This is a genomic window from Achromobacter piechaudii NBRC 102461, from assembly GCF_001571245.1.
In the GTDB taxonomy this organism is placed as follows: domain Bacteria; phylum Pseudomonadota; class Gammaproteobacteria; order Burkholderiales; family Burkholderiaceae_B; genus Achromobacter; species Achromobacter piechaudii.
Genome location: NZ_BCTK01000004.1, coordinates 1 through 41,300, shown reverse-complemented (window position 1 = coordinate 41,300; position 41,300 = coordinate 1). Strand labels below are relative to the sequence as shown.

Sequence of the window (41,300 nt, the reverse complement as noted above, 5' to 3'; positions counted from 1 at the left end):
ATGCGGCACCAGGATGCTCAACGTGCGGGTCAGCGGTTTGGGCAAGAGGCGCAGCGTCGCCAAGGCGCCATCTTCGTGTCGCATCGACATGACCGACACGAACCCTACCCCCAGGCCCGCGCGCACCGCCTGCTTCACCCCTTCCACCCCCGCCAGCTCCAGCCCCACCGAGGGCGCCAACCCCGCATCGGCAAAGGCGCGTTCGACCAGCCGGCGCACGCCCGACCCCGGTTCGCGCATCACCAGGGCGGATGCGGCCAGATCGCGCAGAGTCACCGCCCCTTTCGACGCCAAAGCGTGATCAGCCCGCACGATCGCCACCACTTCGTCCTGCCGCCAGGCGTGCACCGCCGTGTCAGCGGGCAGCCCGCTTGGCACATCGCCTTCGATGAAAGCCAGGTCCAGCGCGGGCAGCCGCTCGACGATTTCCCGGGTATTGCCATCTGATAAATGCAGGCTGACCGCCGGAAACGCCGCGCGGAAGTCGGCCACCAGGCGTGGCAGCAGATAACTGGCGGGCGTGGTGCTGGCGCCCAGCCGCAAGGCTCCGGTTTCCAACCCACGCCATGATTCCCGTACGGCCTGAGCCTGCCGATACACCTGGCGCAATTGCCGCGCCTGTTCCGCCAGGCGCTCGCCCGCGTCCGTAAGTGCGACGCCATGGCCGCTGCGGCGGTACAGCGGTTCGCCGAACCAGTCCTGCAACGCGCGCAGTTGGCCCGACACGGCCGGCTGGGACAGATTCAACACCTGCGCGGCCCGGCTGATATTGCCGGCGTCGGCCACGCACGCGAACGTCAACAGTTGATCCGGAGTCATGGCCCGCCCTAATTATCAGAATTTCCGATATTAAATATCTGAATTAAAGATTTTTCAAATAATTGACCGAGTTTTAATATTTCGCCTAGTTATGTAGATATGCCTAGAAAGGCCCGTCATGAGCACCTCTTCCAGTACCACCGTGCCCCTCGCCGCCCCGGCTCCCGCCCCGGCCGCCTCCTCAACGGCCGCCGCGTCCGCCACCCCTTGGCGCGACAAGCTCAATGGCGTGCTGTTCGTCGGGCTCATGGCCGCCGCCGTGATGCAGCTGGCCGACCTGCCAGCCATCCGTCAGTTGGGCTTTTCGCCGCTGGTGGTGGGTATCGTCTGCGGCATGCTGTACGGCAATTTCATGCGCGGCACGATGCCGGCCGATTGGGGCGTGGGCGTGAACTTCACCGCGCGCCGCCTGCTGCGCATCGCTGTCGCTTTCTACGGGCTTAACATCAGCATCCAGCAGATCGCGGCGGTCGGGCTGCCCGGGCTGGCCGTGTCGGTGGCAGTGGTGCTGGGCACGCTGCTGATCGGCACCGTGGTCGGCCAGCGCCTGCTGGGCCTGGACCGCGACACCGCAATGCTGACCGCCGCCGGCAGCGCCATCTGCGGCGCGGCGGCCGTGCTGGCGTTCGAACCCACGCTGCGCGCCGCCCCCCACAAAAGCGCCGTGGCCGTGGCTACCGTGGTGCTGTTCGGCACGCTGTCCATGTTCCTCTATCCGATCCTGTATCACGCGGGCTGGCTCGGGCTGGACACGCAGGCGCTGGGCATCTATATCGGCGGCACCATCCATGAAGTGGCGCAGGTCGTCGGCGCCGCCAGCAATATCGACCCGGCCACCACCGAGGTCGCCACCATCGTCAAGATGACGCGCGTGGCGCTGCTGGTGCCGGTTCTGCTGGTGCTGGGCATGTACCTGCGCAGCGCGGCGGGCCAAGGCAACGGCCAGGCCAAGGGCGGCAAACTGCCGGTGCCCTGGTTTGCCGTCGGCTTTCTGGTGCTGGCCATCATCAATTCGCTGAACATCATTCCGGCCGATGCCATCGCCGCCATCCGCCGCCTTGATATATTTGCGCTGACCATGGCCATGACGGCGCTGGGCATCGAAACGCGCTTCGCTCAGATCAAGAAGGCGGGCCCCCGCGTGATGGCTCTGGGCCTGATCCTGTATGCGTGGTTGTTGGTTGGCGGCTACGGCATCGTCAAGTTGGCGACCTGATTTCCAGGCCGTCGCGGCAAAGCGCCGCGACGGCTGGCTCCGCGCACGCCGCTGTCTCGTTTTTCCTGCATAATCGGCTGGTTCCCATGCATTGGAGTCGGCCGCATGACCTCCAGCCCGAAATCCCCGTTTACGACTTTGCCCGCCGATCGCGACGCGGTGTTGCGCGTCATGCCGATGCCGGCCGACGCAAATATCCACGGGGACGTTTTCGGAGGCTGGATCATGGCCCAGGTGGATATCGCCGGATCGATTCCCGCCGCCCGCCGCGCCGCCGGCCGGGTCGCCACCGTTGCGGTCAACGCCTTCCAGTTCAAAGAGCCCGTGTTCGTGGGCGACCTGCTCAGTTTCTACGCGGCCATCCTCAAGACGGGCACCACGTCGGTCACGGTATCGGTCGAGGTCTACGCGGAACGCCAGCGCCTGGATGCCGAAGTCGTCAAGGTCACCGAAGCCACGCTCACCTATGTCGCGACCGACGAAGCGCGGCGCAGCCGCCCCCTTCCTTCTCTTTGAGCCGTAACGCATGACGCAGTCCGCCGCCGCGCAGAAACCGCCCGCGACGCCCCGCCGCCTCGACCCGGAAGACGCCCAGACCGCCTTGGCCGAAGTGCAGGAGCGCCTGCGCCGCCAGCAGTTGGTGGCCGACCTGGTGCATCGCCAGGAAGAAGGCGACGCCAAGGGGCCGCTGGTCGAAGACCTGGTCCACCGCCAGCACGAAGCCGAACTCAAGACCCTGCTTGACGGCCTGCATCCGGCCGACATCGCGTTCATCCTTGAATCGCTGCCCAAGGACGAACGCCAGGCCATCTGGAAACTGGTCAGCCCCGAGCACGACGCCGACGTGCTGCTGGAAGTCGAAGACTGGGTGCGGGAATCGCTGATCGAAGCGATGGACCGCCAGGACCTGGTCGCCGCCACCGGCAACATGGACGCCGATGAACTGGCCGACCTGGCGCCCGACCTGCCACCCGACGTGGTGGCCGAAGTGCAAAAGGGCCTGACCGAAGAAGAACGCGCGCAACTGCTGGAGGCCATGGGCTATCCGGAAGACAGCGTGGGCGCGATCATGGACTTCGAAATGGTCCGCGTGCGCGAGGACGTCACGCTGGAAGTGGTGCTGCGCTATCTGCGCCGCCTGCACGAACTGCCCGATCACACCGACCAGATCTTCGTGGTCGACCGGCAGGACAAGCTGCAAGGCATCCTGCCCTTGTCGCGCTTGCTGGTCAGCGAACCGGAAACCGAAGTGCGCGCCGTCATGAACTCGGATTTCCTGGCGCTGAACCCGCTGGATTCCGACGCCGACGCGGCGGGCGCGTTCGAACGTTATGACCTGGTGTCCGCCCCCGTGATGGACGACCAGGGCCGCCTGATCGGCCGCGTCACCATCGCCGACGTGGTGGACGTGATGCGCGAGGACTCGCAGGAACAAGCGCTGTCGCGCGCCGGCCTGCAAGAAGAAGACATCTTCGCGCCCGTCGCGACCGCCTTACGCAACCGCGCGCCATGGCTGCTGTTCAACCTCTGTACGGCCGCCACGGCGTCTTTCGTGGCCTCGCAATTCGAAGGCACGGTCAGCCAGATCGTGATCCTGGCTTTCCTGATGTCGATCGTGGCCGGCATTGGCGGCAACTCCGGCAATCAGACCATGACGCTGATCATCCGGGCGCTGGCCATGGGCCGCATCACGGGGCGCAACCTGTGGCAACTGGTCAAGCGCGAACTGTTCGTCACGCTGCTGGTCGGCTTGTGCGGCAGCCTGGTGGCCGCCCTGTTCGCCTGGGCCATCTCGCATTCGGTGTCGATCGCGCTGGTGATGATGGCCGCGATGATCTGCAACATGCTGGTAGGCGCGTCCGTGGGCGTGCTGGTGCCGATGGTGCGTGCGCGTTTCGGCAAGGATCCGGCCATGGGTTCTTCGGTGCTGCTGACTTTCGCCACCGACTCGCTGGGGTTCTTCATCTTCCTGGGCTTGGCTACCGTCTTCCTGCTGTAGCTTGCACCCAACAGAGAATTCTTAATTTTCAGCACGCCCCGCCCGGCCCCTGCGGGGGGCCGCGCCGAACAGCGTTTCATGACAGCGTTCTGACAGGGACGAAGCGATAACTCCATGTAAAGTAACGGGATTGTCATCTTCGCCCCCCAGTACCAGTAATGAACGCCAAATTACGGGCAGCGACCCTCTGTCTGCTGCTTGGGACTTTCACCACCGCCGCGCAAGCCTGTGAAAGCATGCCGTCATGGGCACAGTCCGCTTGCAATCGCATTGACCAGATCTGGACCGAAGGCGGCCACGACCTCTACGTTTCCGGCTACGCCTGGCACAACCGCGCGATGTACAGCAAGGAAAAAATCGACAGCTTCAACGAGCTGGCGTGGGGCGGCGGCTATGGCCGCAGCATTTACGACGAAGACGGTGACTGGCAAGGCCTGTACGCCATGGCGTTCCTGGATTCGCACAGCAAAGTCGAACCCATCGCGGGCTACGGCTTCCTGAAGATCGGGCGAGTCAGCGAGAACGTCCGGCTGGGCGCGGGCTACACGGTGTTCCTCACCGCGCGGCACGACATCATGAGCTACGTGCCGTTTCCCGGCATCCTGCCGCTGGTCAGCGCCGGCTACAAAGACGCCATGTTGTACGCCACGTACATCCCCGGTTCATCCGGCGCGGGCAACGTGCTGTACATGTTCGGCCGCTGGCACTTCTAACGTATGAACGCCCGGCCTCAAAAGGCCTGGCCCAACCTGCGCACCAGATCGCCCAGACGCCAATCGTCGATCCCGTGCGCGCGTAAGGCACGCTCGGTTTCCACCACATAGTCCAGACAAGGGCCCGACTGCCCGACGGCATTGCGCACCGACGCGATCAGGCGGTCGTCGCTGAGATCGGCGGCGTACTCATCACAGGCGCGATTCAACAGGAACACCAGCCCGCGCACCGGTTCGGCTTCGGTATGGCAAGTGAGCCAGCGAGGGGTGTAGGCGCCGGTGACCATCTCGCGGCGCCACAGCGCCTGGAACACGTCCGGCACGTCGGCCGCCGCGACCTGATAGGCCACGCCCCGGCAGCAACCGCCCCGGTTCAAGCCAAACACCAGGCCGGGATTGTCCTTTGAACCGCGGTGATCGTGCGACCACAGGCACAACGACCGGTGATAGCCGCGCACGGTCGCCAGACGGCGCTCGCGCCACGCAAAACCAGGATGCCAGATCAGGGATCCATAGGCGAACACCCACAGGTCGTCGACGCCGTTCCATTCGGCCAACAAGTCGTCCACGGATCGCGCTTGCCGCGTTTTTGCCATACCGGCACAGCCGGCGGGTACTGCGAACGACATAGGGTCCTCTGATATCCCGATTCATTCCCTAGCAGGAATGAGCGATATCCTACGCCGCCGTCCGCGCAAAAGCATTGCGAGATGGGCCGTTCGCAACGCGTAGAAAGAAATTTGCATCCGCCACAGCCGGTCGCAGCGAAAAAAATTTGCGGGCGGCGCGTCTACACCGCGTCCAGCGGCAATTCGGTCGTACTTTTGATGATTTCCATCGAGAAGCTGGCGCTGACATCCAGCAGGTCCACCGCGCCGATCAGCCGGCGGTAGAAGCGGTCATACGCCGCCATGTCCTCGACGACGACCTTCAGCAGATAGTCGATATCGCCCGCCATGCGGTGAAACTCGACCACGTTGGGCAGAGCCATGACCGCGTTGATCAGGCTTTGCGTCCACTTTTCGTTGTGCTGGCTGGTCTTGATGGACACAAAAACCGTCAGGTTCAGGCCCAGTGCGCGTGGGTCCAGCAAGATGGCGTTGCGAGCGATGACGCCGTCGTCCTTGAGCTTCTGGATACGCCGCCAGCATGGCGTGACCGACAGATTCACCTGCTCGGCGATTTCCGCGACCGAGCACGTAGCGTCCTTCTGCAGCAACGCCAAAATCTTGATGTCGGTCTGGTCCATGGGCATATTCTCGAACGCGATGGGTGCCAATCTTGCCTGTTAGTCCCGCGCCCGTCCAGCGCGAGGCCCGCGACGCGCCTAGTACGTGCCCGGGTAGCCGCCGCCGTCGATCAGCACGCTTTGTGCGGTCATGTAGCCGGCCTGCGTCGAACACAGATACGCGCACAGCGCGCCCACTTCCTCGGGCTGGCCATACCGGCCCGCCGGGTTGGCGCGGGCGCGTTCGTCCCACAACTGTTCAAAGGTCTTGCCGCCAGCTTCGTCCAGCATGCCCTGGATGTGGCGGACCTGCGCGTCGGTGGCAAAGGCGCCCGGCAGCAGATTGTTGATCGTGACGTTGTGGCGCACGGTCTGCCGTGCCAGGCCGCCGACAAATCCGATCAGGCCCGAACGCGCGCCGTTGGACAGACCCAGCTCGGCGTGCGGCGCCTTGACGCTGCGCGACACGATATTCACGATGCGGCCGAAACGCCGCTCGACCATGCCATCGACCACGCGACGGATCATGTCGATGGGACCCAGCATCATGGCGTCCAGCGCCGCGATCCAGTCGTCCCGGCTCCAGTCGCGGAAATCGCCCGGCAGCGGGCCGTCGGCATTGTTGATCAATATGTCGGGGTGCGGACAGGCGGCCAACGCCGCGTCACGGCCCTGCGCCTGGGTCAGATCGGCGGAGACCCAGCCCACGCCGATGCCGGTTTCCTTCGAGATCTCGGCGGCCGCCTGCTCAAGCGTCTGCGGGTTGCGCGCCGCGATCGTCACCGCCACGCCCTCGCGCGCCAACTGCAACGCGCACGCACGTCCCATGCCGCGGCTGCCGCCGAACACCAAAGCCGTCTTGCCACTGATCCCCAGATCCATGCTCGATTCCCCGTTGATGTGTTGCAGGCCACGCGGCAAGGCCGCGTCAAAGCGGATCAGTATAGGACCAGCGGCGACGCGTGGAATCAAAAAAAGAGGGGCCCCGAAGGGCCCCTGGCAGTGCGCGCGCTGAGGCGCGCGGTCAAGCGCGAATCAGCCCATCCACTGGCTGACCGGCGCGGCCGCGTCCTGCAAGGGCTGCGCCACCACGTCGATCAGCGCGGGGCCATCATGTTCCATGGCGGCCTTGATGGCGGCGTCCAGCTTGGACGGATCTTCCACGCGCCAGGCTTTCACGCCATAGGCTTCGGCGATGCGGGCATGGTCGGTGCGGTTGAAATCCACGCTGTAGTAGCGCTGGTCGTAGCCCGCCTTCTGGCTGGCCTTGATCCAGCCATAGACCGAATTGGAAAACACGATCATCAGCAGCGGCGCCTTGTGGCGCACGATGGTCTCCAGCTCGCCCACGGTGAAACCGAAGCTGCCGTCGCCCATCACCGACACGCACTTGGACTGGGGCCGGCCCACCCACGCGCCCAGCGCGGCCGACATTGAAAAGCCCAGCGCGCCGTGCGCGCGGTTGGTGATGAAGTGCCGGCCAGGACGCGACACATCGTAGTAGGCCGAGAAGTACGGGCAAGGCGTGCCCGGGTCGGCGCACACGATGGCGTCATCGGGCAGCAGGCGATTCAGCGACTGCACGACGCGCTCGGGGCGGATGGGGGCTTCAAGGCTATTGGCCAGCGGCTCCAGTTGCGCCAGGCGGGCGGCCTTGGCGCGAGCAGCCAGCACCGCGCCGTCCACGGCGTCCGAGTTGCGATGCGCCAGACGCGCCTGCACCTCGGCGCCCAGGGCTTGCAAGGCCAGCTTGGCGTCTCCGACCAGGCCCACTTCGGTCAGGTAGTTGGCGCCGATCACCATCGGGTCGATGTCGATGTGCAGGATCGGCACGTCGCGGTTCGGAAAGCGCCAGTGTTCGGTGGACGTCGAGCCAGCGCGGCAACCGACGAACAGCACCACGTCGGCGGCGGCCACCACGTCGCGCGTCGCCATCACGCCACCGTTGGAGCCGACCACGCCCGCGTTCAGCGGATGCGTGTCGGCCAGGCTGCCCTGCCCGCTGACCGTCACGCACACGGCAGCCTTGAGCGCTTCGGCCAATTCCTGCAACGCGCCGCTGGCGCCCGCGATGACTACGCCGCCGCCGCAGATGATGACGGGCGAACGCGCGCCCACCAGCCGCTGCGCGGCGCGCGCCACATCCGCCGGATCGGGGGCGACGCGCATGGCCGGGAAGCGGCCATGTTCGGGTTGCGCCCAGATGTCGGATGCATCGACTTGCTGCTTCATCACGTCATACGGAAAGCACAGGTGCGCCGCGCCCGGCTTGCCGGTGGTCATGGCGCGAAACGCCGCGCGCACCATGCCGGGAATCTGGTCGGCGCGGTCGATCGTGCGGTTCCATTTCGTCAGCGGACGGTACAGCGCTTCCTGGTCCAACTCCGTCAGCGGGTACTTGCCGCGCGAGCCCACGGCCACGTCGGACGTGATGCCCAGCACCGGAATCGACGATTCATTGGCTTCGACCAGACCCGGCAACAGGTAGGTCGCGCCGCCGCCGCTGGGGCCTTCGCACACGCCGACCTTGCCGGTCACGCGGGCATAGGCATCCGCCATGTAGCCCGCGCTGCGTTCGTCGCGCGTCAGGATGTGCTGCATGCCGTGATCCAGGCGGTACAGCGCATCGTAGAACGGCAGGCTGGTGTCGCCGCACAGGCCAAAAATATGTTTGACGCCGTTGTGTTGCAGCATCCGCACCATGGCTTCGGCGCCGGTCAGGTTTTCCATGTCATCTCCACGTTTATCGCGGACGGGACCGGGCAGCGCGCTGCCCGGCCACCCGCCACTCAGTTATCCAGATTGATGTTGCTGCTCTTGATGAAGGCGCTCCAGCGGTCGTATTCCGACTTCACGTAAGCATCCAGCGCCGGGCCGTCCGAGGCCACGACCTCGAACCCAGCTTCGGTTACCTTCTTCTTGATTTCCGGGTCGGCCAGCACGGCCTTGAAGTCGGCCGTCAGTTTTTTGACGGTGGCTTCGGGCGTGCCCTTGGGCGCGAACATGCCGCTCCAGGAATAGGCGACAAAGCCGGGGAAGCCGGACTCGGCGACCGTCGGCACGTTGGGCAATTCCGGCAGGCGCTTTTCGCCGGCCACCGCCAGCGGCTTGATCTTGCCGCCCTGGATCTGCCCACGCAGCGCCGCGAAACTCAGCCACGTCATGTTGGCCTGTCCGCCCACCACTGCCTGAATGGCCGGGCCGCCGCCGCCATACGGCACGTGCAGCAGCTCGACTTTCGACAGTCGCTTGAGTTCTTCGGGCGCCAGATGGTTCAAGGAGCCCACGCCGGTCGACGCGTAGTTGAATTTGTTGGGCGATTCCTTCGCGGCGGCCGCGAGGAATTCTTTCAGGTTATTCCCAGGCACGTTCGGGTTCGCGCCAATCACCAGCGGGAAGCGCACCGTCTGCGAGATGGCGACAAAATCCTTGAAGGTGTCGTAGGGCAGCTTGGGCTTCACGGCCGGGTTGATGCCGTGGTTGTCGAAGCTGACCAGCAGCGTATTGCCATCGGGTTCGGCGCGCGCCACGAAGGCGGTTGCGATCTGGCTGGCCGCGCCCGGACGGTTTTCCACCACCACCACGCGTCCGCCCAGTTGTTGCGACAGGCGCGGCTGCAAGATGCGCGCCAGGATGTCGGTGCTGCCGCCCGGCGGGTACGGCACCACCAGTATCAACGGCCGTTCTTCGGCGGCGGCGGGTGCGGCCACCATGGCGCCCCCGGCGGCAGCCAGCGTGCATAGGCCCGCCAAGATCCGCTTCATCGTATGAGTCATTATTTTTCCCCTGCTGTTGTGGTGTTGGCCGGCGCTACCGTGGCGGGTTCGGCCTGGTCCCGCATGTAAATCGTTGAAAAACCCGTGCGTATCACGTCGGTGATCTGATCCAGGCGACGCCCGATGTGCGCGCTCATCAGTGCGGGCAAGGCATCCATGTCGCGCTGTTCCAGCGCCTGGACAATACGCAGATGCTCGCCTTGCGTGTGGCTGCGCCTGCCCTGCTGCATATCGATCCAGCGCACGAAATGAATGCGGGCGTTTACGCTTTCCAGCGCGCGCACGAATTCTTCGTTGCGCGACAGACGCGCCAGATGCAGGTGAAACGCTTCATCCAATTCCAGCAGGCGCGCGGCGTCGCTGTCTTCGGGCACATCGCGAGAGCGCTCTACGAACTGGCGCAGTTCGGCCAATTCCTCATCGCTGGCGCGCTCGCAGGCGGCGCGCACGATGCCCGCTTCAAGCACGGCGCGATATTCGTACAGGCTATGAATCTGCTTGGCGTCCAGCAGTCGGGCGATGAAGCCCCGATTCACCGAACGGGTCAGAAAGCCTTCGACCATCAATTGATTCAGCACTTCCCGCAGCGGCGTCCGGCTGACGTTCAAGCGACGCGCCAGATCGACTTCGTTGATGCGTTCGCCCGGTTTGAAATCGAACCGCACCGCCATCGCCTTGACCGCGCCATACAGTTCCGCCTGGCCGGCGGACGTCCGGGCAGCGGGACGGATGGGAGAGGAAGGCTGCGTCATGGCAGGGATGGAATTCGCGGGAACGTGTCGGGATGAAGTGCATACTAAAGTGCATACACTTTGCCTTGCAAGCAGGGTTTGCCCGGAAATGCGGACGCGGCCGCACGCTGCGAACATTGTTTCGGGGTTGATGGGGGAGCGCAGAAAGGGGCAGCCAGGCCTAAACCCGTCGGGAAGGCCCGGGCGGCTGGGCTGGTTGGGGACTTTTAGGGGCGTCCACGCGCCGTGCGCGCAGGAAGACACGCGGTCACAGCATCAGAGCAGCCCGCGCTGGTCGCGATAGGACCAGGGCGATGTGCCCGTATTCAGGCCGGGAAAGGAGTCAGGATCGGGCAAGCTCACACGCCCGCCCCCATCGCAAGCGCGTGATCCTACAGACCGGTATCCAGCGTGTAGTGAGCGCCGTCGCGATTTTCCAGCGTCAGCGTGGACAGCACCGGCGCCAAGGCCGTCGCGTCCTGCTGAACGTGGATGCGCAGATTGGCCAGCGGCACGTCCCAGCCGCCGTTGGCCGCTTCGGCCGATACATCAGCCACAAGCGCCAGGCGCTGGGCCACCGCCTGGGCATCCGCCGCGCGGGCGTCGATGCGGTACAGGCTGCGCGCGCCATTCGGATGCGCCATCAACTCCGGCGACCACACGCATTCGGGCGTCAGATGACGGCAGAAATACATGCGGATACCAGGCAGCGGTTGTTCCGCAAAGCGCACGGTGTGAAAGCGGGCTTGGACCTGCTGACCATCCAGCATGGCCGGACGGGTGAGTTCCTGCACCGGGTTCACGGCAAACCCGGCAGCCTTCAAGCGTTCGTAGGTGGCTTCGGCGTCATAGGTGCGAAACACCAAGGCCTCTAGTCCGAACGGGGAATCGGCAATTTCCTTGCGGGCGGGCGGCGCCCCCGTGGGCCATCCGAGCAGCTCGACGTACGTGCCTTCCAACACGATCAGCCGGTTGCACGACCCCAGGTTATGCACTGCCTTGTCGCTAAGGTGAAAACCCTGGCGCTCGTAATGAGGCGCCAGCGCATCCAGCCGGTCGCGCACCATCACGACGGCGTGGTCGAATTCGGTACGGCCGACGGAATGCAGCATGGAGTTATCCCTTGATCAGACCAGCTTGCCGTGGCACTGCTTGTACTTCTTGCCGCTGCCGCACGGGCACGGATCGTTGCGACCGACCTTGGGCAGCGCGTTGCGCGTCGGCTGCGCGCTGTCGTCCGATTCCGTCTGCGCAAGCGCTTCGTCGTAGTCGGAATGGTGGTACTGCACGTTTTGCACGTGCGACTGCGCCGCTTCCGCTTCGGCTTGCTCGACTTGCTCGGACGACTGCACGCGCACCGTCATCAACACGCGCACGACGTCGTCGCGGATGCGGTCCAGCATGCCCGAGAACAGTTCGAAGGCTTCGCGCTTGTATTCCTGCTTGGGATTCTTCTGCGCATAGCCGCGCAGGTGAATGCCCTGGCGCAAGTAATCCAGCGACGACAGATGTTCGCGCCAGTGCGTGTCGATCGATTGCAGCATGATCGAACGTTCAAATTGCGACCACGATTCTGCGCCGACCTGATCGACCTTGGCCTGGTACGCATCGCGTGCCGCAGCCACTACGCGTTCGCGCAGGTCTTCGTCGGTCAGGTTGGCTTCCTTTTCCAACATTTCGGTCAGCGGCAGGTGCAGATGCCAATCGGCTTCAAGCGCCTTTTGCAGACCCGGCACATCCCACTGATCTTCCACCGATTCCGGGGGCACGAACGTGTTGAACATTTCGACCACGGCCGCGTCGCGCAGGTTGTGCACCGTGGCGCTGACGCTGGCGGCTTCCAGCACGTCGTTACGCTGCGAATACAGCACCTTGCGCTGATCGTTGGCGACGTCGTCGTATTCCAGCAATTGCTTGCGGATGTCGAAGTTGCGGCCTTCCACCTTGCGCTGCGCGGTTTCGATCGAACGCGTGACCATGCCCGCCTCGATGGGCTCGCCCTCGGGCAGCTTGAGGCGTTCCATGATGGCGCGCACGCGGTCGCCCGCGAAGATGCGCATCAGCGAGTCTTCCAGCGACAGGTAGAAGCGGGACGAGCCCGGATCACCCTGGCGGCCGGCGCGGCCACGCAGCTGGTTGTCGATACGACGCGATTCGTGGCGCTCGGTGCCGATGATGCGCAGGCCGCCTGCGGCCTTGACCTGCTCGTTCAGCGGCTTCCATTCGGCACGGATCTTTTCGATGCGCGCGGCCTTCTCGGCTTCCGACAACGATTCGTCGGCGCGGATCAGGTCGACCTGCTTGTCCACGCTGCCGCCCAGCACGATGTCGGTACCGCGACCGGCCATGTTGGTGGCGATGGTGATGTGGCCCGGCTTGCCGGCTTCGGCAACGATCTCGGCTTCGCGTGCGTGCTGCTTGGCGTTCAGCACTTCGTGCGGCAGCTTGGCCTTTTTCAGCAGGCCCGACAGCAGCTCGGAGTTTTCAATGCTGGTCGTACCTACCAGCACGGGCTGGCCGCGCTCGTGGCAATCGCGGATGTCTTCCAGGATTGCGTTGTACTTTTCCGGATCGGTCTTGAAGACCTGATCGTTCTGATCCTTGCGGATCATGGGCTTGTTGGTCGGGATGATGACCGTTTCAAGCCCGTAGATTTCCTGGAATTCGTACGCTTCCGTATCGGCCGTACCGGTCATGCCGGACAGCTTTTCGTACATGCGGAAGTAGTTCTGGAACGTGATCGATGCCAGTGTCTGGTTTTCGTGCTGGATCTTCACGCCTTCCTTGGCCTCGACCGCCTGGTGCAGGCCATCGGACCAGCGGCGGCCAACCATCAAGCGACCGGTGAATTCGTCGACGATCACCACTTCGCCGTCCTGCACCACGTACTGCTGGTCGCGGAAGAACAGGTTGTTGGCGCGCAGAGCCACCATCAGGTGGTGCATCAGCGCGATGTGGCGGGGGTCGTACAGCGATTCGCCTTCGGGCAGGATGCCCAGGCGCGCCAGGATGGCTTCGGCGTTTTCGTGGCCGGCTTCCGACAGGTAGACCTGTTGGCTTTTTTCGTCGACCCAGTAATCGCCTTCGGGTTCCGGCTCCTGCGGCTTGGGCTCGGTGGCCATGCGCTTGAGCAGCGGCGGCACCGCGTTCATGCGGATGTAGAGCTCGGTGTGATCTTCGGCCTGGCCGGAAATGATCAGCGGGGTACGGGCTTCGTCGATCAGGATCGAGTCCACTTCGTCGACGATGGCGTAGAACAGCACGCGCTGGCGGCGGTCCTCAACACGGTATTCCATGTTGTCGCGCAGGTAGTCGAAGCCGAATTCGTTATTGGTGCCGTAAGTGATGTCGGCGGCGTAAGCGGCCTTTTTCTCTTCGTTCGGCTGCTGCGGCACCACCACGCCCGTGGTCATGCCCAGGAAGTGGTACAGGCGCCCCATCCATTCCGCGTCACGGCGGGCCAGATAGTCGTTCACCGTCACCACGTGCACGCCCTTGCCGGCGACAGCGTTCAGGTAGACCGGCAATGTCGCCATCAGCGTCTTGCCTTCCCCCGTGCGCATTTCGGCAATCTTGCCACTGTGCAGCGCGATGCCGCCCAGCAACTGGGAGTCGAAATGGCGCATCCCGAAGACGCGCTTGCCCGCTTCGCGCACAACGGCGAAAGCTTCGGGCAGCAGATCGTCAAGCGTCGTGCCCTGGGCGTATCGGGATCGGAATTCGTCAGTCTTGGCCGCCAGCTCCGCATCGGAAAGCGCGGAAATCTTGGGCTCAAGCCCATTGATCTGGGTTACCAGCTTGCGATACTGCTTAAGCAGCCGGTCGTTGCGGCTACCTATGAGTTTTTTGAGCAGAGAAACCATGCGTATGTCGGCCGCACGAGCCACGCCGCGCCTGCAAAAGGCAAGGGCAGCGCCTCCCGTGACTTTGATTTATTGGTTGAGCGGGGGTCCGCTGGGAAACGAACCAGTTTAACGCACCTGGCGCGTAATAGCCTGGCCCTATGGCCAGAGTGCTGAAGTTGTCCGGTTTGACCGGTCAGCGCGCCGCAGGTTCAGCCGCCCCGGCTTGCGCCAAGGCAGGCGGCGCGTTTTGCTGGGAACCCAGGAACAGGCGCGGGTCCAGCGGTTGTCCGGCAAGGCGGACTTCAAAGTGCAGGTGCGGGCCGGTAGACCGGCCGGAACTGCCCACGCGGGCCACTTGCTGGCCGCGTTCTACCAGTTGACCCTGCTTGACCATCAGCGAGGACGCATGGGCATAGCGGGTTATCAAGCCATCGCCATGGTCGATTTCGACCATATTTCCGAAGCCGGGCTGGAACTTGGCTTCCAGCACCACCCCGCCAGAGGCGGCAAGGATGGGCGTACCCGACGGGGCCGCGAAATCCAGCCCTTCGTGCATGGCGGTGCGGCCGGTTACCGGATTGCGGCGCCAGCCGTAAGAGGAACTCAGGTAGGGGTAATCGGTGATGGGCATGGCGGTGGGCATGCGCGCCTGATCCGCCGACCGCTTGGTCAGCGCCGCGTCCAGCAGTTTCAGGTTGTCGGACTGCTGCGCCAGCCGCGCCTGGATTTCATCGAGCTGGCGGCCCAGCGCCTCGGCCGATGCCGCGCTGGGCGGCGGATGATCGGTGAACAGGTCATCCATGACCTGCGTCGCTTCCGGTTGCGTCAGCGCCTCGGGTTGGGCCACGGCCAGCTGCTTGGCTAGTTCGGGGTCGGTGTACGCCACGCCCGCGACCTTGGCCACGCGCTGGCCCAGTCCGTCGATACTGACCAGCTTGGCTTGCAGCGCGCCCACCTTGGCGGCCAGCAGGTTCATGTTTCCACGCAGGAAATCGGTGTCGCGGCCGGACTGCTGCGCCAGCGGCCAGCCCACGGCGTGTACCGCCGGCAGGATGGGAGTAAGGTATCGCTGTAGCGCAGCGCCAAAGATGGCGGCGGTCATCAGAGCAGCCCCAAGCAGCAACGCCAGCCGCGCGCCACCCAGGGTGAGATGCCCGTCCCGCCCGTCGCGGGCGTGCATAATCACGATTTTCAAGATTGCTTCCTAATTCTCTTAGAGCCGGGATGAATAGACCCACTTCATACCGTCAACGTTCCAGTGCCAGCCGGCGGAAAGAAAATACCGCTCTGGGATGGCTGGGTCATGACATGCGGGGCGCCGGTGTGTTGGCGACTGCCCGCAAGCACTTGCAAATTCAGTATGCGGTGGCGGCGGTTCTGCCCGCCCCGCTAGGTGCTGTCTGCCAGGTGGGCAAGCTGGAAAACCAGTGCCTGCACCTGGTGGTGCCCAGTGCCGCTCATGCGGCCAAGATGCGGCAATTGGCGCCGCGCGTGGCGCGCGCGCTGGCCGATCAAGGCTGGAACCTTAACGAAATTGCCGTCAAGGTACAAGCGGGGTTACCGAAACCTGGCGCCCGCCAGCCGCGCCCTCCCAAAGAGGCGCAACCCCTGGGCAACACTGCCCTGGGCGCATTCGAGACGCTGCACGAAAAATTGCGCCCCGGCCCGTTGGCCGATGCGGTTGCCAAGCTCTTGAGGCATCACAAGAGTAGCTGAAGCAATCCGGCTTTGTCCGGCGCGCACGGCGCATGGAAACGAAGCGAAACCAAGTTCTCGTCGGACTACGACTATGGTTTGCAGCCGGATGGCGACTATCGCGCGAGTGGATGACGCGAAGGGTCATCCCATGGCAGGACACTCAGAACAGCGGGATGTCCTCGGCGCGATGGGGCCGCCCCCGCCGCGCATCAGAAAGCCAGCGTTACGCCAGCTTCCATTCGTGGCGGAAGGCTTGCGGCGCTTCAGCCTGAGATTCATAGGTGACCAGTTCCCATGCGTCTTGCTGCGCAAGCAACGCACGCGCCAACTGGTTGTTCAGGCCGTGGCCCGACTTGCACGCCACGTAGCGCGCCACCAGGGGTTTGCCCAGCAGATAGAGGTCGCCGATGGCGTCCAGGATCTTGTGCTTCACGAATTCGTCGTCATAGCGCAGCCCGTCGCTGTTCAGCACACGGTACTCGTCCATGACGATGGCGTTATCCAGGCTGCCGCCACGGGCCAGGCCCATCGAGCGCAGCGCTTCCACTTCGTTCACGAAGCCAAAGGTGCGCGCCCGGGCGATTTCGCGCACATACGAATGCGTGGCGAAATCGATTTCGGCGAAATTGGCGGTGGAGTCAATAGCGGGATGGCGGAAGTCGATCGAGAAGGCCAACGCGTAGCCTTCATGCGGTTCGAGCCGCGCCCATTTTTCGTTGCGGCCTTCGCCCTCGCGCACTTCCACCGTCTTCTTGACGCGGATGAACTGCTTGGGCGCGTTCTGCTCGACGATTCCCGCCGAGCGCAACAGATAAACAAAGGTTGCCGCACTGCCGTCCATGATTGGGACTTCTTCGGCAGTGAGGTCGATATGCAGATTGTCGATACCCAGGCCGGCCAATGCCGACATGAGATGCTCCACCGTGGAAACGCGGACGTTGCCCTGTTGCAGGACCGACGCCATGCGCGTGTCGCCCACGCCCGTGGCCACTGCTGGCAGGTCCACGACTTCAGGCAGGTCTACACGGTGAAAAACGATACCCGTATTGGGCTGTGCCGGACGCAGGGTGAGCTCTACCCGCCGTCCCGAGTGGACGCCGACGCCTGTCGTGCGGACTAGATTCTGGATGCTGCGTTGTCGGAACATGATGCTTGGTTATTAGAGCCAGGAAGCCGGCAAGAAGAGTACAGATTGCCGGCGTAACTGACGTATTGTAACGCTGTCCGATCCTCGGCGCCATCACGCGGGCCCGGATCGACCGATACTTCCGTCCCTTTATAGAACCGTGCAAGGGAAACACGGACCGCTCCGCCTCCGGCTCGCCCGCGGGGACAAGCGAGCCGGAGATGAGGGAGTGCGATTCAGAGCCTGTAGTCGGCTCTTTCGATCAATCCGCCTGCTTGCGCAGGAATGCCGGGATGTCGAAATGATCCATACCCGAGCTTTCCAACGCACGCACCTGGGCCGACGCCTGGCTGCGCGGATTGCGCATCACAGAGGGCATGTCCAGATTGCGGTAATCGCCACCTTGGCCGGCCGGCATCGTGCCCATGGGCATGTTGTCGGTACCGGTACGCAGCACTTCAGCCGTGCTTTGCACCAGTTGCGGACGCGCCTGCGCACGGCCAAGGCCGGTTGCAACCACGGTCACGCGCAGGTTTTCACCCATGGACTCGTCGTAGGCCGTACCGAAGATCACGGTGGCGTCGTCCGAAGCGTAGCTGCGGATCGTTTCCATGATTTCGCGCGTTTCGCGCATCTTCAGCGAGCGGCTGGCGGTGATGTTGACCAGCACGCCGCGCGCGCCGTTCAAGTCCACGCCTTCCAACAGCGGGCAAGCAATGGCGTGCTCGGCGGCGACACGTGCGCGGTCAGCGCCCGATGCCGATGCCGTGCCCATCATGGCCTGGCCCTGCTCGCCCATGATCGTCTTGACGTCTTCGAAGTCGACGTTGACGTTACCTTCGACGTTGATGATTTCGGCGATGCCCGCGCAAGCGTTGTGCAGGATATCGTCGGCCGAACGGAAGCAGTCTTCCTGCGTCGCGTCCTCGTCCATCAGTTCATAGAGGTTCTCGTTGAGCACCACGATGAGCGAATGCACGTGCTTGGCCAGTTCGGAAATACCGTCTTCGGCCATCTTCAGGCGCTTGTTGCCTTCAAACGTGAAAGGCTTGGTGACCACGCCAACGGTCAGGATGCCCAGTTCCTTTGCCACTTCGGCCACGACCGGACCCGCGCCGGTGCCGGTGCCACCGCCCATGCCGGCGGTGATGAAGACCATGTGTGCGCCGTTCAGCGCAGCACGGATCTCCTCGCGCGCGGTTTCAGCCGACGCACGTCCTTGCTCGGGCTTGGCGCCCGCGCCCAGGCCGGTACGGCCCAAGCGAATCTGCACCGGGGCATTGGTTGCCGCCAGCGCTTGCGCATCGGTGTTGGCGCAGATGAAATCCACGCCGTGCACGCCGCTGCGAATCATGTGCGCCACGGCATTGCCGCCCGCACCACCCACACCAACGACCTTGATTACGGTCCCTTTGGTGTTGTTCTCAAGCATCTCAAAGTTCATCATGATGACTCCCTCACAAGTCCGATTTTGCAAATCACAAAAATTCCCCAACAACCTATATTTTGTGAATCGCCTCAAAGCCGATGCCGACTGCTATGGCCCGCCACGGGTTTGAGACGCCTCCCCTTTCTGGCCCGCCCCGCAATACCGCCGCGACGCGTTCCAAGGAGCAGGCCCCAACCTGCCCCTTCCTCTTTAATTCATGAACCATTCCTTCATGCGAGCAAGCAGGCTTTTGAAATTGCCTGTCTGAGCGGCGACCTTGCGGCCGCGCACGCGCTGCATCCGAGCTTCCTGCAACAAACCCATCACCGTCGAGAAGCGCGGGTTGCGCATCACGTCGGCCAAACTACCTTCGTATTCAGGCACCGCCACGCGCACCGGCTTGAGGAACACGTCCTCGGCCAGTTCGATCATGCCGGGCAACTGCGCGGAACCGCCGGTCAGCACGACGCCCGAGGCCAGAAGATCTTCGTAGCCTGAGTCGCGCACCACCTGCTGCACCAACGTGAACAACTCTTCGACACGCGGCTCGATCACGGCGCCCAGCGCCTGGCGCTTGACCTGTCGCGGGCCGCGATCGCCCAGGCCCGGCACTTCGACGGATTCGTCGGGGCTGGCCAGCACCTGCTTGGCCACGCCGTAGCGCAGCTTGATTTCTTCGGCATCCGGCGTCGGCGTGCGCAGCATGGCCGCGATGTCGTTGGTGATCTGGTCACCGGCAATCGGCAGCACGGCGGTGTGGCGGATCGCGCCGCCGGTGAAGATGGCGACATCGGTGGTGCCGCCGCCGATATCCACCAGCACGACGCCCAGTTCTTTCTCGTCGGCGGTCAGCACGGCCAGGCTGGAGGCCAGCGGTTGCAGGATCAGGTCCTGCACTTCCAGGCCACAGCGGCGCACACACTTGACGATGTTCTGGGCGGCGCTGACCGCACCCGTCACGATGTGCACGCGCACTTCCAGGCGCAGGCCGCTCATGCCGATGGGTTCGCGGATGTCTTCCTGGCCGTCGACGATGAACTCCTGCGTCAGCACGTGCAGCACTTGCTGGTCGGTCGGAATGTTCACCGCCTTGGCGGTCTCGATGACGCGGGCAACGTCGGTGGCGGTGACTTCTTTGTCTTTCACAGCGACCATGCCGCTGGAATTGAAGCTGCGGATATGGCTGCCGGCAATGCCGGTGTAGACGTCGCGAATCTTGCAATCTGCCATCAGCTCGGCTTCTTCAAGCGCGCGCTGAATGGAATTCACAGTGGTCTCGATGTTGACGACCACGCCCTTGCGCATGCCACGCGATTCGTGCTGGCCAAGGCCGAGCACTTCGAATCGCCCTTCAGGCAAAATTTCAGCCACCACAGCCACCACCTTGCTGGTGCCGATATCGAGGGCGACGATAAGGTCCTTGATGTCACGGGTCATGGCGTTAGCGTTTCTTGGGAGGTTTCGGTGTGGATTTGGATTTGGTTTCCGACGCGGGCAACGGAGCCAGCGCCAGGGCGAAACCATTCGGATAGCGCAGGTCGGCCTGCGTGATGGTGCGCCCTTCCAGGCGCCCCGACACGGTGGGCCACGCCTGCACAAAGCGTTGAATACGTGCCGCGAACGGCAGTGCTCCGGGCAAGCCATGCGGGTCGGGCGCATCCGCGCCCGGGTCGCGGCCCAGGTCCAGCAACATGCCGTTGGACAGCACCACGCGCCAGGCGTAGCGCGGACTCAGTTCCAACTGCTTGACATGCATGTCCAGCGGCGCGAACCAGCGCGCCAATTCGGCGTAGCGTTGCACCACCAGCGATTCCGTGCCCTCGGGCCCGGAGAATTGCGGCAGCACGGTTTCGTCGTCCACCTCGCCCGTATTGGCCGTGAACGCTTCGCCCCAGGTGTTGATCATCTGGTTTTCGTTCCACAGCGCCAGGGGCTGCTGTTCCTCGATCCGCACGCGCAGCACGTTGGGCCAGATCCGGCGCACCGTGGCGTGCCGCACCCAGGGCACGGATTCGAAAATCTCGCGCGCGTCGTCCAGGTCCACCGTGAAGAAGTTGCCCTTGAAGCGGCCCGCGATTGCAGAGCGCACGGCTTGCGGCGACACGTAGTGCAGATCGGTGTCCGGCATCGATTCCAGTTCGATGGCCGTCAGCGTGAAGAACGGGCGTTGCGCTACCCAGACCACGCCCGCGATGAGCATGGCGCAAACCGCCAGCACGGCTAGCGTGTTGGCGATCAGGTTGGTAGTGCGAGCGTCGTTCCACACGGATTATCCAGGTCAAGCGTTACGCGGGGCGCTGTGCACTTTGCACGAGGCCTCGGACAGAATCGACACGCAAAGGTCGGCGTAGCTGATACCGACGGCCTTGGCGGCCATCGGCACCAGCGAATGGCTGGTCATGCCAGGCGAGGTATTCATTTCAAGCAACCACGGCCGGTTGTCCCGGTCGAGGATGAAATCGGCGCGGCCCCAGCCTTCGCAGCCCAATGCCTGATACGCCTTGACGGCGATCTCGGCGACTTCCTCGGCCACGCCGTCGGGCAGCGTCGCCGGGCAGAAGTACTGGGTGTCGTCAGAGAAATACTTGTGTTCGTAGTCGTAGTTGCCGCCCGGCGCGGCGATTTCGATCACGGGCAGTGCGCGCGCGCCCTTGCCCGAGCCCAGCACCGCCACGGTCAGTTCGCGGCCAATGATGAACTGTTCGGCCAGCACCACGCTGTCAAAGCGCGCGGCGGCGGCATAGGCTTCCTTCATGTCGGAATAGCCCACGACCTTGGTGATGCCGACAGTCGATCCTTCATGCGGCGGCTTGATGATCAGCGGCAGGCTCAGACGATCCGGCACCAGGCGAAGTTCCGTGTCGGCATCCAGCACTTCGAATTCAGGCGTAGGCAGGCCGACTTGCAGCCACACGCGCTTGGTCATGGTTTTGTCCATGGCCAGCGCCGAGGCCATCGGGCCGCTGCCGGTATACGGAATGCCCAGCAATTCCAGCGCGCCCTGGATCGTGCCGTCTTCGCCGTAGCGGCCATGCAGCGCGATGAAGACGCGGTCGAAGCCTTCGGCGGCCAGTTCGGCCAGGCTGCGTTCACCGGTATCGAACAGGTGCGCGTCCACGCCAGCGCTGGCAAGCGCCTGCTGCACGCCCTTGCCGGACATCAACGACACTTCGCGCTCCGCGGAGCGGCCACCGTACAACACACCAACCTTGCCGAATTGCGCGCTCATGCCAGCTCTCCTACTTGGGCGGGGACCTTGCTGATCGAACCCGCTCCCATCACGATCACGACATCGCCATCGCGCACGAAGTCGACCACAGCCTGCGGCAGTTCAGCCACGTCCTCGACGAATACCGGTTCGACCTTGCCCGCAACGCGCAGCGCACGCGACAGCGCGCGGCCGTCAGCCGCCACCAGAGGCGGTTCGCCCGCGGCATAGACCTCGGTCAGCAACACGGCGTCCGCCGTGCCCAGCACCCGCACGAAATCTTCGAAGCAGTCACGCGTTCGCGTATAGCGGTGCGGCTGGAAGGCCAGCACGATGCGGCGATCCGGCCAGGCGCCGCGCGCGGCGGACAACGTGGCAGCCATCTCGACCGGGTGGTGGCCGTAGTCATCGATGACCGTAAAGGTGCCGCCACCATGGCTGGCCGGCACCGGGAATTCGCCCGTCTGCGTGAAGCGGCGGCCCACGCCCTTGAAGGCGGCCAGCGATTCGCGGATGGCGTCGTCGGAAACGCCCAGCTCGGTGGCCACCGCAATGGCGGCCAGCGCGTTGCGCACGTTGTGCAGGCCGGGCAGGTTCAGTTCGACCTGCAAGGGCGGCAGCAGCGTGTCGCGGTGCGTGCGCTGCACGTTGAAGCGCATGCGCGTGCCGGACGGCTGGACTTCGTAGGCGCGCACCTGCGCGTCTTCATTCAGGCCATACGTGGTGATCGGGCGCGACACGAACGGCATGATCTCGCGCACGTTGGCGTCGTCCGAGCACAGCACCGCGCTGCCGTAGAACGGCAGGCGCTGCGTGAATTCGATGAAAGCGCTTTTCAGGCGGGCCACGTCGTGCCCGTAGGTGTCCATGTGGTCGGCATCGATGTTGGTCACGATGGCCATCACCGGCAGCAGATTCAGGAACGACGCGTCCGACTCATCGGCCTCGACCACGATGTAGTCGCCCTGCCCCAACCGCGCGTTGGCGCCCGCCGAATTCAAACGGCCGCCAATCACGAAAGTGGGGTCCAGGTCGCCTGCGGCGAGCACGCTTGCGACCAGGCTGGTGGTCGTGGTCTTGCCATGCGTGCCGGCCACGGCGATGCCGCGCTTCAGGCGCATCAGTTCGGCCAGCATGAGGGCGCGCGGCACCACCGGGATGCGCGCCGCGCGGGCCGCGATCACTTCGGGGTTGTCGCCCGCCACGGCGGTGGACGTGACGATGGCTGCCGCGCCGGTGACGTTGCTGGCGACGTGGCCGATTGCGATCTTCACGCCCAGGCTGGCCAGGCGACGCGTCACAGCCGACTCGTTCAGGTCGGAACCGCTGATCGTGTAGCCCAGGTTGAGCAGCACTTCGGCAATGCCGCTCATGCCCGAGCCGCCAATGCCTACGAAATGGATATGTTGAATTCTGTGTTTCATGATCTACGCCCCGCTGCTTGTTCGCAGACATCGGCGATATGCGCGGCGGCTTCCGGCTGCGCATGCGCGCGGGCCCGGACGGCGACGGCCGCAAGTTCTTGTCGGGAGCGCTGGGCCAGCCAGTCCGCCAGCCATTCGGGCGTCATGGCGGTCTGCGGCTGTAGCCAGGCAGCTTCTGCGTCGCTGAGAAAGCGCGCATTGGCGGTCTGATGGTCATCGATGGCATGCGGGAACGGCACGAACAGCGCGGCGACGCCAGCGGCCGCCACTTCGGACACCGTCATGGCGCCCGCGCGGCAGATCAGCAGATCGGCATCGCCCATGGCGCCCGCCATGTCATCGATGAACGCGCGGCAATCGGCCTGCACACCCGCTTGGGCGTAGGCTTGTTGCAGCGCGGGTAAATGTTGTTCGCCAGCCTGATGGATGACCATCGGACGGCGCTCTTGCGGCAGGCGCGCCAACGCCTGCGGCACGGTGGTGTTCAAGGCTTGCGCCCCCAGGCTTCCACCCACCACGAGCAGCTTGAGCGGGCCGCTGCGTTCGGCATAACGAACCGCCGGATCCGGCAGCGCGCACAGGTCCGCGCGCACGGGGTTACCCAGCGCTTCGCCCTTGGGCAGCACACCGGGAAAGCCACTGAGCACGCGGCGCGACATCTTGGCCAGGCACTTGTTCGCGGTGCCGGCCACGGCATTTTGTTCGTGCACGACCAGCGGCGTGCCGCGCAGGGCTGCAATCACGCCCCCCGGGAACGCCACATAGCCGCCCATGCCCAGCACCACGTCCGGACGCACGTGCGCCAGTCGGGACCAGGCTTGGGCGAAGGCGCGCAGCAGCAGGAACGGCAGCTTGAGCAGCGCGGACGCACCCTTGCCGCGCACGCCCTGAAAGCGCAACGGCACCAGTTCGATACCGCGCGGCGGCACGAGCTTGCCTTCCATCTTGTCGGGGTTGCCCAGCCACAGCACGCGCCAGCCGCGTTCGCGCAGCACATCGGCCACGGCCAGGCCGGGCATGATGTGGCCGCCGGTGCCGCCGGCCATGATGAGAATGGTGCGCGCGGTCGTCATACCCGTCCCCCGCGCATCATCACCCGGTTTTCCACGTCGACGCGGATCAGCATGGCCAGTGCGCACAGGTTCATCACCACGCCCGAACCGCCGTAGCTCATCAAGGGCAAGGTCAGGCCCTTGGTCGGCAGCAGGCCCAGGCACACGCCCATGTTGATGAAAGACTGCACGCCGAACCACATCGCTACGCCATGCGCCACCAGGCCCGCGAACGTGCGTTCCATGGCGATCGCCTGACGGCCGATATCGAAACCGCGATAGACGATGATGGCGAACAGCGTGATGACGGCCATCACGCCGACAAAGCCCAGTTCTTCGCCCACCACCGCCATCAGGAAGTCGGTGTGCGCTTCGGGCAGGTAATGCAGTTTCTCGACGCTGGCGCCCAGGCCCACGCCCAGCCATTCGCCACGACCCAAGGCAATCAGCGAATGCGACAACTGATACGCGCTGCCGTAGGCGTTGTCTTCATTCCAGGGATCCAGGTACGCGAACAGGCGCGCACGGCGCCACGGCGACAACCAGATCAGCATCAGGAACGTGCCGACCAGCACGGCCAGCAAGCTGCTGAAGTACTTGCCGTTGATGCCGCCCAGGAACAGGATGCCGATGGCGATGGCGACGATCACCATGAAGGCGCCCAGGTCGGGTTCAAGCAGCAGCAACATGCCCACGCCCGCCAGTGCAAAGGCCATCGGCAAAAAGCCGCGGGCAAACGCCTGCATGTGTTCCTGCTTGCGCACCGTGTAGTCGGCGGCGTAGAGCAACGCCGCCAGCTTCATCAATTCAGACGGCTGGAAGTTCAGCGGACCCAGCGGAATCCAGCGATGCGCGCCGTTGACTTCGCGGCCGATGCCCGGGATCAGCACGGCCACCAGCAACACCATCGCCACCACGAAGAGCGGCACCGCCATACGCTGCCAGACGCGAATCGGAATGGCCAGCACCACCGCCCCCGCCAGCAAACCGGCACTGACGAACAGGCCGTGGCGGATCACGAAGTAGTAGCGGCCATAGGAGGCGTAACGCGGGCCGTCGGCCAACGCGATCGACGCCGAATACACCATCAGCAAGCCGAGCAGCAGCAAGGTCGATGCCGCGATGACCAGCGGCAGATCGAAGTTGCGCATCTTGGTGCGGCCAGGCCGCACGGCGTTGACGCTGGCGGTGAGATCGGCGATCAGGCTCATGCCACCTCTCCCCGGTCACGGGCCAGGTCTTCGACCTCTTCCATGAACACTTGTCCACGGTGCGGATAATTGCGGAACATGTCCAGGCTGGCGCAGGCCGGCGACAGCAGCACGGCGTCGCCCGGCTGCGCCAATTCGGCGGCGCCTCGCACGGCGGCATGCAGCGAATCGACGGTGATGCAGTTGACGCCGGTAGACGCCAGCACGCGGCCGATCTCCGGGCCATCCACGCCGATCAGCATGACGGCGCGCGCATGGCGCGACACCACCGGAATCAGCGGCGAGAAATCCTGGCCCTTGCCTTGGCCACCTGCAATCAGCACGACCGGCTGGCCCAGCCCTTCCAACGCGGCGACGGTAGCGCCCACGTTCGTGCCCTTGCTGTCATTGATGTAGTCCACGCCCCCGATCTGGCGCACGAACGCCGCACGATGCGGTTCGCCCGCGTACTCGCGCAGGGTGCGCAACATGGCGCCCCAACCCAAGTCCAGGCAGCGCGCCAGCTGCAAGGCAGCCAATGCGTTCAGCGCGTTGTGGATGCCGCGGATGCGCAGCGCGTCCACGGGCATCAGGCGGCTCATGCGGCCGTTGGCGCGCACCGGCTCGGGCGCGTCCTTCTTGCGGCGCGTGGGCGGCGCGGGTTCATCGAAATCGCTGGGTTCGGAGGCGACCAGCCAGGCCACGCCCTGTCCGAGTTCAAGCCCCATGTCGCCGACCAGTTCGGGCATGTCGCGGCCGAAGCTGCGCACGTTCAGCGCGTTCACGGTCGGCACCATGGCGATGGTCAGCGGGTCGTCGCGGTTGACGATGGCGATACGCGCCATCGTCAAGATACGTGCCTTGGCGGCGGCATAGGCGTCCATGCCGCCGTGCCAGTCCAGATGATCCTGCGTGACATTGAGCACGACAGCGGCATCCGCCATCAGCGAGCGCGTGGTTTCCAGTTGGAAGCTGGACAGCTCCAGCACCCACACCTGCGGCAACGCGTCGTTGTCCAGCGCATCCATCAGCGCCGTCAGCGCCGCCGGGCTGATATTTCCAGCCGCGACCACGGACAACCCGCTTGCATCGATCAGGTCACGCGTCAGCGCCGTCACGGTGGTCTTGCCATTGGTGCCCGTAACGGTCAGCAGACGCGGACGGTATTCCTGCGTTTCGGCCAGATCAGCCAAAGCGCGAGCAAACAATTCGATCTCGCCGACCACTTCGATGCCACGGGCCTCGGCCTCGCGCAGCAAGTCGGCAGCGGGTGCTTGCGCCGGGGCCAGGCCCGGGCTTAACACCACCTGCGTGACGCCATCGAGCAACGCGACGTCGAACGAGGCATCGCAGCCCAGACGGTATTGCACGTCACTTTGCGCCAGCGCGTCTTTCAAGGCCGCTAGCCCACCCGGTTCAGCGCGCGTGTCGGCCACACGCAAGCGGGCGCCCAGGCGGGCGCACCAGCGTGCGGCGGCGACACCCGTCTCGCCCAATCCGAGGATCAGCACGAGCGGCGCGTCAGCGCGGGAGGTTTCCATCATATTCATCGCAACTTCAGGGTTGAGAGGCCAATCAGCACCAGCATCATGCTGATGATCCAGAAACGCACGACCACCTGGGTTTCTTTCCAGCCGCCCACTTCAAAGTGATGATGCAACGGGGCCATGCGGAATATGCGTCTACCTGTTCCATAACGTCGCTTGGTGTACTTGAACCAAGTCACCTGGATCATCACCGACAGCGTTTCCACCACGAACACACCGCCCATGATGAACAGCACGATCTCCTGGCGCACGATGACGGCTATGGTGCCCAGCGCGCCGCCCAGCGCAAGCGCGCCGACGTCGCCCATGAAGACCTGGGCCGGATACGCGTTGAACCATAAAAAGGCGAGTCCCGCGCCCCCTATCGCCGCGCACAGCACCATGAGCTCGGACGCGCCGGGTATATAGGGAAAGAGCAGGTACTTCGAATAGTCGACGCGGCCGACCACGTAGGCAAAGATGCCCAACGCGCTGCCCACCATCACGGTGGGCATGATGGCCAGGCCGTCCAGGCCGTCGGTGAGGTTCACGGCGTTGCTCGTGCCGACAATCACGGCCCACGTCAGCGCCACGAAACCCAGCACGCCCAGCGGATAGCTGACCGACTTGAAGAACGGCACGATCAAGTCGGCGCGCGTCGGCAGCGACATCGTGAAGCCGCTACCTACCCATGCCTTGAACAAGGGCCAGAGGTCGGTATTGGCGGGCGCCGAAACAGCAAACGCCAGGTAGACGGCGGCGATCATGCCGATCGTCGCCTGCCAGAAGAATTTCTGCCGCGCGGGCATGCCTTCGGGATCGCGATAGACCACCTTGCGGTAATCGTCCATCCAGCCGATCCAGCCGAAGCCGAAGGTCACCAGCAGCACCACCCACACGAAGCGGTTGGTCCAGTCGGCCCACAGCAAGGTGCTGATGGCGATGGAAATCAGGATCAGCACGCCGCCCATCGTGGGGGTGCCGGTCTTGACCAGATGCGTTTCCGGGCCATAGGCGCGCACGGCCTGGCCGATCTTCATTTCGGTCAACTTGCGAATCACACGCGGACCGGCCACCAGGCCGATCAGCAACGCCGTCGCGCACGCCAGCACGGCGCGCAAAGTGATGTATTCGAACACGCCCAGGGCGCGCACATCATCGGAAAGCAGACGGGCTAGCTCAAGCAGCATGCTGCTCTCCCTGCGCCTTGGCCGTCTGTCCGTCGTTCGTGGAAAAAGCCGTCACTACCCGCTCCATGCGCATAAAGCGCGATCCCTTTATCAATACGCTGGACGGGCGCAAGCCGCGCAAGGCGGCAACCACTTCGTCTACCGATGCGCAGGCGTGTGCGCCAGCGCCGTAAGCGGCGGCTGCCGCGCGGCTGGCTTCACCTAGCGTGATCAACGCGTCGAGCCCTTGCTCGCGCGCATAGTTGCCCACCTCGGCATGCAAGGCGGGGCCGTTGTCCCCGATTTCACCCATGTCGCCCAGCACCAGAACACGCGTGCCGGCGATACGCGCCAACACGTCGATGGCTACGCGCACCGAATCGGGGTTGGCATTGTAGGTGTCATCGATCAGCAACGTTCCGTCGCTCATTTTCTTGTGCTGCATGCGCCCGGCAACGGGTGAAAAGCGGGCCAGAGCGCGCACGGCGCAGTCCAGCGGCACGCCCGAAGCGATGGCGCTGGCGATGGCGGCCAGGGCATTGCGCAGGTTATGCAGGCCGGGCACCGGCAGGGCCAGGTCCGCAACGCCCACCGGCGTCACGACGCGGCAGCGCGTCGAATCCACGTCGGCAAGAATCTGTTCAGCGTAGACGTCCAAACCCGGCTGCAAGCCGAATCGCAACACGCGGCGCGGTTCGGCCAATGCGTCCCAGATGGCGCAGTACGGCTCATCGCCGGGGTACACGGCCACGCCGTCATCGGGCAGCGCGGCAATGGCTGCGCCGTTCTCGTGCGCCACCGCTTCCACGGTGTGCATGAATTCCTGATGCTCGCGCTGGGCGTTGGTCACGAGCGTCACGGTGGGCGCCGCCATGGCGGCAAGCTGCGCGATTTCGCCCGGGTGGTTCATGCCGAGTTCGAACACCGCCGCGCGATGCTCGGCGCGCAGACGCAGCAGCGTCAACGGCACGCCGATGTCATTATTCAAGTTGCCAGCCGTGGCCAGCCGGCCCGACTCGCCTTGCCACTCGGCCAACATCGCCGAGATCATTTCCTTGGTGGTCGTCTTGCCGTTGCTGCCGGTCACCGCCACGACGGGCAGCGTGAACTGCGCGCGCCACGCCGCGCCGATGCGCATCAACGCAATGCGGGTGTCGCCCAGCACCAGTTGCGGCAGCTTCGAGTCGGACACGGCGTGCGCCACGACCGCCGCGCAGGCGCCACGGCCTTCGGCCTGATCCAGATAGTTGTGCGCGTCGAAATTCTCGCCGACCAGCGCCACGAACAATTCGCCCGGGCCGATGCGGCGGGTATCCGTCGATACGCCCGAGACCTGCGGAAGCAGCAGCGCCAGGCGCGCCCATTCACGGTCATCGAAGGGCAGCTTGTCGCCGCCGATGTCTTGATACGTTTCATGGCCCTTGCCGGCGAGCAGCACCACGTCATCGGGTGAGGCGGACCAGATGGTCTGCATGATGGCGCGCGCGCGGTCGACCTGAACGTCGACGTTCGCGGCTGGGGGGATGCCGGCCAGGATCTGGTCGATGATGTCCTGAGGTGATTCAGTGCGTGGATTGTCGCTGGACACCACGACATGGTCGGCCAGCTGCGCGGCGATACGGCCCATTTCGGGGCGCTTGCCCGGGTCGCGCTCGCCACCGCATCCAAACAGGCAGATCAGGCGGCCGGATCTGGCCACCGCCACGGCGCGCAGCGCGGTCAGCGCACGCGACAAGGCATCCGGCGTGTGGGCGTAATCCACCACCACCAACGCCCCCCGGCCTGCGGAGGACTGCGTTGACGTCGTCACGGGCTCGACGGTTTGCAGGCGGCCGTCGACCGGGTCCGTCGCGGCCAGCTCGCGTGCGATCTGCGCGAACGGCAGGCCCAGCTTGTACAGCACGCCGGCCACCAGCAAAAGGTTCGACACGTTGTGCGCGCCCAGCAGACGCGTCACGATCTGGGCCTCGCCATGCGGCGACACCAGCGTGAAGATCTGGCCTTGCGATGTGGCTTGCAAGTCCCGCGCGCGCATCGCGGCGGGAATGTCGGGAGAGTCGCTCAGGCTGTAGCCCATCGCGGCCATGCCCGTCGGCAGGCTGGCGAGCAGACGACGGCCGGCTTCGTCGTCGGCGTTGACGACGGCGGCGGTCAGCCCGGGCCAATTGAACAGGCGAGCCTTGGCGGCCTCGTAGCGTTCCATCGTGCCGTGGTAGTCGAGATGGTCGCGCGTCAGGTTGGTGAAGGCGGCCAAGGCCACGCGCACACCATCCAGCCTGCCTTGCTCGATGCCGATCGACGACGCTTCCATTGCCACGGCCTGGGCGCCCGCATCGCGCATTGCAGCAAGCGTACGGTGCACGGTCAGGACGTCGGGCGTCGTCAGATCGCCGCCCAGCGTACGGCCATCGGGCAGCACGGCGCCCAGAGTGCCTATGGTGCCGCAGGGCTTGTCGTTGCGGCTAAGTGCATGCGCGATCCATTGCACCGACGAGGTCTTGCCGTTGGTGCCCGTTACCGCTACCACCGCCAACGCGGCGGACGGCCGGCCGTACCAGGTGTCGGCCAGTTCACCCAGCAGGGCGCGCAAGCCGGTCACCGGCAACATCGGGGTGCTTCCGGCGGCGGCTTGCAGCGCGTCGCTGCCAGGCGCTTCGAACAACACAGCGCTGGCGCCCAGCGCCAACGCCTTATCTATATAGAGACGTCCGTCGCTGGACAGGCCCGGGCAGGCAACGAACACGTCGCCCGGCTCGATATCGCGCGAGTCCAGCTTCAGGTGCGCCGTCAACGAGACGCGCGCATGCAACCACGCCACGGTTTCAGCAACCGTGGCGACAGGGGTGGAGAGGAAGCCTTTGGCGCTCATCTGCCTGGCTCCTTGAGACCAGCAACAATCGTGGATTCAAAAGGTGCGTCGGGCCGCACCCCCATCAACCGCAGGCTCCCCCCCACGATGTGGGAGAACACGGGTGCGGCGATGGCGCCGCCGTAATAACCGCCAACGGTGGGCTCGTCGATAGACACGGCCACGACGATCTTGGGATCCGACACCGGCGCGAAGCCCACGTATGAGCTGCGGTAGCGCTGCATGCTGTATTTGCCGTCGACGATCTTGCGCGCCGTGCCGCTCTTGCCGGCCACGCGGTAGCCCTGCACCTGAGCGGCCTTCGTGCCTTCGGGGCCAGCGGCGGCTTCGAGCATGGCGCGCACCATGGCCGTGGTCTTGGGCGTGTAGATCTTGACGCTGGTGGGGTCGCTGTCGCGCTTGACCAGGGTCAGGGAAACCATGTCGCCGTTGCGAGCGAAAACGGTATAGGCCCGAGCCACTTGCAGCAGCGAGACCGACAGGCCGTAACCGTAGGCCATCGTCGCTTTTTCGATCAGGCGCCAGCGGTCCCAGGGACGCAGACGACCGGGCGCCGCGCCGGGGAATCCCACCTGGGGCGCCTGCCCCAGCCCCAATTCGGTGAAGCGGTCCCACATTTCGCGGGATTCCAGCTTCTCGGAAATCATGGTCATGCCGATGTTGCTGGACTTGCGCAACACGCCGGCCACATCCAACGTGCCATTGCGGCTGACGTCGCTGATCGTGCTGCCTTGATACGTGAAGCGGCCGTTGCCGGTTTCAAACAGCGTCGACGTGGTGATGCGGCCCAGATCCAGCGCCAGCGCTGCCGTGAACGGCTTCATGATCGAGCCGGGCTCGAACGTATCGGTAATGGCCTGGTTGCGCAGTTTGGAACCATGGAAGGTTTCGCGCTTGTTCGGATCGAAGGTCGGCACATTGGCCAACGCCAGGATTTCACCCGTGTGCACGTCCACGACCACGGCGGTAGCGCCCTTGGCCTGGTGCTTGTCCATGGCGTCCTTCAATTCCTTGAACACCAGGTATTGCAAACGGGTATCGATCGACAGGCGCAGGTCACGGCCATCGACGGGCAAAGTCACGGCTTGCACGTCTTCGATCACACGGCCCAAGCGGTCCTTGATGACGCGACGGCTGCCCGGGCGGCCCTGCAGTTGCTGGTTGAACGTCAGTTCAACGCCTTCCTGGCCCTGATCTTCAACGTTGTTGAAGCCCACGACGTGCGCCATCACGTCGCCGTCGGGGTAATAGCGGCGCGTTTCGGGCTGCTGATGCACGCCCGGCATGTTCAGTTGCTTGATCTTGTCGGCCACGTCCATCGACACCTGACGCTTCAGGTAGACGAAGTTCTTGTCTTCGTCGACCAGGCGATGGCGCAGGTCGGCGGCCGGCATTTCCAGCAGTTTGGCCAGCCCGTCCATCTGGGCGGGCGTGCCTTGCTTGGCGTCTTCCGGAATAGCCCAGATGGCGCGCGCGGGCACGCTCGATGCCAGCACCGCGCCATTGCGGTCCATGATCTTGCCACGCGTGGCGGCCAGCGTCAGCGTGCGTTCATAGCGGCGTTCACCCTGCTGCTGCAGGAACTCCGTCGACAGCCCTTGCAGGAACAGGGCGCGGCCCGCCAACACGGTGAACCCGCCAAACAGCAGGATCAGCACGAGGCGTGCGCGCCATGAGGGCAATTGCCCGCGCAGCACGGGGTTATCGAAGAAGGGAACGCGCTTCATTGAGCGCCTCCGGCGGCGGAGACCGGGGCCTGGTTCACATAGAGCGTGCGGTCCGGAACGATGGAAATCATCTTCAGGCCGTCGCGTGCGATGGCGTCCACCCGCGCGTTGCGGGCGAGTTCGGCGCGTTCAAGCTGAAGGCGGCGCCAGTTGGTTTCCAGGTCGCGCGCCTGTGCCTGATCACGTCCCAACTCAACAAAGAGCTGGCGCGACTGATACCGGCTGGTGACCAGGGATATGGCCGACAGCATCAGTAACGCCGCAACGATCAGGTTGACACGACCCATCAGCGCCGCCCCCCTTTACCACCGCGCCGAGGCGGCGGGGCCAGCTCGCTGCCGGGCAGCGAGCCGATCTTCACAAAAGCAAAGCCGCCCTCGGGGGGCAGCGGAGTTTCGGTGCGCTCGGCAACGCGCAAGACCGCGGAACGGGCCCGGGCGTTGCCCGCGACCTCGTCGTCTTCGGCCTGGACGCGTCCGAGGGAACGCAGGATCGGCTGCGGCATTTCGCTTTCGCGCAGCGGCAGGCGTGCATGCGCAGCGGCCGGCCGAGCCGCCGCCACGATGCACTGCTTGACCATGCGGTCTTCAAGCGAATGAAAGCTGATCACTGCCAACCTCCCCCCCGGAGCAAGCAGTTCTAGAGCTGCCGCGAGGGTGCGCGCGAGCTCTTCGAGCTCCCGATTGATGTAAATCCGTAGAGCTTGAAAGGTGCGTGTGGCCGGATGCTGCCCCTTTTCGCGCGTGCGGACGGCGCTGGCGACGCACTCGGCAAGCTCGAGCGTGGTGCACAGCGGCCTTGTTGCGCGGCGAGCAGCAATCGCCTTTGCAACCTGAAAAGCAAACCGTTCTTCGCCATAATCCGCTATGACCTCCCGCATCTCATCCACACTGGCTTGCGCCAGCCATTCCGCCACCGTGGGTCCACGAGTGGTGTCCATCCGCATATCGAGCGGGCCGTCTCGCATGAACGAAAAGCCGCGCTCGGCATCATCGATCTGAGGCGACGAAACGCCCAGATCCAGCATCACGCCATCGACCTTGTCGATGCCAAGCTGCTGCAATTCTTCCGCCATGGTGGCAAAGCCGCCATGCACTACCGTGACCCGCGAGTCCGTCGCCGCCAGCGCGTTGGCTACCGCGATCGCCTCGGGGTCCTTGTCGAACACCACCAGCCGTGCGGACTTGCCCAAACGCCCAAGCAGTTCGCGGCTGTGCCCGCCGCGGCCAAAAGTGCCGTCGACAAACACGCCGCGATCCGCCCGCGTAGCCGTATCCGGCTCGATCTGGGAGTGCGACCGTGCCGCGCCTTTGCCACCAAAATCGGGCAGCAATAGTGCGTCCACCGTCGGCTCCAGCAGAACGGGCCGATGTTCGAATTCCATAAAATTTTTCAGAACGAAAACTGGTTCAACACATCCGGCATACCCTTGGCCAAATCTTCTGCCTCGCGGCTGGCCAGAGTAGCGGCGTCCCACAGCTCGAAGTGCGCGCCCAGACCGAGCAGCATCACATCGCGCGTCATACCGGAAGCGTTGCGCAGTTCAGGAGCGATCAGGACCCGGCCGGAGCCATCCAGTTCCACGTCCTGAGCGTTGCCCAGCAACAGCCGCTGCAACGCACGAGCCGTCATGGGAAAGGCGGCGATCTGCTCGCGCTTCTTTTCCCATTCGGGCCGCGGGTACACCAGCAAGCAGCCGTCGGGGTGGCGGGTCAGGGTCAGCCGGCCATCGGCCTGCGACATCAGCGCGTCACGATGCCGGGTCGGAATCGAGATCCGCCCCTTGGCATCCAGCGTGAGTGCGCTGCTTCCCTGAAACACCACTTTTACCCCACTTAATTGCACAATTTCCTACTATTTCCCACTCTACGGTATGGCAATGGGGCGGTCAAGCGCGTGGTTGCAATTTTTTCAATCACAACAAGGACTTAGACCAATATGTAAATCCGCAAAAAGAAAAACCTCCTGATATATCAGGAGGTTGCGACACACACTAAAAGTCCTGCGTAAGAAGTCGCGCCTAATGACGCCTTTGCATTGTTTTACGCGGCGCCCTTCGCACCGATTGGCAAGGCTTCCCGCCCAACGTGCGTTCCGGGCGCCTGAAAAAAATTGGCCGGCGCATGCCGCGAGGCTGGGCATGCATGCCCAGCGCACCGCGATCAGGAAATTCGATGCAAGACGGGTCTATAGGCCGGATTCTGTACACCAGGTTGCCCTGGCGGACGATCATTCCTCTGCGCGGATCATTGCTGAGCCGCTCTAGCCACCTACCCGCATGCTTGGACGGAGCCGCCCTTCGCGACCCGAGGGCCGCACGCATGCCTATTTGATGTTGCTCCGGGTAGAGGTTGCCGCGTTTCACCCTGAGACGCCGCCATTCGTTGCCGAACGACGCGATACGGAGATGGCCGTACCTGTGCGCGCAAAGCGCGCCCGCTTCCCAGTCTCGTCTCTGTGGCCCTATTCCTCAACCGCGTCCGAAGACGCGACCGGACGGCCGTTAGCCGTTACCCTGCCCTGTGGAGTCCGGACCTTCCTCGATGGATTTGCATCCACCGCGATCGCCCGACCCGCCTTGCGGTTCGTATTCTAGTACAGGTCTGAGCACTGTCCCCGACCGTGCCCGGATCTGGCGTCCGGACGGGGGGCCGAGGTTCCTGCGACAATACGCGTTGATTCGCTTAGAAGCCGCAGAAAAGACCCACTACATGGCCCTCGCTACCCTCATCACCCTGACCGACATCCAGCTGGCCTATGGCCACCACCCGTTGCTGGACCATGCCGATTTCGCCATCCAGGCCGGCGAGCGCATTGGCCTGATCGGCCGCAATGGCGCCGGCAAGTCGTCGCTGCTGAGACTGCTGGATGGCCGCACCCTGCCCGATGACGGCGACATCGCTCGCAGCTCGGGCTTGCGCGTGGCCACTGTCGAACAAGAACCGGAGCTGGACGAGAACGCCACGGTGTTCGACGTGGTGTGCAACGTCGACGGCGACCACGAAGATTGGCAACGTCCCTCGCGCGTGCGCGCCATGCTGGAAAAGCTTGGCCTGCCGGCAGATGTGCAGATCGCCGGCCTGTCGGGCGGCACCCGCAAGCGCGTCGCCCTGGCGCGCGCGCTGGTCGAAGAACCTGACCTGCTGCTGCTGGACGAGCCCACCAACCATCTGGACTTCGAAGGCATCGCCTGGCTGGAAGAAATGCTGCGCGGCTGGCGCGGAGCCGCCGTCATCATCACCCACGATCGCCGCTTCCTGGATGCCGTCACTACCCGCATCGTCGAACTGGACCGCGGCCGCCTGTTGAGCTTTCCGGGCAACTTCTCCCAATGGCAGGAACGCAAAGCCCAGTGGCTGGAATCGGAACGCCTGGAACAAGCACGCTTTGACAAGTTGCTGGCACAGGAAGAAGTCTGGATCCGCAAGGGTGTTGAGGCGCGCCGCACCCGTAACGAAGGCCGCGTGCGCCGCCTGGAGAGCCTGCGAGTCCAGCGCGCAGAGCGCCGTGAGCGCATTGGCGACGTTTCGTTGGCGCTGGCCGAAGGTCAACGCTCAGGCAAGCTCGTGGCCGAACTGGAACACGTCGGCAAGACCTTTGGCGACAAGGTCGTCGTGGACGACTACTCCACCACTATCCTGCGCGGTGACCGCATCGGCATCATCGGTCCCAACGGCGCGGGCAAGACCACGCTGCTCAAGCTGATCCTGGGCGAGATGCAACCCGACAGCGGCACGACACGCCTGGGCACCAACGTAGCCGTCGCGTATTTCGACCAGATGCGCGCGCAGCTGGACGAAAACGCCTCGCTGGTCGACATCATCAGCCCGGGCAGCGAATGGGTTGAAATCGGCGGCACGCGCAAACACGTCATGACCTACCTGGGCGACTTCCTGTTCTCGCCCGCGCGCGCCGGCTCGCCCGTGCGCAGCCTGTCTGGCGGCGAACGTGCGCGGCTGTTGCTGGCCCGACTGTTTGCCCGCCCTGCCAACGTATTGGTTCTGGACGAACCCACCAACGACCTGGATATTGAAACGCTGGAGCTGCTGGAAGAGCTGCTGCAGGAATACGCGGGCACCGTGCTGCTCGTCAGCCACGATCGCGCTTTCCTGAACAACGTCGTCACGCAGACCATCGCCTACGAAGGAGATGGCCATTGGCGAGACTACGTGGGCGGATACGATGAATGGGTCGCACAGCGCCCGGCCCCCGCCGCTAGCGCCAGTGATACGGACGCCACCGCCAAGCCCGTTGACGAAAGCGCCGCGCGCGCCAAGGTCGCCAAACCAAAGCCGGCCAAGGCCAGCAAGATCAACGCATGGGACTTGCGTGAACTGGAAGGCCTGCCGGACGCCATCGCTGCGCTTGAAGCGAAGCAGGCCGAATTGGCGGGCAAGTTGGCGGACGGCAGCCTTTACCGAGACGCGCCGGCGGAAGTCGAGCGCATCAACGGCGAACTTGCCAAGCTGGAGAGCGAGCTCGAAGAGAAATTCGCGCGCTGGGAATTGCTGGAAGCACGCCGGGACGGCACGCTATAAGAACACGCCTATATATATAGGGGTGTCGGCGGGCCTTGCGGCGCGGCGAAACAAAACGGGGTGGACGGCATCAAGCCGGCCACCCCGTTTTATTTGTCTAAAGCGCTGAAAATCTTTGTACCCGCGACTCAGGCATGAGCCCGCCAGGCCAACGCTTCGCCAGCCGCCAACGGCACCAGCGTCGTGTTGCCAAAAGCCAGTTCGGCAGGCACCTGGTATGTTTCGCGCACCAGCGTCAGCGTGCCAGTATTACGCGGCAGGCCGTAGAAGTCGGGGCCATGGAAGCTGGCGAATCCTTCCAGCTTGTCCAGCTTGCCGACGGCGTCGAAGGCCGTTGCATAGAGCTCCATGGCGTGCAGCGCCGTGTAGCAACCGGCACAGCCACAAGCATGTTCCTTCAGGCCGCGCGCGTGGGGCGCGCTGTCGGTGCCCAGGAAAAAGCGCGGGCTGCCGCTGGTAGCCGCCTCGACCAAGGCAAGCCGGTGCGTCTCGCGCTTCAGGATCGGCAGGCAATACCAATGCGGCCGCACGCCGCCCTGGAAGATGGCATTGCGGTTGTACAGCATATGTTGCGGGGTGATCGTCGCGGCGGTCGGCCCTTCGGCGTCTCGCACATACTCCGCGCCTTCCTTCGTCGTGATGTGCTCAAACACCACTTTCAATGCCGGAAACGCGCGGCGCAAAGGCTTCATGACGCGCTCGACAAAAATTGCTTCGCGGTCGAACACGTCGATCGCGGGGTCAGTCACTTCGCCATGCACCAACAACGGCATGCCGCATTTTTCCAGTGCTTCCAGGGCCTTGGTGCACTTGCCCAGCAAGTCGGTCACGCCGGCGTCCGAGTTCGTCGTAGCCCCCGCAGGATAAAGCTTCACCGCGTAGACCTGGCCCGATGCGTGAGCGTTGCGGATCTCTTCGGCAGACGTGTTGTCGGTCAGGTAAAGCGTCATCAAGGGCGTAAAGGCGTCGGGGTTGCCGCCCGCCTTGCGCAATGCCTGAAGAATCCGATCCCGATAGGCCAGCGCCTGCTCGGTGGTTGTCACCGGTGGCTTCAAATTCGGCATGATGATCGCGCGCGCGAATTGGCGCGCGGTGTCGGCCACCACGGCTTCCAGCGCCGCGCCGTCGCGCAGGTGCAGGTGCCAATCATCGGGGCGAGTGATAGTGAGCTGAGTGGTGCTTTGAGTAGACATGGAGGGCTTCTTAATCTGCCAGCGGCATGCCCCGTTCTGCCAGCGCGCAAAACATCGCGCTGCCCAGGGGAATGACCGCATCGTTGAAATCAAAGTGGGAGTTGTGCAGCACGCAGCCCGACTCGGCGCCGCCTTGGCCCAGGCGGAAGTACGCGCCGGGCTTGCTCTGCAACATGAACGAGAAATCTTCGGAGCCCATGGAGGGCACCAGGTCGCGCACCACGTTTTCCTTGCCGATCATTTCGGTTGCGATATCCGCGACCAGGTTGGCATGCTGCGGCGTGTTCAGGGTGGCCGGGTAGATGCGTTCGTAGATCAGTTCGGCTGTCCCGCCGAACGCGCTTGCAATTGCGGTGACCAACTCCCGCATGCGCGTCTCGACCATTTCCTGGACTGACTTGCGAAACGTGCGCACGGTGCCCACCAGCTTGGCTTCGCGCGGGATCACGCTCATGGCGCCGGGGTGACCCGCCTGCATCGATCCGATCGACACCACGGCCGAATCCAACGGGTTCACGTTGCGCGACACGATCGTCTGCAGTGCGGTAATGATCTGGCCCGCGATGGTTACGGGGTCGATGGTCTGATAAGGATGCGCGCCATGGCCGCCGCGTCCGGTGATCTGGATTTCAAAGCGGTCGGCCGCCGCCATCATCGGACCTGGGTTGATGCCGATGGTGCCCGGCCGAAGGCCAGGCCAGTTGTGCAAGGCATAGATCGCATCGCACGGGAAGGTGTCGAAAAGACCATCCTCCAACATGGCGCGCGCGCCGCCTCGGCCTTCTTCCGCCGGTTGAAAAATCAAGACCGCCGTACCGTCGAAATTCCGCGTCTGCGCCAGGTACCTGGCCGCGCCGATCAACACCGCCGTGTGACCGTCGTGCCCGCAACCGTGCATCAGGCCTGGCTTGGTGGACTTGTGGCCGAAGTCGTTGTCCTCCGTCATCGGCAACGCATCCATGTCAGCCCGCAGACCGATCATGCGGCCGCTATCGCAGCGCTTGCCGCGAATGACGCCCACCACGCCGGTCTTGCCAATGCCGCGGTGCACCTCGATGCCCAGCGCTTCCAATGCGCCGGCCACGATCCCGGAAGTTCGGACTTCTTCAAAACCCAATTCGGGATGGGCATGCAGATCGCGCCGCAGCGCAGTCAACTCGTCATGAAAAAGCCGAATTGATTCCAAAGCAGATCGTGCGTACATAGGAGGTTACAGAATCACGTGATAGGGGGGACGGTGCGTGCATTTTAGTTGCTACAGAGGATAAATGCCTTTGTCTTTACCAGAGAGACACGTTATGCTCCGGCCGCAGGACAATTTTTCCAACAGCCAGAGAAGGAGCGCCGCATTATGGCCACAACCTCCAAACCCGCGACCGCGCGCAAGCCGAACGCTGCATTCATGAAGCCCCTGACCCCCAGCGCCGAATTGGCCGCTGTCATCGGCTCGGAAGCCGTGCCGCGTACCGAGGTCACCAAGAAGATCTGGGAATACATCAAGAAGCACAACCTGCAAGATGCCAGCAACAAGCGCAACATCAACGCCGATGCCAAGCTGCGTCCGATCTTTGGCAAAGATCAGGTCACGATGTTCGAACTGACCAAACTGGTCAACGCACATCTGAAGTAAGCAGGCAAAGGGCGTACCCCGTACGTCCCTGCCTCTTGGATTGTCGCGATGCCCTGGCTCCTCGCCGGGCTAGCCAGCTTCTGCATATGCGCTATCTGTAGCGCGCCTTCCTAAATCCACGCCTTGTGGATGCAGCGAATCCCCTCTCCCCCGCTTGCCTGAAGATTCCGGATCGCCCTGACGGCGCTGTTCTGTTCGTGTGCGCGCGCTGTCTGCGCAGCTACGTCGGAACGCGTGATGTGTTTGCTTAGAAGCCACTAGCGCACAGGAGCTGCTGTTCCCAGTCCGGTTTGTCGCCGTCCTGCTATGCCGGCCTAGCTAAAGGGCCGTTGCGGTGCGCCGAGGCCCTTCGCGACACCATCGTTCGGTTCCACTTCGGGGAACAGTCGTATCGCAGCTTTGTCGCACACGCGCGGGGCATAAAAAAAGCCGGCATCTCTGCCGGCCTTCTTGACGCCCTGTAGGCGCATCTTGGCTATCAAGCGTAGGTGGTCGGCGAACTGCCTTCCAACAGCGCCAGCCAGCCTTTGATCAGTCGGTACAGCACCCACACGACAGTGGCGATCAGGCTGATCCAACCGATGAAGATGTAGATGGCGATGGCGCTGATAGCCATCCAAAGCATGGCCCACCAAAAGGTGCGCAGCATCCAGTCGAAATGGCCAGCGTAAACCGTGCCAGCGGCGTCAGAGCGCTTCAGGTACATCAGTACCACGGCCGCCAAGGTCGCAATGCCCAGAATTCCGCTTGTCAGAAAGCCCAGGGCAAATAAACCGTAAGCCACATGGGTCAGCGTGCGCAGGTCCAACGTTGTGCCGGGCACGGGGGTCTGGGGATCACTCACGATAACGCTCCAACGAATTGACTCGGACAATCTTACCGCACAAAACCCACCCATCCACAGGCGTTGTTATTTCGGCACATTCAGCATTGGCGCGGCTTGCAGCCTGATTGAAGGCGCCGTCGACGGCTGGCTTTCGCAGTCAACTACACCTGGCTTCAAGCGCCGAAATTCGTTCTATTTTTCCAAAGACAAAGCCCCGCCGGGAACCGGCGGGGCTTTGCGGGATAAGAGCTTAACGATGACCTACTTTCACAGACGTCCGTCCACTATCATCGGCGCGAAGGCGTTTCACTGTCCTGTTCGGGATGGGAAGGAGTGGTACCACCTTGCTATGGTCGTCAAGCGTAACT

The 41,300-nt window shown here is 64.1% G+C and carries 35 protein-coding genes, 1 rRNA gene and 1 other RNA gene; 7 read left to right on the top strand and 30 right to left on the bottom strand.

What is annotated here, in order from left to right:
* A partial coding sequence (locus API01S_RS06805) for a LysR family transcriptional regulator (protein WP_061303932.1) occupies positions 1–819 on the bottom strand: 819 nt, incomplete at its 3' end.
* Positions 820–937: 118 nt separating this feature from the next.
* Between API01S_RS06805 and API01S_RS06800 the strand changes: the two genes are divergently transcribed.
* The 4 genes from API01S_RS06800 to pagP all read left to right on the top strand — a co-directional run bounded on the left by API01S_RS06800 (position 938) and on the right by pagP (position 4,747).
* Entirely contained in the window at positions 938–2,035 is a 1,098-nt protein-coding gene (locus API01S_RS06800; protein WP_254598544.1) for a YeiH family protein, read from the top strand.
* 105 nt (positions 2,036–2,140) lie between these two features.
* Positions 2,141–2,551 carry an acyl-CoA thioesterase gene (locus API01S_RS06795; protein WP_061303930.1) on the top strand — a complete coding sequence of 137 codons (411 nt, stop codon included), beginning with the start codon at positions 2,141–2,143 and terminating at the stop codon, positions 2,549–2,551.
* A gap of 10 nt (positions 2,552–2,561) precedes the next feature.
* Positions 2,562–4,034 (top strand): magnesium transporter, encoded by a 1,473-nt coding sequence (gene mgtE, locus API01S_RS06790; RefSeq protein WP_006217488.1) that lies wholly within the window; start codon positions 2,562–2,564, stop codon positions 4,032–4,034.
* A 158-nt stretch (positions 4,035–4,192) separates the two neighbouring features.
* Positions 4,193–4,747, top strand: coding sequence for a lipid IV(A) palmitoyltransferase PagP (gene pagP / locus API01S_RS06785; RefSeq protein WP_006217487.1), 555 nt, complete (start codon positions 4,193–4,195; stop codon positions 4,745–4,747).
* A 17-nt stretch (positions 4,748–4,764) separates the two neighbouring features.
* On the opposite strand, the gene API01S_RS06780 is transcribed toward pagP, so the two are convergent.
* From API01S_RS06780 to API01S_RS06740, 9 genes are all read right to left on the bottom strand, one after another.
* A complete protein-coding gene (locus API01S_RS06780; RefSeq protein WP_050728132.1) occupies positions 4,765–5,376 on the bottom strand; it encodes a gamma-glutamylcyclotransferase in 612 nt (203 codons plus the stop codon).
* Positions 5,377–5,537: 161 nt separating this feature from the next.
* Positions 5,538–5,996, bottom strand: coding sequence for an Lrp/AsnC family transcriptional regulator (locus API01S_RS06775; RefSeq protein WP_006226278.1), 459 nt, complete (start codon positions 5,994–5,996; stop codon positions 5,538–5,540).
* 78 nt (positions 5,997–6,074) lie between these two features.
* On the bottom strand, positions 6,075–6,857 hold the full coding sequence (locus API01S_RS06770) for an SDR family oxidoreductase (RefSeq protein WP_050728133.1): 783 nt from the start codon (positions 6,855–6,857) through the stop codon (positions 6,075–6,077).
* Between the two features lie 153 nt (positions 6,858–7,010).
* Complete coding sequence (locus tag API01S_RS06765) at positions 7,011–8,705, bottom strand: thiamine pyrophosphate-binding protein (protein ID WP_006217482.1); 1,695 nt, start codon at positions 8,703–8,705, stop codon at positions 7,011–7,013.
* Between the two features lie 59 nt (positions 8,706–8,764).
* On the bottom strand, positions 8,765–9,751 hold the full coding sequence (locus API01S_RS06760) for a tripartite tricarboxylate transporter substrate binding protein (protein WP_061303928.1): 987 nt from the start codon (positions 9,749–9,751) through the stop codon (positions 8,765–8,767).
* A complete protein-coding gene (locus API01S_RS06755; protein WP_006217480.1) occupies positions 9,751–10,503 on the bottom strand; it encodes a GntR family transcriptional regulator in 753 nt (250 codons plus the stop codon). The genes API01S_RS06760 and API01S_RS06755 overlap by 1 nt, the downstream gene beginning before the upstream one ends.
* 371 nt (positions 10,504–10,874) lie before the next feature.
* Positions 10,875–11,594, bottom strand: a complete 720-nt coding sequence (locus tag API01S_RS06750) for a VOC family protein (RefSeq protein WP_006217479.1) — start codon at positions 11,592–11,594, stop codon at positions 10,875–10,877.
* Between the two features lie 15 nt (positions 11,595–11,609).
* Positions 11,610–14,345: a preprotein translocase subunit SecA gene (secA, locus tag API01S_RS06745; protein WP_039882762.1), complete on the bottom strand. Its 2,736-nt coding sequence runs from the start codon at positions 14,343–14,345 to the stop codon at positions 11,610–11,612.
* A 175-nt stretch (positions 14,346–14,520) separates the two neighbouring features.
* Positions 14,521–15,507, bottom strand: coding sequence for a M23 family metallopeptidase (locus API01S_RS06740; RefSeq protein ID WP_006217477.1), 987 nt, complete (start codon positions 15,505–15,507; stop codon positions 14,521–14,523).
* 128 nt (positions 15,508–15,635) lie between these two features.
* Between API01S_RS06740 and API01S_RS06735 the strand changes: the two genes are divergently transcribed.
* Entirely contained in the window at positions 15,636–16,043 is a 408-nt protein-coding gene (locus API01S_RS06735) for a DciA family protein (protein ID WP_006217476.1), read from the top strand.
* A gap of 205 nt (positions 16,044–16,248) precedes the next feature.
* Here the strand turns inward: API01S_RS06735 and lpxC are convergent, their stop codons facing one another.
* The 16 genes from lpxC to rnpB form a co-directional block, all read right to left on the bottom strand.
* Entirely contained in the window at positions 16,249–17,172 is a 924-nt protein-coding gene (lpxC, locus tag API01S_RS06730; RefSeq protein WP_006217475.1) for a UDP-3-O-acyl-N-acetylglucosamine deacetylase, read from the bottom strand.
* 241 nt (positions 17,173–17,413) lie between these two features.
* Entirely contained in the window at positions 17,414–18,598 is a 1,185-nt protein-coding gene (ftsZ, locus tag API01S_RS06725; RefSeq protein ID WP_006217474.1) for a cell division protein FtsZ, read from the bottom strand.
* A gap of 192 nt (positions 18,599–18,790) precedes the next feature.
* The gene (gene ftsA / locus API01S_RS06720; protein ID WP_006217473.1) at positions 18,791–20,017 is read right to left on the bottom strand and encodes a cell division protein FtsA; all 1,227 of its coding nucleotides are present in this window, start codon (positions 20,015–20,017) and stop codon (positions 18,791–18,793) included.
* 4 nt (positions 20,018–20,021) lie between these two features.
* The gene (locus tag API01S_RS06715; RefSeq protein ID WP_006217470.1) at positions 20,022–20,846 is read right to left on the bottom strand and encodes a cell division protein FtsQ/DivIB; all 825 of its coding nucleotides are present in this window, start codon (positions 20,844–20,846) and stop codon (positions 20,022–20,024) included.
* A gap of 12 nt (positions 20,847–20,858) precedes the next feature.
* Positions 20,859–21,809, bottom strand: coding sequence for a D-alanine--D-alanine ligase (locus API01S_RS06710; protein ID WP_050728135.1), 951 nt, complete (start codon positions 21,807–21,809; stop codon positions 20,859–20,861).
* Positions 21,806–23,212 carry a UDP-N-acetylmuramate--L-alanine ligase gene (murC, locus tag API01S_RS06705; protein WP_006217467.1) on the bottom strand — a complete coding sequence of 469 codons (1,407 nt, stop codon included), beginning with the start codon at positions 23,210–23,212 and terminating at the stop codon, positions 21,806–21,808. The genes API01S_RS06710 and murC overlap by 4 nt, the downstream gene beginning before the upstream one ends.
* Positions 23,209–24,285 carry an undecaprenyldiphospho-muramoylpentapeptide beta-N-acetylglucosaminyltransferase gene (murG, locus tag API01S_RS06700; RefSeq protein ID WP_006217466.1) on the bottom strand — a complete coding sequence of 359 codons (1,077 nt, stop codon included), beginning with the start codon at positions 24,283–24,285 and terminating at the stop codon, positions 23,209–23,211. The genes murC and murG overlap by 4 nt, the downstream gene beginning before the upstream one ends.
* Complete coding sequence (gene ftsW / locus API01S_RS06695; RefSeq protein ID WP_050728137.1) at positions 24,282–25,475, bottom strand: putative lipid II flippase FtsW; 1,194 nt, start codon at positions 25,473–25,475, stop codon at positions 24,282–24,284. The genes murG and ftsW overlap by 4 nt, the downstream gene beginning before the upstream one ends.
* Positions 25,472–27,004 (bottom strand): UDP-N-acetylmuramoyl-L-alanine--D-glutamate ligase, encoded by a 1,533-nt coding sequence (gene murD / locus API01S_RS06690; RefSeq protein ID WP_061303926.1) that lies wholly within the window; start codon positions 27,002–27,004, stop codon positions 25,472–25,474. The genes ftsW and murD overlap by 4 nt, the downstream gene beginning before the upstream one ends.
* Positions 27,001–28,170 carry a phospho-N-acetylmuramoyl-pentapeptide-transferase gene (gene mraY, locus API01S_RS06685; RefSeq protein WP_006217463.1) on the bottom strand — a complete coding sequence of 390 codons (1,170 nt, stop codon included), beginning with the start codon at positions 28,168–28,170 and terminating at the stop codon, positions 27,001–27,003. Before mraY ends, murD begins: the two co-directional genes overlap by 4 nt.
* Positions 28,160–31,018: a bifunctional UDP-N-acetylmuramoyl-L-alanyl-D-glutamate--2,6-diaminopimelate ligase MurE/UDP-N-acetylmuramoyl-tripeptide--D-alanyl-D-alanine ligase MurF gene (gene murF, locus API01S_RS06680; RefSeq protein ID WP_061303923.1), complete on the bottom strand. Its 2,859-nt coding sequence runs from the start codon at positions 31,016–31,018 to the stop codon at positions 28,160–28,162. The genes mraY and murF overlap by 11 nt, the downstream gene beginning before the upstream one ends.
* Entirely contained in the window at positions 31,015–32,745 is a 1,731-nt protein-coding gene (locus API01S_RS06675; protein WP_006217461.1) for a peptidoglycan D,D-transpeptidase FtsI family protein, read from the bottom strand. Before API01S_RS06675 ends, murF begins: the two co-directional genes overlap by 4 nt.
* Positions 32,742–33,032: a cell division protein FtsL gene (gene ftsL / locus API01S_RS06670; RefSeq protein ID WP_006217460.1), complete on the bottom strand. Its 291-nt coding sequence runs from the start codon at positions 33,030–33,032 to the stop codon at positions 32,742–32,744. The genes API01S_RS06675 and ftsL overlap by 4 nt, the downstream gene beginning before the upstream one ends.
* Positions 33,032–34,129 (bottom strand): 16S rRNA (cytosine(1402)-N(4))-methyltransferase RsmH, encoded by a 1,098-nt coding sequence (rsmH, locus tag API01S_RS06665; protein ID WP_006217459.1) that lies wholly within the window; start codon positions 34,127–34,129, stop codon positions 33,032–33,034. The genes ftsL and rsmH overlap by 1 nt, the downstream gene beginning before the upstream one ends.
* Positions 34,130–34,137: 8 nt before the next feature.
* A complete protein-coding gene (gene mraZ / locus API01S_RS06660; protein ID WP_006226256.1) occupies positions 34,138–34,566 on the bottom strand; it encodes a division/cell wall cluster transcriptional repressor MraZ in 429 nt (142 codons plus the stop codon).
* 353 nt (positions 34,567–34,919) lie between these two features.
* Positions 34,920–35,325, bottom strand: an RNA gene (gene rnpB, locus API01S_RS06655) — RNase P RNA component class A.
* 131 nt (positions 35,326–35,456) lie between these two features.
* Between rnpB and API01S_RS06650 the strand changes: the two genes are divergently transcribed.
* Positions 35,457–37,283, top strand: a complete 1,827-nt coding sequence (locus API01S_RS06650; RefSeq protein ID WP_061303922.1) for an ATP-binding cassette domain-containing protein — start codon at positions 35,457–35,459, stop codon at positions 37,281–37,283.
* Positions 37,284–37,411: 128 nt separating this feature from the next.
* Here the strand turns inward: API01S_RS06650 and pyrC are convergent, their stop codons facing one another.
* Complete coding sequence (gene pyrC / locus API01S_RS06645) at positions 37,412–38,491, bottom strand: dihydroorotase (RefSeq protein ID WP_085947692.1); 1,080 nt, start codon at positions 38,489–38,491, stop codon at positions 37,412–37,414.
* Positions 38,487–39,680: a M20 aminoacylase family protein gene (locus API01S_RS06640; RefSeq protein ID WP_006217454.1), complete on the bottom strand. Its 1,194-nt coding sequence runs from the start codon at positions 39,678–39,680 to the stop codon at positions 38,487–38,489. Before API01S_RS06640 ends, pyrC begins: the two co-directional genes overlap by 5 nt.
* Positions 39,681–39,827: 147 nt before the next feature.
* Here API01S_RS06640 and API01S_RS06635 point away from each other — a divergent pair, with 147 nt between their 5' ends.
* The gene (locus API01S_RS06635; protein ID WP_006217453.1) at positions 39,828–40,106 is read left to right on the top strand and encodes an SWIB/MDM2 domain-containing protein; all 279 of its coding nucleotides are present in this window, start codon (positions 39,828–39,830) and stop codon (positions 40,104–40,106) included.
* A 478-nt stretch (positions 40,107–40,584) separates the two neighbouring features.
* Here API01S_RS06635 and API01S_RS06630 read toward each other — a convergent pair whose 3' ends face one another.
* The gene (locus tag API01S_RS06630) at positions 40,585–41,004 is read right to left on the bottom strand and encodes a DUF4870 family protein (protein ID WP_061303920.1); all 420 of its coding nucleotides are present in this window, start codon (positions 41,002–41,004) and stop codon (positions 40,585–40,587) included.
* Positions 41,005–41,180: 176 nt separating this feature from the next.
* Positions 41,181–41,293, bottom strand: a 5S ribosomal RNA gene (gene rrf, locus API01S_RS06625).
* Positions 41,294–41,300 lie beyond the last annotated feature (7 nt).

Bases quoted from the DNA above. Each gene is read 5' to 3' on its own strand.
- API01S_RS06800 (WP_254598544.1), top strand. From the start codon at position 938: ATGAGCACCTCTTCCAGTACCACCGTGCCCCTCGCCGCCCCGGCTCCC.
- API01S_RS06795 (WP_061303930.1), top strand. From the start codon at position 2,141: ATGACCTCCAGCCCGAAATCCCCGTTTACGACTTTGCCCGCCGATCGC.
- mgtE (WP_006217488.1), top strand. From the start codon at position 2,562: ATGACGCAGTCCGCCGCCGCGCAGAAACCGCCCGCGACGCCCCGCCGC.
- pagP (WP_006217487.1), top strand. From the start codon at position 4,193: ATGAACGCCAAATTACGGGCAGCGACCCTCTGTCTGCTGCTTGGGACT.
- API01S_RS06780 (WP_050728132.1), bottom strand. From the start codon at position 5,376: ATGTCGTTCGCAGTACCCGCCGGCTGTGCCGGTATGGCAAAAACGCGG.
- API01S_RS06775 (WP_006226278.1), bottom strand. From the start codon at position 5,996: ATGGACCAGACCGACATCAAGATTTTGGCGTTGCTGCAGAAGGACGCT.
- API01S_RS06770 (WP_050728133.1), bottom strand. From the start codon at position 6,857: ATGGATCTGGGGATCAGTGGCAAGACGGCTTTGGTGTTCGGCGGCAGC.
- API01S_RS06765 (WP_006217482.1), bottom strand. From the start codon at position 8,705: ATGGAAAACCTGACCGGCGCCGAAGCCATGGTGCGGATGCTGCAACAC.
- API01S_RS06760 (WP_061303928.1), bottom strand. From the start codon at position 9,751: ATGACTCATACGATGAAGCGGATCTTGGCGGGCCTATGCACGCTGGCT.
- API01S_RS06755 (WP_006217480.1), bottom strand. From the start codon at position 10,503: ATGACGCAGCCTTCCTCTCCCATCCGTCCCGCTGCCCGGACGTCCGCC.
- API01S_RS06750 (WP_006217479.1), bottom strand. From the start codon at position 11,594: ATGCTGCATTCCGTCGGCCGTACCGAATTCGACCACGCCGTCGTGATG.
- secA (WP_039882762.1), bottom strand. From the start codon at position 14,345: ATGGTTTCTCTGCTCAAAAAACTCATAGGTAGCCGCAACGACCGGCTG.
- API01S_RS06740 (WP_006217477.1), bottom strand. From the start codon at position 15,507: ATGCACGCCCGCGACGGGCGGGACGGGCATCTCACCCTGGGTGGCGCG.
- API01S_RS06735 (WP_006217476.1), top strand. From the start codon at position 15,636: ATGCGGGGCGCCGGTGTGTTGGCGACTGCCCGCAAGCACTTGCAAATT.
- lpxC (WP_006217475.1), bottom strand. From the start codon at position 17,172: ATGTTCCGACAACGCAGCATCCAGAATCTAGTCCGCACGACAGGCGTC.
- ftsZ (WP_006217474.1), bottom strand. From the start codon at position 18,598: ATGATGAACTTTGAGATGCTTGAGAACAACACCAAAGGGACCGTAATC.
- ftsA (WP_006217473.1), bottom strand. From the start codon at position 20,017: ATGACCCGTGACATCAAGGACCTTATCGTCGCCCTCGATATCGGCACC.
- API01S_RS06710 (WP_050728135.1), bottom strand. From the start codon at position 21,809: ATGAGCGCGCAATTCGGCAAGGTTGGTGTGTTGTACGGTGGCCGCTCC.
- murC (WP_006217467.1), bottom strand. From the start codon at position 23,212: ATGAAACACAGAATTCAACATATCCATTTCGTAGGCATTGGCGGCTCG.
- murG (WP_006217466.1), bottom strand. From the start codon at position 24,285: ATGACGACCGCGCGCACCATTCTCATCATGGCCGGCGGCACCGGCGGC.
- ftsW (WP_050728137.1), bottom strand. From the start codon at position 25,475: ATGAGCCTGATCGCCGATCTCACCGCCAGCGTCAACGCCGTGCGGCCT.
- murD (WP_061303926.1), bottom strand. From the start codon at position 27,004: ATGAATATGATGGAAACCTCCCGCGCTGACGCGCCGCTCGTGCTGATC.
- mraY (WP_006217463.1), bottom strand. From the start codon at position 28,170: ATGCTGCTTGAGCTAGCCCGTCTGCTTTCCGATGATGTGCGCGCCCTG.
- murF (WP_061303923.1), bottom strand. From the start codon at position 31,018: ATGAGCGCCAAAGGCTTCCTCTCCACCCCTGTCGCCACGGTTGCTGAA.
- API01S_RS06675 (WP_006217461.1), bottom strand. From the start codon at position 32,745: ATGAAGCGCGTTCCCTTCTTCGATAACCCCGTGCTGCGCGGGCAATTG.
- ftsL (WP_006217460.1), bottom strand. From the start codon at position 33,032: ATGGGTCGTGTCAACCTGATCGTTGCGGCGTTACTGATGCTGTCGGCC.
- rsmH (WP_006217459.1), bottom strand. From the start codon at position 34,129: ATGGAATTCGAACATCGGCCCGTTCTGCTGGAGCCGACGGTGGACGCA.
- API01S_RS06650 (WP_061303922.1), top strand. From the start codon at position 35,457: ATGGCCCTCGCTACCCTCATCACCCTGACCGACATCCAGCTGGCCTAT.
- API01S_RS06640 (WP_006217454.1), bottom strand. From the start codon at position 39,680: ATGTACGCACGATCTGCTTTGGAATCAATTCGGCTTTTTCATGACGAG.
- API01S_RS06635 (WP_006217453.1), top strand. From the start codon at position 39,828: ATGGCCACAACCTCCAAACCCGCGACCGCGCGCAAGCCGAACGCTGCA.
- API01S_RS06630 (WP_061303920.1), bottom strand. From the start codon at position 41,004: ATGGGTGGGTTTTGTGCGGTAAGATTGTCCGAGTCAATTCGTTGGAGC.